General features: G+C 71.8%; 37 protein-coding genes, 2 pseudogenes and 2 riboswitches. Of the genes and pseudogenes, 9 read left to right on the top strand and 30 right to left on the bottom strand.

The window, feature by feature from the left end; translation table 11 throughout:
• The 8 genes from DY218_RS04905 to DY218_RS04875 form a co-directional block, all read right to left on the bottom strand.
• Positions 1-1,941 (bottom strand): sensor histidine kinase (locus DY218_RS04905; protein ID WP_128554667.1); only part of this gene is annotated, 1,941 nt, incomplete at its 3' end.
• Between the two features lie 577 nt (positions 1,942-2,518).
• Positions 2,519-2,650 (bottom strand): MFS transporter small subunit, encoded by a 132-nt coding sequence (locus DY218_RS35580; protein ID WP_267899361.1) that lies wholly within the window; start codon positions 2,648-2,650, stop codon positions 2,519-2,521.
• A 60-nt stretch (positions 2,651-2,710) separates the two neighbouring features.
• Positions 2,711-4,111 carry an OFA family MFS transporter gene (locus DY218_RS04900; RefSeq protein WP_199566632.1) on the bottom strand — a complete coding sequence of 467 codons (1,401 nt, stop codon included), beginning with the start codon at positions 4,109-4,111 and terminating at the stop codon, positions 2,711-2,713.
• A gap of 160 nt (positions 4,112-4,271) precedes the next feature.
• The gene (locus DY218_RS04895) at positions 4,272-5,267 is read right to left on the bottom strand and encodes a LysR family transcriptional regulator (RefSeq protein WP_128554665.1); all 996 of its coding nucleotides are present in this window, start codon (positions 5,265-5,267) and stop codon (positions 4,272-4,274) included.
• Between the two features lie 65 nt (positions 5,268-5,332).
• Positions 5,333-6,169, bottom strand: a complete 837-nt coding sequence (gene fdhD / locus DY218_RS04890; RefSeq protein ID WP_128554664.1) for a formate dehydrogenase accessory sulfurtransferase FdhD — start codon at positions 6,167-6,169, stop codon at positions 5,333-5,335.
• Positions 6,157-8,478: an FdhF/YdeP family oxidoreductase gene (locus tag DY218_RS04885; RefSeq protein WP_128554663.1), complete on the bottom strand. Its 2,322-nt coding sequence runs from the start codon at positions 8,476-8,478 to the stop codon at positions 6,157-6,159. The genes fdhD and DY218_RS04885 overlap by 13 nt, the downstream gene beginning before the upstream one ends.
• A 533-nt stretch (positions 8,479-9,011) precedes the next feature.
• Positions 9,012-9,383 carry an NUDIX domain-containing protein gene (locus DY218_RS04880; RefSeq protein ID WP_128554662.1) on the bottom strand — a complete coding sequence of 124 codons (372 nt, stop codon included), beginning with the start codon at positions 9,381-9,383 and terminating at the stop codon, positions 9,012-9,014.
• Positions 9,384-9,440: 57 nt separating this feature from the next.
• Positions 9,441-9,905, bottom strand: coding sequence for an OsmC family protein (locus DY218_RS04875; protein ID WP_128554661.1), 465 nt, complete (start codon positions 9,903-9,905; stop codon positions 9,441-9,443).
• A gap of 64 nt (positions 9,906-9,969) precedes the next feature.
• Here DY218_RS04875 and DY218_RS35575 point away from each other — a divergent pair, with 64 nt between their 5' ends.
• Positions 9,970-10,659 carry an ArsR/SmtB family transcription factor gene (locus DY218_RS35575; protein ID WP_128554660.1) on the top strand — a complete coding sequence of 230 codons (690 nt, stop codon included), beginning with the start codon at positions 9,970-9,972 and terminating at the stop codon, positions 10,657-10,659.
• Between the two features lie 44 nt (positions 10,660-10,703).
• Here the strand turns inward: DY218_RS35575 and DY218_RS04865 are convergent, their stop codons facing one another.
• From DY218_RS04865 to DY218_RS04845, 5 genes are all read right to left on the bottom strand, one after another.
• The gene (locus tag DY218_RS04865) at positions 10,704-11,627 is read right to left on the bottom strand and encodes an AEC family transporter (RefSeq protein WP_128554659.1); all 924 of its coding nucleotides are present in this window, start codon (positions 11,625-11,627) and stop codon (positions 10,704-10,706) included.
• Positions 11,628-11,737: 110 nt separating this feature from the next.
• Positions 11,738-13,690: a helix-turn-helix domain-containing protein gene (locus DY218_RS04860; protein WP_128554658.1), complete on the bottom strand. Its 1,953-nt coding sequence runs from the start codon at positions 13,688-13,690 to the stop codon at positions 11,738-11,740.
• A 221-nt stretch (positions 13,691-13,911) separates the two neighbouring features.
• A complete protein-coding gene (locus tag DY218_RS04855; RefSeq protein WP_128554657.1) occupies positions 13,912-15,297 on the bottom strand; it encodes an MFS transporter in 1,386 nt (461 codons plus the stop codon).
• Between the two features lie 106 nt (positions 15,298-15,403).
• A complete protein-coding gene (locus DY218_RS04850; protein WP_128554656.1) occupies positions 15,404-16,198 on the bottom strand; it encodes a 3-hydroxybutyrate dehydrogenase in 795 nt (264 codons plus the stop codon).
• Positions 16,199-16,320: 122 nt separating this feature from the next.
• Complete coding sequence (locus DY218_RS04845; protein ID WP_128554655.1) at positions 16,321-17,754, bottom strand: 3-hydroxybutyrate oligomer hydrolase family protein; 1,434 nt, start codon at positions 17,752-17,754, stop codon at positions 16,321-16,323.
• Between the two features lie 213 nt (positions 17,755-17,967).
• Between DY218_RS04845 and DY218_RS04840 the strand changes: the two genes are divergently transcribed.
• Positions 17,968-19,041, top strand: coding sequence for an extracellular catalytic domain type 1 short-chain-length polyhydroxyalkanoate depolymerase (locus DY218_RS04840; RefSeq protein WP_128554654.1), 1,074 nt, complete (start codon positions 17,968-17,970; stop codon positions 19,039-19,041).
• Here DY218_RS04840 and DY218_RS34820 read toward each other — a convergent pair.
• Both DY218_RS34820 and DY218_RS04835 read right to left on the bottom strand, forming a co-directional pair.
• Positions 19,002-20,155, bottom strand: a pseudogene (locus DY218_RS34820) (cobaltochelatase subunit CobN); the annotation flags it as partial. The gene DY218_RS04840 and the pseudogene DY218_RS34820 overlap by 40 nt on opposite strands.
• Before the next feature lies 1 nt (position 20,156).
• The coding region (locus tag DY218_RS04835) for a cobaltochelatase subunit CobN (protein ID WP_233521367.1) at positions 20,157-22,655 on the bottom strand (2,499 nt) is incomplete at its 3' end.
• A 111-nt stretch (positions 22,656-22,766) separates the two neighbouring features.
• A riboswitch (cobalamin riboswitch) is annotated at positions 22,767-22,853 on the bottom strand.
• A gap of 135 nt (positions 22,854-22,988) precedes the next feature.
• On the opposite strand from DY218_RS04835, the gene cobG reads away from it, so the two are divergent.
• From cobG to DY218_RS04820, 3 genes are read left to right on the top strand one after another with little or no spacing between them, the layout of a single operon-like run.
• Positions 22,989-24,278: a precorrin-3B synthase gene (cobG, locus tag DY218_RS04830; RefSeq protein ID WP_233521366.1), complete on the top strand. Its 1,290-nt coding sequence runs from the start codon at positions 22,989-22,991 to the stop codon at positions 24,276-24,278.
• A gap of 22 nt (positions 24,279-24,300) precedes the next feature.
• A complete protein-coding gene (locus tag DY218_RS04825) occupies positions 24,301-24,996 on the top strand; it encodes a precorrin-8X methylmutase (RefSeq protein WP_233521365.1) in 696 nt (231 codons plus the stop codon).
• Positions 24,993-26,483, top strand: coding sequence for a precorrin-2 C(20)-methyltransferase (locus tag DY218_RS04820; protein ID WP_128554652.1), 1,491 nt, complete (start codon positions 24,993-24,995; stop codon positions 26,481-26,483). The genes DY218_RS04825 and DY218_RS04820 overlap by 4 nt, the downstream gene beginning before the upstream one ends.
• A gap of 34 nt (positions 26,484-26,517) precedes the next feature.
• On the opposite strand, the gene DY218_RS04815 is transcribed toward DY218_RS04820, so the two are convergent.
• From DY218_RS04815 to DY218_RS04790, 6 genes are all read right to left on the bottom strand, one after another.
• Positions 26,518-27,267, bottom strand: coding sequence for a cobalt-precorrin-6A reductase (locus DY218_RS04815; RefSeq protein ID WP_128554651.1), 750 nt, complete (start codon positions 27,265-27,267; stop codon positions 26,518-26,520).
• Positions 27,268-27,373: 106 nt separating this feature from the next.
• Positions 27,374-28,123: a precorrin-4 C(11)-methyltransferase gene (gene cobM, locus DY218_RS04810; RefSeq protein ID WP_128554650.1), complete on the bottom strand. Its 750-nt coding sequence runs from the start codon at positions 28,121-28,123 to the stop codon at positions 27,374-27,376.
• Positions 28,120-29,421, bottom strand: a complete 1,302-nt coding sequence (cbiE, locus tag DY218_RS04805; RefSeq protein ID WP_128554649.1) for a precorrin-6y C5,15-methyltransferase (decarboxylating) subunit CbiE — start codon at positions 29,419-29,421, stop codon at positions 28,120-28,122. The genes cobM and cbiE overlap by 4 nt, the downstream gene beginning before the upstream one ends.
• A 139-nt stretch (positions 29,422-29,560) precedes the next feature.
• Positions 29,561-30,559, bottom strand: coding sequence for a type I glyceraldehyde-3-phosphate dehydrogenase (gene gap / locus DY218_RS04800; protein WP_128554648.1), 999 nt, complete (start codon positions 30,557-30,559; stop codon positions 29,561-29,563).
• Between the two features lie 127 nt (positions 30,560-30,686).
• On the bottom strand, positions 30,687-31,643 hold the full coding sequence (locus tag DY218_RS04795) for a GlxA family transcriptional regulator (protein ID WP_128554647.1): 957 nt from the start codon (positions 31,641-31,643) through the stop codon (positions 30,687-30,689).
• A gap of 28 nt (positions 31,644-31,671) precedes the next feature.
• Entirely contained in the window at positions 31,672-32,223 is a 552-nt protein-coding gene (locus DY218_RS04790; protein ID WP_407703554.1) for a TetR family transcriptional regulator C-terminal domain-containing protein, read from the bottom strand.
• Positions 32,224-32,544: 321 nt separating this feature from the next.
• Between DY218_RS04790 and DY218_RS04785 the strand changes: the two are divergent.
• Positions 32,545-33,981, top strand: a pseudogene (locus DY218_RS04785) (glycoside hydrolase family 30 protein); the annotation flags it as partial.
• Between the two features lie 203 nt (positions 33,982-34,184).
• Positions 34,185-35,477, top strand: a complete 1,293-nt coding sequence (locus DY218_RS04780; protein WP_128554645.1) for a GDSL-type esterase/lipase family protein — start codon at positions 34,185-34,187, stop codon at positions 35,475-35,477.
• A gap of 75 nt (positions 35,478-35,552) precedes the next feature.
• Here the strand turns inward: DY218_RS04780 and DY218_RS04775 are convergent, their stop codons facing one another.
• Entirely contained in the window at positions 35,553-36,788 is a 1,236-nt protein-coding gene (locus tag DY218_RS04775; protein ID WP_128554644.1) for an MBL fold metallo-hydrolase, read from the bottom strand.
• 144 nt (positions 36,789-36,932) lie between these two features.
• The gene (locus tag DY218_RS04770) at positions 36,933-37,382 is read right to left on the bottom strand and encodes a TIGR03618 family F420-dependent PPOX class oxidoreductase (RefSeq protein ID WP_128554643.1); all 450 of its coding nucleotides are present in this window, start codon (positions 37,380-37,382) and stop codon (positions 36,933-36,935) included.
• Between the two features lie 135 nt (positions 37,383-37,517).
• On the opposite strand from DY218_RS04770, the gene DY218_RS04765 reads away from it, so the two are divergent.
• The gene (locus tag DY218_RS04765) at positions 37,518-38,072 is read left to right on the top strand and encodes a carboxymuconolactone decarboxylase family protein (RefSeq protein WP_128554642.1); all 555 of its coding nucleotides are present in this window, start codon (positions 37,518-37,520) and stop codon (positions 38,070-38,072) included.
• Positions 38,073-38,084: 12 nt separating this feature from the next.
• On the opposite strand, the gene DY218_RS04760 is transcribed toward DY218_RS04765, so the two are convergent.
• Both DY218_RS04760 and DY218_RS04755 read right to left on the bottom strand, forming a co-directional pair.
• Positions 38,085-38,906, bottom strand: a complete 822-nt coding sequence (locus DY218_RS04760; protein WP_233521364.1) for an SGNH/GDSL hydrolase family protein — start codon at positions 38,904-38,906, stop codon at positions 38,085-38,087.
• Between the two features lie 190 nt (positions 38,907-39,096).
• The gene (locus DY218_RS04755) at positions 39,097-40,020 is read right to left on the bottom strand and encodes a M23 family metallopeptidase (protein ID WP_128554641.1); all 924 of its coding nucleotides are present in this window, start codon (positions 40,018-40,020) and stop codon (positions 39,097-39,099) included.
• A 2-nt stretch (positions 40,021-40,022) separates the two neighbouring features.
• A riboswitch (cyclic di-AMP (ydaO/yuaA leader) is annotated at positions 40,023-40,147 on the bottom strand.
• Positions 40,148-40,646: 499 nt separating this feature from the next.
• Here DY218_RS04755 and DY218_RS04750 point away from each other — a divergent pair.
• Positions 40,647-41,444 (top strand): tyrosine-protein phosphatase, encoded by a 798-nt coding sequence (locus DY218_RS04750; protein ID WP_128554640.1) that lies wholly within the window; start codon positions 40,647-40,649, stop codon positions 41,442-41,444.
• A gap of 48 nt (positions 41,445-41,492) precedes the next feature.
• Here DY218_RS04750 and DY218_RS04745 read toward each other — a convergent pair whose 3' ends face one another.
• The 5 genes from DY218_RS04745 to DY218_RS04725 form a co-directional block, all read right to left on the bottom strand.
• Complete coding sequence (locus DY218_RS04745) at positions 41,493-41,690, bottom strand: DUF6126 family protein (protein ID WP_233521363.1); 198 nt, start codon at positions 41,688-41,690, stop codon at positions 41,493-41,495.
• Positions 41,687-42,355 (bottom strand): helix-turn-helix domain-containing protein, encoded by a 669-nt coding sequence (locus DY218_RS04740; protein ID WP_128554639.1) that lies wholly within the window; start codon positions 42,353-42,355, stop codon positions 41,687-41,689. The genes DY218_RS04745 and DY218_RS04740 overlap by 4 nt, the downstream gene beginning before the upstream one ends.
• Positions 42,356-42,453: 98 nt before the next feature.
• Entirely contained in the window at positions 42,454-43,896 is a 1,443-nt protein-coding gene (locus DY218_RS04735) for an aspartate aminotransferase family protein (protein ID WP_128554638.1), read from the bottom strand.
• Positions 43,893-45,806 carry a 1-deoxy-D-xylulose-5-phosphate synthase gene (gene dxs, locus DY218_RS04730; protein WP_128554637.1) on the bottom strand — a complete coding sequence of 638 codons (1,914 nt, stop codon included), beginning with the start codon at positions 45,804-45,806 and terminating at the stop codon, positions 43,893-43,895. Before dxs ends, DY218_RS04735 begins: the two co-directional genes overlap by 4 nt.
• A gap of 27 nt (positions 45,807-45,833) precedes the next feature.
• Positions 45,834-46,259, bottom strand: a 426-nt coding sequence (locus DY218_RS04725; RefSeq protein WP_158573976.1) for a flavodoxin-dependent (E)-4-hydroxy-3-methylbut-2-enyl-diphosphate synthase, incomplete at its 5' end; no start/stop codon positions are given.

The raw sequence follows: 46,259 nt of genomic DNA, 5'->3' as shown, positions 1-46,259 counted from the left end.
GTGTCCACCGCCGGCCTGGCGCGCGCCGGGTACGGCGGCGGCCGGGTTCGGGCGGGGCTCCTGCGGGGCCCTGACGGGGAGCGGGAGGCCGCCGGTGGGCACGGAGACGGCGGGCTGAGGGTCGCCGGAGGGTGAACCGGCCGTGGCGGCGGCAGTGTTGTCGTGGTGCCGGGCGGCGGGGGACGCGTCGTGCGCGGTCCTGCTGTCGGCGGGCGCATGGGAGCGGGCGATGTGGCCCGCGGGTCCCGGTCGGGTCCCGTCCGATCCGGCGTACGGCGAGGCGGTGTGCACGGGCTGGTCCGCGGCGGGCTCGGGCTGCGGCCGCGGGGCGGACGGTGTCTGCGGGGAGAGGTCGGACCCGGAGCCGGCGGGTGCGCCCTGCGGGGACCCCGGCTCGGTGGTCCTCGGCAGGGGCTGCAGCGGAGTCGGGGCCGGCGCGGCTGCGGCGGTGAGTCGGGCGGGCTCGGCGGACGGTGCGGGTGTGGCCGGGGCGGGGGCCGGCTGTGCGGCGGCCGGGCCTGACGGTGCGGCAGGCTCCCGGTCGCGTACCGGTACCGGTGTGCCGGTCCGGGCAGGCGCGGCGGTCGGGGCCGGCACGCCGGGCTGTGCGGGTGCGCCGTGTTCGGCAGGTGTGCTGTGTTGGGCAGGTGTGCCCGACTGCACGGGTGTCCCCGACTGCGCAGATGTACTCGACTGCGCAGGTGTGCCCGACTCCCCGGCCGACTGCGGCTGATCCGCGCCGAGCAGGCCCTGGGGCAGCACGATGACCGCCTGGACACCGCCGTAGATATTGGTCTGCAGCCGTACGGCGACGCCGTGTCTGCGGGCCAGGGCGGAGACCACGAAGAGCCCGATGCGCCCGTCGGAGAGCAGACTGGCCACATTGACCTGGTCGGGGTCGGCAAGCAGGGAGTTCATCCGGTGCTGCTCGGCGACGGGCATGCCGAGCCCGCGGTCCTCGACCTCGACGGCGAGACCGGCGGCAACAGGACTGGCGCGCAGCAGGACCTGGGTGTGCGGTGCGGAGAACACCGTGGCGTTCTCGACGAGTTCGGCGAGGAGGTGGATGACGTCGGCCACGGCGTGCCCGCGCAGGGTGCCGTCGATGGGCGGCACCAGCTTGATCCGGGAGTACTGCTCGACCTCCGCTATGGCCGAGCGCATCACCTCGGACACGGTCACCGGGTGGGACCACTGCCGGCGGGAGATGGCGCCGCCCAGCACCGCCAGGTTCTCCGCGTGCCGGCGGATGCGGGTGGCGAGCTGATCGACGTGGAAGAGGCCCTTGAGGAGCTCGGGGTCCTCGACCTGGTTCTCGAGCTCGTCGAGCAGCTGGATCTCGCGGTGTACGAGCGACTGGAGGCGCCGGGCGAGGTTGACGAAGACCTCGACCTTCTGGTCGCTGCCGGCCTGGTCGGCGAGCTGCGCCGCCTGCACCACGGAGCTGAGGGCCACCTCGTGGGCGCGGCCGAGCTCGTCAGCGAGCAGGTCGAACTCGTCTCCTGCAGCGGAGTGCTTCCGGTCGGGGGTACGGCGTCGGGACGGCGGCTCACCCTTGCGCAGCTGCTCGACGAGGCCGCGCAGCTCGGTCTGGCCGCGGGCGCTGCTGCGGCGCAGCTCGGTGACCCGGTCGGTCAGCGAACGGGCCGCGCGGTCCGCGGACTTGGCGCCGGCGACGATGCCTGCGACGGCCACCGCCGCTGCGGCGGCGAGCACGGCGCACAGCGCCGGCGACACTTCGGCTCCGGTGGAGCGCAGGGTGAAGAGGACGGCGGCGATCCCGCCGAGGGCCACGGCCACCGCGGGCAGCACCGCGGTGCGCAGCAGCTGGCGGCGTATCTGGACCTCGGCCGCCGGCTGGGCCGCACGGGGTCCCGGCCTGCCGTGCCGCCCGCCCTCACGGCGGTCTGCGCGTGCGGCCGGTTCACGAAGGTGAGACATCAGTGTCCTCGAGTGGGCTTCTCCGGCCGGTGGCCGGCGAAGGTGCGTGGGCTGTGTCCGGCGCGCCCTGATCCCGCATGCGGAATGGCTGCACCGCTCGGCGGGAAACATCGGACGCGCAAGGCTGCGTTGCTCCTCGGGCACACACAGTAGTCGTCAACTCATCATGTGCAGCGGGCAGTTGCCAAACTCGCGCGAAAGTGGGGACTGTTCTGGCATGATGTCTCGCACAATCGACCGAATTGACGACGGACGGTCGCTCACGGGGTGGCTCAACACCCCTTCATACTCCCCTTCTTCGAGGTCAGCGAGCCGATCGCCGAGATTGCGCCAGGCACGGCACGAGAGCGCTCTCGAACATTGAAGCGGAATGCGAACGGGCCGCCCGTCCGGAGTGGCCGCGCCGAGTCCTCCCAGCGGGATGTTCCCGTCGTGACGAACCGAGGACCCGGCCCCGGGAGTGGGATCGGGTCCTCGGTGCGGGCCGCGTCGGTCGGTGCGCACGGTGCGCGGCGCTGGTCAGCACGTGAGCATCGGCCGTATGCGCCTCAGCCCGTGAGCGCAGGCCCTATGGGCGTCAGCCCGTGAACAGGGGCAGGCTCGACCTGATGGCCTGGACGACTCCGTAGATGAGCGGCACTCCGACGATCAGCCAGGAGAGGGCGATCCGCGGGGCCTGGCCCCCGGGCGCGACGGGACGTTCCGGCATGGGTGATTCCTCCTTCGCTGGTGCGTGAGGCTGGGTGGGACGCGGGTACTTCGAGGCCCCCTAGTCCGGGGCCACTTGCTGCGGTTCGGTCTCCTCGGCGGCCGGTTCCTTCGGGGTCGGCTGCCCGGCCGGCTTCTCGTGGTGGCGGGCGGCGACGGGGCGTACGAGGAGATTGGCCACGAAGCCGATCGCCAGGACGCCGACCATGGTGAACAGGGCCGGGCGGTAGTCGGCGGCGACCAGTTCGCCGGGGGTGCCACGGGCGTCCAGGATGCTGTTGACGATCAGCGGTCCGGCGACGCCCGCAGTGGACCAGGCGGTGAGCAGCCGGCCGTGGATGGCGCCGACCTGGAAGGTGCCGAACAGGTCCCTCAAGTAGGCGGGGACGGTGGCGAATCCGCCGCCGTAGAAGGAGATGATGACGGCGGCCAGGAGGACGAAGAGGGCCGTCGAGGTGCCGCCGACCAGGGCGAGCAGGGTGTAGAGGCCGACGCCTACGCCCAGGTAGACCACATAGACGGGCTTGCGGCCGATGTAGTCCGAGGTGGAGGACCAGACGAACCGGCCGGCCATGTTGAACACCGAGAGCAGTCCGACGAATCCGGCGGCCGCGGCGGCTGTCACGGTGGAGTCGCCGTCCTCGCGGAAGAAGTCCTGGATCATCGGGCTGGCCTGTTCCAGGATGCCGATCCCGGCCGTGACATTGCAGAACAGCACGGTCCACAGGAGCCAGAACTGAGGTGTCCTGATCGCGTTGTTCGCGGACACCTGGGCGGTCGTCACCATCGGCTTCGCTGCGACCTGCGACGGGTCGAAGCCCTCCGGGATCCAGCCGGGTGCCGGTACGCGGACGGTGAAGACGCCGAGCATCATCACCGCGAAGTAGACGATGCCGAGGGTGAGGAACAGTTTGGCGACGGCGGCTCCGTCCGCCCCGTCGGGTGCGTACAGCGACAGCAGGTCCCTGGAGAGCGGCGAGGCGACCAGGGCGCCGCCGCCGAAGCCCATGATGGCCATGCCGGTGGCGAGGCCCGGGCGGTCCGGGAACCACTTGATCAGAGTGGACACCGGTGAGATGTAGCCGATGCCGAGACCGATGCCGCCGAGTGCGCCGTAGCCCAGGTACACCAGCCACAACTGGCCGGTGGCGATGCCGAGTGCGCCCACCAGGAAGCCCGAGCACCAGCAGCAGGCGGCGGTGAACATCGCCTTGCGCGGCCCGACCCGGTCCACCCAGGTGCCCATCACGGCGGCCGACAGGCCGAGCACCACGATGGCTATGGAGAAGATGACCCCGATCGCAGTCAGGGAGGTGTCGAAGTGCTCGACCAGGACGGTCTTGTACACGCTTGTCGCGTAGGCCTGCCCGATGCAGAGATGGATGGCGAGCGCGGCGGGCGGGATCAGCCAGCGGCTGTATCCGGGGGGAGCCACCGTGCGTTCGCGGTCGAGAAAGGACAGTACGGCCACTGTCGACCTCCTTGTGCGAAGCGGTGATCGGCTGTGCGGACGGGGTAGTTGCACCGTCGTATCGCCGAACTGTCGTTGAGCATGGAAAAGTTAAAGCTGGAACTGATCCACGTCAAAGTCCCGCTGCAAATCTTTCGATAACGCCGAGTTATCAACTCGTCGGTTTTTCCGCGATGTTCGGGTCGGTTCCGTTCTGTCCCGCGAGATTCTCTCCAGGATGCGCGGAGGGGAGGTGGCGGCGCATCGCCCTGTCCAGTTCGCTGCCCATGTCGACCTGGCGTGCCGTGTCGACCAGGGCACGGGCGAGCAACGAACCGGGGCCACGGTCGGCCAGGACAAGGCCCACCTGATGGGTGCGGGCGGGGCGTGGCAGTGCGATGACCGTGGTGCCTGCCGGGACTCCGAAACTGTGCAGCCAGGCATGGGGGATGACGCTCGACAGGCGCATGGCGGAGATGTGTGCGTATACCGCGGAAACCGTGTCGGTCTCGACCACCGGGTTCACGGTCGCGCCGTCCTCGGCAAAATGGCCGTCGAGAATTCTGCGGTTCTGCATGACCGGAGCCAGCAGACAGAGCGGGGCCGTGGCCGCCTCCGCCCAGCTGATCGAGTCGAGTCCGGCGAATTCCCCGTCATTCGGGGTCAGAAAGAGATAGCGCTCGCGGTAGAGCGGTACGACGCGGACCTTGCCGAGCGGTTCACCGTCGATGTACGTCATTCCGGCGTCGATGTCGAATTCGTTGAGCCGGCTCACGATCTCGCGCGAGGACATCGAGTCGAGCGAGAACTGCATCGTGGGGTGCTGCTCGTGCAGCGGGCCGGTCAGCAGGGACGCGACCGTCAGGGCCGTGGGCACCGCCCCGATCCGCAGCACTCCGGTCAGCCCGCCGCGCATGCTCGCCAGTTCGCTGCGCATCGCGTCCTTCTCGGCGATCATGCGGTGCGCCCACTGCAGGACCTGTCTGCCCTCGGGGGTGAATCCCTCGAAGCGGTGGCCGCGCTGGACGATCTGCACCCCGAGCTCGTCCTCGAGTTTGCGGATGCCTGCCGAGAGGGCGGGCTGGGAGACGTGGCAAGCTTCCGCTGCCCGGCCGAAATGGGCCTCGCGCGCGAGGGCGTTCAGATATTCCAGTTGGCGCAGCAGCATGCAGCAACACTTACCCCGTACCGGAGTGGAAGGTAAAGGTGACCAGCGGTCCGTGCCCCGACGGGTCAGCCCACGGGTGTCGGCTGCAGGCGTTCCGCTCCGGTGTACACATTCATCGAGGTGCCGCGCAGGAAGCCGACCAGGGTCAGCCCGCTCTCGTCGGCCAGGTCCACCGCGAGCGAGGACGGCGCGGACACCGCGGCCAGCAGCGGGATTCCGGCCATGACGGCCTTCTGCACCAGTTCGAACGAGGCGCGGCCGCTCACCATCAGGGCCGTGCCGCGCAGCGGCAGCAGTCCAGCGCGCAGGGCGTGTCCGACCACCTTGTCCACGGCGTTGTGCCGGCCCACGTCCTCGCGCAGGCACAGGAGTTCGCCGTCCGCGGTGAAGAGCCCGGCCGCGTGCAGTCCGCCCGTGGAGTCGAAGACCTTCTGGGCCGCGCGGAGCCGGTCGGGCAGCGCGGTCAGACGTTCCGGGCCGATCCGCAGCGGGTCGTCGGCCACGGACCACCGGGCGTTGGTGCGTACCGCGTCGAGACCCGCCTTTCCGCAGAGGCCGCAGGACGAGGTGGTGTAGAAGTTGCGCTCAAGGGAGGCGTCGGGGGCGGCGACGCCCGGAGCCAGGCCGACGTCCACCACGTTGTACGTGTTGCTTCCGTCCGCGGTGGCGCCGGCGCAGTAGCGGATTCCGGCGATCTCTTCGGCGGCGTGCAGGACGCCCTCCCCGGCCAGGAAGCCGGCCGCGAGGTCGAAGTCGTTGCCCGGGGTGCGCATGGTCACGCTGAGCGGGCGGCCGCCGACGCGGATCTCCATGGGTTCCTCGGCCGCCAGGGTGTCCGGGCGGTACGTCTGCACGCCGTCCCGGACACGCAGGACGCGCCGGCGTGCGGTCACCCGGCCCATGCCACGGCCTCCTCCTCGGCCGCGGGGCGACGGGCCGGCTCCAGGCGGACCACGATGCCTTTGGAGGTGGGGCAGTTGCTGATGTCGGCCACGCTGTCCAGGGGGACGAGGACGTTGGTCTCCGGGTAGTACGCGGCCGCCGAGCCACGGCTCGCCGGGTAGGCGACCGTGGTGAATCCCTCCGCGCGGCGCTCGCGACGGTCGTGCCAGATGCTCACCAGGTCGACCGACTGGCCGTCCTGCAGGCCGAGTTCGGCCAGATCGGCCGGGTTGACCAGGACGACGCGGCGGGCGTTGTGGATGCCGCGGTAGCGGTCGTTCGGCGCGTACCAGACGGTGTTCCACTGGTCGTGCGAGCGCAGGGTCTGCAGCAGCAGATGTCCCTCGGGTACGTGCGGCATGGTGAAGTCGTTGCAGGTGAAGAGGGCCTTGCCGCTCGGGGTGGGGAAGACGCGCCGGTTCACCGGGTTGGGCAGGGTGAATCCGCCGGGGCGTGCGACGCGTGCGTTGAAGTCCTCGAAGCCGGGGATCACTCGCGCGATGCGGTCGCGGACGGTGCCGTAGTCGGCCTCGAAGTCCTCCCACGGGATGTCGGGTGAGGTGCCGAGGGTGCGGCGGGCGAGTCTGGCGATGATCGCGACCTCGCTGAGCAGATGCGGGGATGCGGGCGGCAACTTGCCCCGGGAGGCATGCACTTCGCTCATCGAGTCCTCGACGGTGATGAACTGCTCGCCGGATGCCTGGACGTCGCGGTCGCTGCGGCCGAGCGTGGGCAGGATCAGCGCGGTCTCGCCGCAGACCGTGTGCGACCGGTTGAGTTTGGTGGAGATGTGCGCGGTGAGCCGGCAACCGCGCATCGCCGCCTCGGTGACCTCGCTGTCGGGTGTGGCCCGTACGAAGTTGCCGGCGACGCCGAGGAATACCTTGGCGCGCCCCTGCGACATGGCGCGGATGCCGTCGACCGCGTCCAGGCCGTGCCGGGACGGCGGGGTGAAGCCGAACTCGCGGCCCAGGGCGTCGAGGAACGTCTGCGGCATCCGCTCCCAGACGCCCATGGTGCGGTCGCCCTGCACATTGCTGTGGCCGCGGACGGGACACACGCCCGCGCCCGGCCGGCCCATGTTGCCGCGCAGGAGAAGGAAGTTGACCATCTCCCGGATGGTGGGCACGCCGTGCTTGTGCTGGGTGATGCCCATCGCCCAGCACACGATGATCTTCTTGCTCGCCAGGACCTGCTCGTGGACCTGCTCGATCTCCTCGCGGGTGAGCCCGGTCGCGTCGAGGACGTGGTCCCAGGACACCTTGCGGGTGTGGTCGGCGAATTCGGTGAAGTCGGCGGTGTACCGGTCGACGAACTCGTGGTCCACGACAGTGCCGGGAGCGGCGTCCTCCGCTTCGAGGAGCAGCAGGTTGAGTGCCTGGAAGAGGGCGAGGTCGCCGCCGGCCTTGATGTGCAGGAACCGGTCGGCGATGGCCGTGCCGCGGCCGACGACTCCGCGCGGGCGCTGCGGGTTCTTGAAGCGCATCAGGCCCGCTTCGGGCAGGGTGTTGACCGCCACCACCCGGCCGCCGTTGTGCTTGGTCTCCTCGAGTGCGGAGAGCATGCGCGGGTGGTTGGTGCCCGGGTTCTGGCCGACGACGAACACCAGGTCCGCTTGGTGGATGTCGTCCAGGCCGACACTGCCCTTGCCGATGCCCAGGGACTGCGACATCGCGGAACCGCTCGACTCGTGGCACATGTTGGAGCAGTCGGGCAGGTTGTTGGTGCCGTAGGCGCGGGCGAAGAGCTGCAGCAGGAAGGCCGCTTCGTTGTTCAGGCGGCCGGAGACGTAGAAGAGTGCCTCGTCGGGTGAGTCCAGTGCGTCGAGTTCACCGGCGAGCAGGTCGAGGGCCTCGTCCCAGGCGACGGGCTCGTAGTGGGTGGCGCCGGGGCGCTTGACCATCGGTTCGGTGAGGCGGCCCTGCTGGTTGAGCCAGTGGTCGGACTTCGCGTCCAGGTCGGCTATGGAGTGCTCGCGGAAGAAGTCGCGGGTGACGCGGCGCGAGGTGGCCTCGTCGTTGATGTGCTTGGCGCCGTTCTCGCAGTACTCGTTGAGGTGGCGCTTGCCCGGGGCCGGTTCGGGCCAGGCGCAGCCCGGGCAGTCGATGCCCTCGGCCTGGTTGATGTTGAGCAGGGTCAGGGCGGTGCGACGCGGTGACGTCTGGCCCAGCGAGTACCGGAGGGCGTGGGTGACCGCGGGGACGCCCGCGGCCCAGTCCTTCGGCAGGGTGACCGTCAGATCGTCGACCGGGTCCTCGGTGCCGCTCATCTTCTGTTCTGCCTCTTTCCCCGAACGCTCGCTCCCGGAATGCTTCCCCTGTCGCGGCCCCGGAGATTGCCGGAAACGACCGCGGAGCTACTTTCCTCCCGCATCTGCGGCAAGTCAAAGCAACCTTTTCGATGGATCGATAGGCGGCGTTTATCCAGGCGGACACGGCCATCCCGCGTACGGACGTCAGCCGCTCCACCAGGTCATACGTAAGGCGTACGCAATCACCATGCGCTTCGACAACCATCTCCTATGGAGCCATCGACCATCGCTCTTTGACTTTTCCGGCACCTCCGCCCAGGCCGGCCACCCGGAATTCCCGGGGAATTACTACGCCACCCATAACCGGACTTCACGGCCGGGAGAACATCGGACACCGAAATTGACGTCGCGCGAGACGGGCGGGCACGGCGCACAGGGCCCGCCGGCATCGACCCGGCGGCGCTCGCGGCCGCGGAGCAGCGTGCGTACGCCCTCCTCGGCCGGCTCGCCGTGCGCCGCCCGCGGAGCTGGGAGCGGGTGGCGCCCACCCGTCAGGCCGGTGTGTGCCCGCGCACGTACTCCCGTACGGCCGGGGGCAGTTCGATCTGGTCGAGGTCCGTGAAGGCGACCCAGCGCAGCCGCTCCGGCGGCAGGCTGCCGCCCTCCGAAGGGATCTCGCTGAGCGGGTGGCAGACCACGGCCGCCCGGCCGGCGCTCCGTGGCTCCAGCGGTGGCGAGCCGTCGACGAGATAGCTGGTGAGTTCGTAGACGATGCGCGCCGCGGCGGCCTCCGCGGACTCGGCCGGCTCCGTGCTGCCCGACGGCAGCGTCCAGGCGCCGCCCGCCGCCGCCACGAGCAGCAGCTGCCCGTCGTAGACGACCACCGCCTCCACCACGTCCGCGGGGGGTTGGTCCAGGGTCACGGTCGCTCCTCTCCAGGCACGGTCGCGTCCGGCGACGCGGGTACCGCGGGCGGTCGCCTACCCCGGCGCGGACTCATGAGTCGTCGTGACCTCGACCGGGACGGAGAGGCTGTTGGCGATGTAGCACTCGCGGTGGGCCTGGGCGGCGAGGGCCTGGATCCGGGCGGTGTCGGTGCCGGCGGCGGTCCGTACGGTCACGTTCAGCCGGATCGCCGTGAGGCGGGCGGGATCGGCCGTGAGATCGAGCCGGCTGGTGGCCTCGTCGTCGTAGCCGAGTACGTCCACTCCCGCGCGGGCGGCGACGGCGAGGAACGACAGCAGCTGGCAGGACGAGGCGGCCATCACCACGAGCTGCTCCGGATTGAGCAGCTCGGGACTGCCCCGGAAAGCGGGATCCGCACTCAACCGCAGCTCCTGACCGGCGGGTGGCGCCAGTGCGGTGTGCTCACGCGAGTAGGTGCGGATGCCGTCGGCGGTGGAACCGTCCCAGTGCAGCAGGGCCCGGTAACTGTGTGCGCTCATACGGCAAAACTAGGCGCCGAACACTTCGGCAGCGGCCGAAACGTCACCGCCGTACCGTGACGGGATGGGCAGGGATCGGGACTTCACACAGTTGGGGAAGGCGCTCGGGGCGCCCGCGCGGTCGGTGTTCTTGAATCTGCTGATGGACGGTGCGCGGCGGCCCGCGGGGGAGCTCGCGCGGGCGGCCGGGGTGAGTGCCTCGACCGCGTCGGAGCATCTGGCGGTACTCGTGGAGGCCGGGCTCGTCACCGTCGAGGTGCACGGACGAAGCCGCCGGTACGGCCTCGCGGGTTCGCAGGTCGCCGCCGCGCTCGAGGCGCTCGGCGCGCTCACCGGTCCGGCGCCGGTCTCCGGCTACCGGCGCAGTCGCCAGATGGAGCGGCTGGCCGCGGCGCGGTTCTGTTACGACCACCTCGCGGGGCGGCTCGGTATCGCTCTCGCGGACGCCTGGGCGGAGCAGGGGTGGCTGGCCGACCGCGCGGCACTCGCGCTCACCGACGCGGGCGCGGACGGGCTGCGCGGCATCGGTGTGGACGTCGACGGGGCGATCGCGGCCCGCCGCCCCACCACCCGGGTCTGCCTGGACTGGACGGAGCGCCGCGACCATCTGGCGGGCGCGCTGGGGGCGGCGGTGGGCAGGCGGTTCCTGGCGGCGGGCTGGGTGGTGCGCCATGCGTCCGGGCGCGGGCTCGATGTCACGGACGCGGGCCGCGCGTTCGTGCGCCGGACGTGGGGTGTCGACCTGAACGCATGACCGGGGGCCCGTGCGGTCTCCGTGCGGTCCTGTGTGCGGGTGCCCTATCCCAGCAGTGCCGCGATGGCGATCAGTACCGGTACGGACACCGCCGTGGACAACAGGATGGATTCACGGGTCAGTTGCTCGGCGACCCGGTACTGCGAGGCGTAGGTGAAGAGGTTCTGTGCGGCGGGCAGCGCCGAGGTCACGGTGACGGCGAGCAGCGCCTCGCGCTCCAGGTTCAGGACGCCGGCGCCGATGGCCCAGGCGGCGAGCGGCTGCACGATCGTCTTGAGTGCGGCGGACAGGATGATCGCCGGCCGGTCGGCGCCGCGTGCGGGCAGTCCGCTCCCGCGCAGCGAGATGCCGAAGGCGAGCAGGACCGCGGGGACGGACATGTTGCCGATGAGGGTGAGCGGTTCGAGGGCCGGGCCCGGCACGGTCCACCCGGTGGCGGCGACCGTGACGCCCGAGAGGGTGCCCACCGCCATCGGATTGCGCAGCGGGGTGGTCAGCCGGTGCCCGAGTCTGCGCCGTTCGCCGGGACGGCCGCTGAGGTCCAGGACGGTCAGCGCGAGCGGCGTGACGACGATCTGCTGGAACAGCAGCACGGGCGCGACGAACGAGGCGTCGCCGAGGACGTACACGGCGATCGGGATGCCCAGATTGCCCGCGTTGACGTAACTGGAGCAGAGGGCGCCGAGGGTGAGCCGGCCGATGCTCCAGCGCCGTACGACACCGAAGGCGAGGAAGACGCCGGCTGCGACGGCGGTGCTCGCGGCGGTGACCAGGAGCCGTCCGGACAGGACGACCGACAGGTCGGCGCGGGCGAGGGTGGTGAAGAGCAGGGCGGGCGTGGCGACGTTGAAGGCGAGCCGGGTCAGGACCGTGCGGCCGTCCTCGCCGAGGTGTCCGCGCAGTCCGAGGACGTAGCCGACGGCTATGACCACGGCGATCACCGCGAATCCGGTGAGAACTCCCTGCATGACCCGCCCCAATGCCCCGCACGGGCCGGATTCTCCTGTCCCCCGCGCCGACCCCGGGCAACCCTACGTGGCGGCTCCCGCCGCCCTGGTGCGCGGGCCCCGCACGTGGGTCACCGGTCGCGGTCGGCTCCCGGCCCGAGCGGGCTGCCGTCCGCGCCGTGGGTGAGCCGGTGCAGGCGCAGCGCGAGGTGGGTCTCCAGGGCGCGGGCCGGGGAGTTCCAGTCGGGGCCGAGGAGTTGGGCCACCCGGTCAAGGCGCTGGACGACGGTGTTCACGTGCACATGCAGCGCGTCCTTGGCCCGGGCGAGGCTGGAGCCGTGGTCGTGGTAGGCGTGCAGGGTGCGCAGGAGTTCGGTGCCGCGCTCGGCGTCGTAGGCCAGTACGGGACCGAGGATGCGCTGGACGTACGAGGGCACGTCGGAGCGGTCGCCGCCGAGCAGGATGCCGACGAAGCCGAGGTCGGCGATGTCGGCGCCGTCGCCGGTGCGGCCGAGTGCGTGCAGCGCCCGGAGGCAGCGGACCGCCTCCGCATGGCCGGCCGGGAGTTCCTCGGGGCCGGCCGCGGGTCCCGCCGCTCCGACCGTCACGGCCGCGCCGAGGGTGCGGCCGAGCTCCGTCGCCAGGGTGTGGGCGAGTTCGCCCGGCCGGTCGCCGGGTGCCAGGAGCACCACATGGCCGTGCCGGGTGCCGGTCAGTCCGCCGAGCGACCGGGCGGTGCGGGCGGTCTCGGCGGCGAGGCGGGAGCGCAGCTGTGGTTCGCAGCCGAGTACGGCGACGATGTGCGGCCTGCCGAGGTGGACGCCGAGCCGGCGGGCCCGCAGGGTCAGGCTGCCGCTGTCCCAGTGCGTCGAGGAGTCGGGGCCGGCGAGCAGGTCGTCGAGGAGTTCGCCGCGTACCCGGTCCTCGGCCTCCGCGACGGAGCGGCGCAGGAGCAGAAGGAGCGCGGTGACCAGGGCGGCCCGCTCGAACAACCGCCGGTCCGCTTCGCTGAGTCCGGTCCTTCCGGTGAGCACGATGCTGCCGAGCGGCTCGGTGCCGGCGAGCACGGCGCAGGTCCACACGCCGTCCGCGTACGCCGCGCGGCCGTCCGCGTGCGAGGCCGCGAGACCGGCCGCGGAGGGCGCGACGGCCTCGGTGTGGGCGCGGGCCATCTCGCTGCCGTCGGTGTCGTGGACGGCGAGTCCGCCGCCGAGCAGTGCGGCGATCTCGGCGGCCACGTCGTCGATGCCGGCGCCGCGCAGGACGAGTTTGGTGAGGCGGTCGTGGGCGTCGGAGGCCCGGTGCAGGGCGGCGCTGTGCGCCCGGGCCGTCTCGTTGGCCGCTTCGAGGCGGGCCAGGGTGCTGCGAGTCTCCTCCAGGAGGCGGGCGCTGTCGATGGCGACGGCGGCGTGCGCGGCGAGCGATCCGAGCAGGGCGATGGCGTCGGGGGTGAACTCGCGCGGGGTGCGGTTGGCCGCGAACAGCACTCCGATGATCTCCTCGCCGAGCCGCAGTGGCACGCCGAGGATGCCGCGCAGGCCCTCCTCGGCCACGCCGTCGTCGATCGGTCCGGTGTGCCGGAAGCGCTGGTCGGTGCGGTAGTCGGTGCTGGCGTAGGGGCGCGCGGTCTGGGCGACGAGACCGCCGAGCCCCTCCCCCATGCCGAGCCTGAGCTGCTGGAAGGCGGCGGAGACGGAGCCCTCGGTGACCCGCATGAAGGTGTCGTGCTCGACCGGGTCGTTGAGCGTCAGATACGCGACGTCGGCGCCGAGCAGGGTGCGGGCCCGCCGGACGATCGCGCGCAGTACGGCGTCCAGGTCGCGCAGTCCCGCGAGGTCGCCCGCGGTGTCGAAGAGCGCGACCAGTTCGGCCTCGCGGCGCAGGTGCTGGTCGAGTGCCCGGCGTACGGAGAGGGCCACTTCGGTGGCTTCGGCGACCTGCTCGACGTCGCCGGCCTGCACACCGGCCGCCCGGGTGCGGGCGGGCTCGGCGGCGAGTTCCTCGGCGGGGGCGTCCGCGGCGAGCAGGTCGAGGAGGCGGCGCACGGAGGCCGTGGCGGGCGGGTGGCTCCGGTCGGCGGGCATGGTCCTCCTCCGGTCGGGGCGGGTCGTAGGGACTCTGTCCTCGTACGTGCCCTGTCCTCGTACGGTCTCTGTACTCGCACTCGCTCGTGCCAGGTCAACGCGCGCCGGGACACAGGGACGCCGCCCAGTCTGCCGTGTGCGCAGGAGCGACGCGGCAGCGTGGGCGGCGCCCGGCGCCCACGGGCCCGGCGGAGGGGGCCGGGACCCGGTGGACGGACCGGTCAGACCCGGACCCGCGGGGCGTCCGCGGGCTCGGCCTGCTTCGGGTCCTCGTCGCGGTTGCGGGTGAGGTCGCGGCCGAGGGTCTCGCGGGTGACCGCCACCGTGATCGTGGTGACCACGGCCGCCGCACAGAGATAGAGGCTGACCGGGATCGAGGAGTCGAACTCCCGCAGCAGCTCGACCGCGATGATCGGGGCCAGCGCGCCGGCCACGATCGAGGCGAGCTGGGAGCCCATCGAGGCCCCCGAGTAGCGGACCTTGGTGTCGAACATCTCGGAGATGAAGGCGGCCTGCGGCCCGTACATCGCACCGTGCAGCACGAGGCCCGCCGTCACCGCAAGCGTGATCACCATGAACGACTCGGAGTCGACGAGGGTGAAGAAGGCGAACGCCCAGGCGGCCATGCCGACCGACCCGATCAGCGAGACGGGGCGCCGCCCGAGCCGGTCGGACAGCGCACCCCACGCCGGGATCGTGACGAAGTGGACGGCCGAGCCGATGAGGACGGCGTTCAGGGCCGTGCTCTTCGGCAGCCCGAGGTGCGTGGTGACGTAGACCAGCACGAAGGAGGTGAGGATGTAGTACGAGATGTTCTCGCCGAAGCGGACGCCGATGGCCGAGAGGACCTCGCGCCAGCTGCGACGGAACACCTGGACCACCGGCGGCTTCTCCGTCTCGCCGCGGGCCGCTGCCGCCTCCGCCTTGGCCTGCGCCTCGAGGAACACCGGCGATTCGGAGACCGATACGCGGATCCACAGGCCGATCACCACGAGCACACCGGAGAGCAGGAACGGGATCCGCCAGCCCCAGGCCTCGAAGGCGGCCTCGGACTGGAAGGCGGCGAGCAGCGCGAGGACTCCGGTGGCGAGCAGATTGCCGCCGGGTGCGCCGCTCTGCGGCCAGGAGGCCCAGAAGCCGCGGTGTTTGTCCCCGCCGTGCTCGGACACGATGAGCACCGCACCGCCCCATTCGCCGCCGAGGGCGAAGCCCTGGATCAGGCGGAGCACGGTGAGCAGGATCGGCGCGCCGACGCCGATGCTTGCGTAGGTCGGCAGCAGGCCCATCGCGAAGGTCGCTCCGCCCATCATCAGCAGGCTGATGACCAGGAGCTTCTTGCGTCCGATCTTGTCGCCGTAGTGGCCGAAGACGATGCCGCCGAGCGGCCGGGCCAGGAAGCCGATCGCATACGTGACGAAGGCGATCAGGGTGCCCACCAGGGGGTCGGCGGACGGGAAGAACAGGGTGTTGAACACCAGGGCCGCGGCCGAGCCGTAGAGGAAGAAGTCGTACCACTCGATCGTCGTGCCGATCAGGCTCGCGGCGACGATGCGCCGGATGCTGCCTTGTGGCTTGGAGAGGTCGACCGGTTTCGGGGTGTCAGTCATGATTCACCGGGTTTCACACGTGGGGACGGGGACGGCGGTGCGGGCTGTGCGGCGGAACGGGGCGGTGCGAGGCGGTACTTGGCGGGGCGGGGAGCGGGAGTGGCGGTCAGCCCGCGGTCCAGCCGCCGTCGAGCGGGAGTGAGGCGCCCGTGAGATGGCGGGCGTGCGGGCCGCACAGCCAGACGACGGCGGCCGCGACCTCCTCCGCCTCGATGAGTCGCTTCATCGGCGACCGGGCGAGCAGCACGTCGGAGACCACGTCCCCCTCGCTGATGCCGTGCGCGGCGGCCTGGTCGCGGACCTGGCCCTCGACGAGCGGCGTCCGCACATAGCCGGGGCTGACGCAGTTGCTGGTGACTCCGTGCGATGCGCCCTCGATCGCGGCGACCTTGCTGAGGCCCTCCAGGCCGTGCTTGGCCGCGACGTACGCCGATTTGTAGGCACTGGCGCGCAGGCCGTGGACGCTGGAGACGTTGACGATCCGGCCCCAGCCCGTGTGCTGCATGTGCGGCAAGGTCCGCTGCATCAGCAGGAACGGCGCCGTGACCATCACCCGCTGGATCAACTCGAAGCGTTCGCGGGAGAATTCGGTGAGCGGGGCGACGTACTGCAGGCCGGCGTTGTTGACCAGGATGTCGGCCTCGGCGGGCAGCAGAGCGATCGCGTCCGGGTCCGCGAGGTCGGCGACATGGGCCACGCCGCCCGCGATCTCCGCGACCGCCTTCGCCCCGTCGGCGTCCCGGTCGACCACATGGACCGTTGCTCCTGCCTGGGCCAGGGCGAGCACACAGGCCCGCCCGATGCCGCTGCCGCCGCCGGTGACCAGGGCCGTGCGTCCGGTCAGGTCGACGGCGGCGGCCGGCGGCGGCAGCGGGGCCGCCGCGGGAGAAGAGTTCGTCATGGCCGGAAACAGTAGGGAGCGGGCTGCACCGCTCCCATGTGTGGGAGAGCCACAAACCATCCCTCCGTCATGGCTCTCTCCACCATGAGCCGGCGGGATGGCCGCCGCGTACGGCGCCGGGATCAGCGCAGGCGGCAGTGGTTCAGGAGCCTGTCCGGGTCCGCGTCCCGGGGCAGCGGCACGGTGCGCGAGGAGGGTGGCTGCGGGGCGCCGGAGCCACCCGCACCCAGCCGGCCTTCGAGGGCGGTGAAGGCCGACCGGTGGCAGGGCGTGAGCGGCCGCAGCCGGCCCGGGAACATGTCGACCAGCGAGTCGGTGTGCGTGCCGCCCTCGATGCGGTAGTAGCGGTGCAGTTCACCGCGCCCTGCCGCCCGCACCATCCGGGCGTAGACGTCGGAGCTGCGACGGATCGGCAGCAGCACGTCGAGGGTGCCGTGCACGGAGATCAGCGGTTTGCCGATGCGCCCGGTCAGTTCGATCTTCCGTACGGCGTCGCGTACGGACTCGGGTCGCGCGACGTAGTCGTAGTCGGCGTCGCAGGCCGGGGTGCCGGGCTTGCAGTACGGGGTGCCGGCCTCCAGCGGACCGTCGTAGCCGGGGTCGACCTCCTCGCGGTAGATGCGCTGGGTCAGATCCCAGTAGACCTCGTGGTGGTACGGCCACAGGAACTCCGAGCCGGCCGGATAGCCCGCCGCATGCAGGGACTTGCGCGACCGGTCGGAGTGCGGGCCGCCCGCCGCGTACGCGGGGTAGTGGCGCAGGGCGGGTGGCAGGAAGTCGAGCAGGGTGGGTCCGTCGGCGCGCCAGAGCGTGCCCTCCCAGTCGACTCCGCCGTCGTAGAGCTCGGGATGGTTCTCCAGTTGCCAGCGGACCAGGTAGCCGGCGTTGGACAGGCCGGTGACCAGGGTGCGGGCGGGTGGCCGGTGGTAGTGGCGGGTGGCGGTGGCACGGGCGGCGCGGGTGAGCTGGGTGAGGCGGGTGTTCCACTCGGCGATCGCGCCACCGGGGGATCGTCCGTCGCGGTGGAAGTCGGCGCCGGTGTTGCCCTTGTCGGTGGCCGCGTAGGCGTAGCCGCGGGACAGCACCCAGTCCGCGATGGCCCGGTCGTTGGCGTACTGCTCGCGGTTTCCCGGGGTGCCGGCGACGACGAGGCCGCCGTTCCAGCGGTCCGGCAGGCGGATCACGAACTGGGCGTCGTGCTGCCAGCCGTGATTGGTGTTGGTGGTGGAGGTGTCCGGGAAGTAGCCGTCGATCTGGGTGCCGGGGACACCGCTCGGGACCGGCAGATCCTTCGGTGTGAGTCCGGCCCAGTCGGCCTCGTCGGTGTGGCCGGATGCGACGGTGCCCGCGGTGGTCAACTCGTCGAGACAGGCGGCCTGTTGGTGCTCGGCGCCCGGTACGCGAGGCGGGTCGGTGGCGCGGCAGTGCGGGTGGCTGTCGGCCGGCGCCCCGGGACGGGCGGACGCGGACGGTGCGGCCACGAGCACGGCCAGGGCGATCAGGGCCGGCGCGGCCCATCTCCGGTGCGAGCGTGGTGTGTTGGCGGTTCGATGCATCAAGGGACCTCCACAGCAGGGCGATCGAGTGCGCGCCTGTCGTCCTATCGGCCCGCCGACCGCGGCGGCCATGTCCGTCGGCCACACAGACCGCACCGCGAAGGTGGTCGGCACACCCATGCACGGCGCGGCAGGCCCGCCCCGATGATGACGCCCGGAGGGTCACCGTCAGCGGGCCCGCCGAGACCCCAACTCCCCACGGAGGCACCCGAGATGAGAGAGTCACTCGCTCGAACGTCCGGCCGCCTGCTCGCCGCTGCGGCCGGGGCCCTCGCCCTCGCCGCCGGACTGCTCACGGCGGCCCCGCAGCACGCGGCGTCCGCCGCCGAGCCGGCGCCGTCCGCCGCGGACCTCACCGAGATCACCGGCTTCGGCAGCAACCCCGGCAACCTCTCGATGTACGCGTACGTGCCCGACGGCCTCCCCGCGGACGCCCCCGTAGTCGTGGCCCTGCACGGCTGTACGCAGAACGCCCGTGACTACTACGACCATTCGGGCTGGCCGGAGCTGGCGGACCGGCACGGTTTCGCGGTCGTCCTGCCGCAGACCAGCAGTGCGAACAACCTCAACTCCTGCTTCAACTGGTTCAAGCCGGGTGACACCGCACGCGACAGCGGCGAGGCCCTCTCGATCAAGCAGATGGTCGACAAGGCCGTCACGGAGTTCGGCGCCGACGCGGACCGCATCCACGTCACCGGTCTCTCCGCGGGCGGCGGGATGACGGCGAACCTGCTCGCCGCCTACCCCGACGTCTTCGCGGGCGGTGCCGTCAACGCCGGCCTGCCCGCGTACTGCGCGAACAATGTAGCGACGGCGTACACCTGCATGTACAGCCCGGCCGACAAGTCCCCCACCGAGTGGGGCGACTCGGTCCGCGCGGCCGCCCCGGAGGGGACCACCGAGTGGCCCCGGGTGGCGATCTGGCAGGGCACCGCCGACACCACGGTCCGCCCCGCCAACGCCGACGAGCTGCGCGACCAGTGGACCGATGTGTGGGGCCTCGGCCAGACCCCGTCACGCACCGCGGACCTGCCCGGCGGCACCACCCGCAGTTCGTACGACGACTCCGCGGGCCGGTCGGCGGTCGAGGTGTACTCGATCTCCGGCATGGCGCACGGTCTCGCCGTCGATCCGGGCGACGGCACCGAACAGTGCGGCACCGCCGGCACGTACTACCTGGACACGATCTGCTCCAGCCATCACACCGCGGCCTTCTGGGGGTTGATCCCAACCGGGGCCGGGCGGGATCAGTCCTCGCCCTCCAGGTCCCCCTCCGTCTCCAGGTAGACCTTCCGCAAGGCGTCCAGGACCGCGGGATCCGGCTTCTCCCACATGCCGCGCGACTCGGCCTCCAGGAGGCGCTCGGCGATACCGTGCAGGGCCCAGGGGTTGGCCTGTTCCAGGAACTCGCGGTTGGTGGGGTCCAGGACGTAGGTCTCGGTGAGCTTGTCGTACATCCAGTCGGCGATCACGCCCGTGGTGGCGTCGTAGCCGAACAAGTAGTCCACGGTGGCGGCGAGTTCGAAGGCGCCCTTGTAGCCGTGGCGGCGCATCGCCTCGATCCACCTGGGGTTGACCACGCGGGCGCGGAAGACCCGCGAGGTCTCCTCCACGAGGGTGCGGGTGCGGACCGTCTCGGGGCGGGTGGAGTCGCCGATGTACGCGGCGGGCGCGGTGCCGCGCAGGGCGCGCACGGTGGCGACCATGCCGCCGTGGTACTGGAAGTAGTCGTCGGAGTCCGCGATGTCGTGCTCGCGGGTGTCGGTGTTCTTCGCCGCGACCGCGATGCGCTTGTACGCGGTCTCCATCTCGTCGCGGGCCGGGCGGCCGTCGAGCTCCCGGCCGTAGGCGTAGCCGCCCCAGACGGTGTACACCTCGGCGAGGTCGGCGTCGGTGCGCCAGTCGCGGGAGTCGATGAGCTGGAGCAGGCCGGCGCCGTACGTGCCGGGCCGGGAGCCGAAGATGCGGGTGGTGGCGCGGCGTTCGTCCCCGTGCTCGGCCAGATCGGCCTGGACGTGGGCCCGTACGTGGTTGACCTCGGCCGGTTCGTCGAGGGAAGCGGCGAGGCGTACGGCGTCGTCCAGCAGGCCGACGGTGTGCGGGAAGGCGTCGCGGAAGAAGCCGGAGATGCGCAGCGTCACATCGATGCGCGGACGGCCCAACTCCTCGGCGGGGACGGCCTCCAGGCCGGTGACGCGACGGGAGGCGTCGTCCCAGACGGGTCGGACGCCGAGCAGGGCGAGGGCCTCGGCGACGTCGTCACCTGCGGTGCGCATGGCGCTGGTGCCCCAGAGGGAGAGGCCGACCGAGGTCGGGTATTCGCCGTCGTTGTCCGTCCGGTAGCGCTCCAGGAGTGAGTCGGCGAGGGCCTGGCCGGTGTCCCAGGCGAGCCGGGACGGCANGCGCTCCAGGAGTGAGTCGGCGAGGGCCTGGCCGGTGTCCCAGGCGAGCCGGGACGGCACGGCCTTGGGGTCGACGGAGTAGAAGTTGCGGCCGGTCGGCAGGACGTTGACGAGGCCGCGCAGGGGTGATCCGGACGGGCCGGCGGGGACGAAGCCGCCGTTCAGGGCGTGCAGGGCGTGGTCGAGCTCGGCGGTGGTGGCGGCGAGCCTTGGCACGACCTCGCGGGCGGCGAACTCCAGGACGGCGGCGACCTGTTCGCCGTGCTCGGTAGGTACGGCGGCCGGGTCCCAGCCGGCGTCCTCCATCGCCTGGACGAGGGCGCGGGCCTTGTCCTCGGCCTCGTCTGCCGAGGTGCGGGTGGCGGCGGACTCGTCGAGGCCGAGTGCTTCGCGCAGTCCGGGCAGGGCCGTCGTACCGCCCCAGATCTGGCGGGCGCGCAGGATGGCGAGGACGAGATTGACGCGGTCGCCCGCGGCCGGGGGATTGCCGAGTACGTGCAGTCCGTCGCGGATCTGGGCGTCCTTGACCTCGCAGAGCCAGCCGTCGACGTGCAGCAGGAAGTCGTCGAAGCCGTCGTCGTCGGGCCGGGCTTCGAGACCGAGGTCGTGATCCAGCTTGGCGGCCTGGATGAGGGTCCAGATCTGGGCGCGGATGGCGGGCAGCTTCGCCGGGTCCATCGAGCTGATCTGGGCGTACTCGTCGAGGAGTTGCTCCAGGCGGGCGATGTCGCCGTAGGAGTCGGCGCGGGCCATCGGCGGCACGAGGTGGTCGATGAGGGTGGCGTGCACCCGGCGCTTGGCCTGGGTGCCCTCGCCGGGGTCGTTGACCAGGAACGGGTAGATCAGCGGCAGATCGCCGAGGGCCGCGTCGGGGCCGCAGGCCGCGGAGAGGCCGGCGTTCTTGCCGGGCAGCCACTCCAGATTGCCGTGCTTGCCGAGGTGGATCATCGCGTCGGCGCCGAAGCCCCCGTCGTCGGTGGACGCGGCGATCCAGCGGTAGGCGGCCAAGTAGTGGTGCGAGGGCGGCAGATCGGGGTCGTGGTAGATGGCGATGGGATTCTCGCCGAAGCCGCGCGGCGGCTGGATGAGGATGAGCAGGTGGCCGAAGCGCAGGGCCGCGAGCACGATGTCGCCGTCCGGATTGCTGCTGCGGTCCACGAACATCTCGCCGGGCGCGGGGCCCCAGTGCTGCTCGACGGCGGTACGCAGCTCCTCGGGCAGGGTGGCGAACCAGCGGCGGTAGTCGGCCGCGGGGATCCGGACGGGATTGCGGGCCAACTGCTCCTCGGTGAGCCAGTCCTGATCGTGCCCGCCCGCGTCGATGAGCGCACGGATCAGCTCGTCGCCGTCACCGGAGGTGAGACCCGGGATCTCGGCGTCCCCGAAGTCGTATCCCTCGGCCGCGAGCCGGCGCAGCAGCTCGATCGCGCTGGCGGGGGTGTCGAGTCCGACCGCGTTGCCGATCCGGGAGTGCTTCGTCGGGTACGCGGAGAGCACCAGGGCGAGGCGCTTCTCGGCGGCCGGGATGTGCCGAAGTCGCGCGTGGCGTACGGCGGTTCCGGCGACGCGGGCGGCGCGTTCCGGGTCGGCGATGTAGGCCGGGAGGCCGTCCTCGTCGATCTCCTTGAAGGAGAAGGGGACGGTGATGAGCCGGCCGTCGAACTCGGGGACGGCGATCTGGCTGGCGGCGTCGAGCGGCGAGACGCCCTCGTCGTTGTCCTCCCAGTCGGCGCGCGAGCCGGTGAGGCACAGGGCCTGCAGGATCGGTACGTCGAGTGCGGCGAGGGCGCCGGCGTCCCAGGCCTCGTCGTCGCCGCCCGCGGAGGCCTCGGCCGGCTTGGTGCCGCCCGCGGCGAGCACGGTGGTGACGATGGCGTCCACCGAGCCCAGCTCGTCGATGAGTTCGGGCTCGGGCGCCCGCAGTGAGGCCACGTACAGCGGCAGCGGCCGGCCGCCCGCGTCCTCGATCGCCTCGCACAGGGCACTGACGAACGCGGTGTTGCCGCTCATGTGATGGGCGCGGTAGTAGAGCACCGCCACCGTCGGGCCCTCGACGCCGTCGCGGGCGGTCCGCTCCAGGGGGCCCCAGGTCGGGGCGGGCGCCGGGGCGTCGAAGCCGTGACCGGTGAGCAGCACGGTGTCGGAGAGGAAGCGGGCGAGCTGCTCCAGGTTGGCCGGGCCGCCGTGCGCCAGATAGGCGTGTGCCTCGGCGGCGATGCCGACGGGCACGGTGGAGGCGGCCATCAGCTGGGCGTCCGGGGCCTGTTCACCGGTGAGGACGATCACCGGGCGGCCGTCGGCGAGCAGCAGATCAAGGCCGTCCTGCCAGGCACGGATGCCGCCGAGCAGCCGGACGACGACGAGGCCGGCTCCGTCGAGCAGGGCGGGGAGCTCGTCCAGGGAGAGGCGGGAGGGGTTGGCGTAGCGGTACGGGACGGGACCGTCGGCCGCACGGGCGCTCAGCAGGTCGGTGTCGGAGGTCGACAGGAGCAGGATCATGCGCGTGAGGCCTTCCTCGGGGTCCGCGCCCCGGGTGGTGGAGGTGTGGGCTCCCCTGCTCCGCGGGCGGCTCCCGGGGATGCCGGGTGCTGCCTCGGAACGCGGGGAAGGGAGTTCCTGACTCACCCCTGCGCAGGTACGGGACCTGCGCCGGGCTCACAGTGGCGGGACCGCGCCGGAATCTCACCGGGCTTCCTCCCCTGCCGTCCCGAGCGGGCCCGGAGCGGCATCGGCGGACCTGTCGACCCGCCGCAGCGGACGTGCTGATCCGTCGATGAGCATAGTAAGCGGGCGGGGGGTGCGGCCGGTGGGCCGGTGGGTATGCTCGCCGCCATGTCCTCGGCAGCCCCCCGCTCATCGCCCCTGGCCACAGCCGTGGCCCGGGACAGTGGTGACGCCTGCCCGGGGGCGATGCGGCTGCATGCGGCGGACGACGGGGCGCTGGCCCGGGTGCGGATTCCCGGTGGTGTGCTGGCCGTTGACCAGGCGGACGCGCTCGCTTCGGCGGCCAGGCGGCTGGGCGACGGCGAGCTGCATCTCACCTCCCGGGGCAATGTGCAGATCCGGGGTCTGGACGGCGGCTGCGCGGGCGAGCTCGCGGCCCTGCTCGAAGCGGCCGGGCTGCTCCCCGCGCCCTCCCACGAGCGGGTGCGCAATGTGGTCGCCTCGCCCCTGTCCGGTCTGGACGGCCGCGGCTTCGCGGACGTACGGCCGTGGCTGACGGGCCTGGACGCGGCGCTGTGCGCGAGCGACGGTGCCCGGGAGCTGTCGGGGAGGTTCCTGTTCGCCCTGGACGACGGGCGCGGTGACGTGGCCGGTCTCGGGGCGGATGTGACGGTACGGGCGACGGCGTCCGGTGCCGCGCTCCTGAGCCTCGGCTCCTCCGGTACAGCCCTGCGGGTGCCTGCCGCGGACGTCGTGCGGAGCGTGCTCACGGCGACCGAGATCTTTCTCACGTCCGCGCGGTCGAGCGCGGCACGCACCTGGCGGGTCGACGAACTCCCCGTATCCGCCGACGACTTGGTCCGCATGCTCGGAACGCAGCTGTCCGGGACCGGTGTCGACTGCACACCGGCGGACCAGGACACCTCCACGACGGACGGGCCCGCGCCCGGCGTGCGGGGCGAGGCACTGTCGGTGCACGTGCCGCTCGGACGGCTCTCCCTGGAGCAGTGGCGGGAGTTGACCCGGTTCGCCGCCGAGGCGGGCACCGGCGAGCTGCGGCTCACGCCGTGGCGTGGTGTGGTGGTGCCGGCGCCGCGCAGCGCGGCCGCTGCCGCGCTCGCCCGCCTCGCGGCCACCGGCCTTGTCACCGACCCCGCGTCCGCCTGGCCCCGGGTGGGTGCGTGCATCGGCCGTCCCGGCTGCGCCAAGTCGCATGCGGACGTACGCGTGGACGCGGCACGTGCACCGGTGGCGCAGGCCGGCCTGTCGCTGTACTGGTCCGGCTGCGAACGGCGCTGCGGGCGCCCGCGCGGCGCCCATGCGGACGTGGTCGCCGTGCCCGGCGGCGGCTACCGCGTGAGCGCCGATGCGCCGCACGGGTCCGGCCGCAGCGTCCCGTTGGACGACCCGTCCCGTATCACCGCCGTGCTCGCGGCGCTCACGGGGCACCCCGCATGACGCCCTGCCCGACCTCGGCCCCATGACCCACGGGCCACCGCACCACGACCTCCCCACGACCGAGAGCAGCGAGATCACCACCGTGACCACCACCTACGACTACGAGAAGGACGGCGCGGCCATCTACCGCCGGTCCTTCGCCACCATCCGATCGGAGGCCGACCTGGCGGGACTTCCCGCCGATGTCGGCCAGGTCGCGGTCCGGATGATCCACGCCTGCGGAATGGTCGATCTGGTACGGGATCTGGCCCACACCCAGGACGTGGTGACGAAGGCCCGCGAGGCGCTGCGCGCCGGGGCGCCGATCTTCTGCGATGTACAGATGGTGGCCAGCGGCGTCACCCGCAAACGGCTCCCGGCGGACAACGACGTGCTGTGCACGCTCTCCGACCCGTCCGTGCCCGAGCTCGCCGCGAAGCTCGGCACCACGCGCAGCGCCGCCGCCCTGGAGCTGTGGCGGGACCGACTGGAGGGTTCGGTGGTGGCGGTCGGCAATGCCCCGACCGCGCTGTTCCGCCTCCTGGAGATGATCGAGGAGGGGGCGCCCCGGCCCGCCGCGGTGATCGGCGTACCGGTCGGCTTCATCGGGGCGGCCGAGTCCAAGGACGCCCTCGCGGCGCATCCTTCGGGCCTCGAGCACCTGGTGGTGCGGGGCCGTCGCGGCGGAAGCGCCATAGCGGCCGCCGCGCTGAACGCGATCGCGAGTGAGGCGGAATGAGCGGCAAGCTGTACGGCGTCGGGCTCGGCCCCGGCGACCCGTCCCTGATGACGATGCGGGCCGTGGAGGTCATCGCGTCCGCCGATGTGGTGGCGTACCACAGTGCACGGCACGGCAGGTCGATCGCCCGCTCGATCGCGGCGGACCAGCTGCGCGCGGACCACATCGAGGAGCCCCTGGTCTATCCGCTGACGACGGAGACGACCGATCATCCGGGCGGGTACCAGGGCGCCATGGACGACTTCTACGCCGAGGCGTCCGCGCGCCTGGCCGCGCACCTGGATGCGGGCCGCACGGTGGCGGTGCTCGCCGAGGGCGACCCGCTCTTCTACGGCTCGTACATGCACATGCACAAGCGGCTCGCGCACCGCTACGAGACCGAGGTCGTCCCCGGCGTCACCTCGGTGTCCGCCGCCGCGGCCCGGCTCGGCACACCGCTCGCCGAGGGCGAGGAGGTGCTGACCGTCCTGCCGGGCACACTGCCCGAGGAGGAGCTGGCCGCCCGGCTTGCCTCGACGGACGCGGCGGTGGTGATGAAGCTGGGTCGCACGTTCCCCAAGGTCCGCCGGGCGATGGAGAGTTCGGGCCGTCTGGAGGCAGCTCGTTACGTGGAGCGGGCCACCATGCCCGGTCAGCGGCTCGCCCGGCTCGCGGAGGTCGACGAGGAGTCGGTGCCGTACTTCTCCGTGGCCGTACTGCCGAGCGAGGTGGACGCCGAGCGTCCCACGTCGCGGGAGCAGGGCGAGGTGGTGGTGGTCGGCACCGGTCCGGCCGGTCCGCGCTGGCTGACTCCGGAGACCCGCGGCGCCCTCGCGGCCGCCGACGATCTCGTGGGCTACACCACCTATCTCGACCGGGTGCCGAGGCGTGCGGGTCAGACGCGGCACGGCTCCGACAACCGGGTCGAGGCGGAGCGCGCCGAGTTCGCTCTCGACCTGGCCCGCAAGGGCCGCCGGGTCGCGGTCGTCTCCGGCGGCGACCCCGGTGTCTTCGCGATGGCCACCGCCGTGCTCGAGGTCGCCTCCGCGCCCGAGTACGCGGACGTGCCGGTGCGCGTACTGCCCGGCGTGACGGCGGCCAATGCGGCGGCGGCCCGGGCCGGCGCACCGCTCGGCCACGACTACGCCACCGTGTCGCTGTCGGACCGGCTCAAGCCCTGGGAGGTGATCGCCGAGCGGCTGCGCGCGGCCGCGGCGGCCGACCTGGTGCTCGCCCTGTACAACCCCGGTTCGCAGAGCCGCACTTGGCAGGTGGGCAAGGCCCGCGAGCTGCTGCTCGAACACCGCGCCCCGGACACCCCCGTGGTGGTGGCCAGGGACGTGGGCGGCTCCGGCGAGCGGGTCCGGATCGTGCAGCTGGCCGACCTGGATCCGGCCACCGTGGACATGCGCACGATCCTGCTCGTCGGCTCCTCGCAGACGCAGGCGGTGCGCCGTGGTGACGGCGAGCAGATCGTGTGGACACCGCGGCGGTATCCGGAGGCCTGAGCGGGTACGGCGATGTGCTGCCGCGCCGGCCCGGTCAGTTCGCCGGCGGGAGGAGCGCCCGCACCCGGCGGGCCGCCTCGTCCGGGTCCGGCACCTCCGGAACGCCTTCCGGGACCGGCGGCCGGCGCACGACGACGACGGGCAGGCCCGCCTCCCGGGCCGCGGTCAGCTTCGGCGCGGTGGCCGCTCCCCCGCTGTCCTTGGTCACGACGACATCGATACGGTGCCGGCGCAGCAGCTCGCGTTCGGCGGCGAGGGTGAACGGGCCGCGGTCGAGGAGCACTTCGGTGCGCGGCGGGTGAGGCGGCTCGGGCGGGTCCACCGAACGCACCAGGAACCACTGATCGGTGAGCGCGGCGAAGGCCCCGAGTCCCATACGCCCGGTGGTGAGGAACACGCGCGAGCCGAGCGCGGGAAGCAGCTGCGCCGCCTGCTCCAGTGACGCGGCGTCGTGCCAGACGTCGCCGTCGACCGGTTGCCAACCGGGCCGGCGCAGCGCGAGCAGCGGGACTCCGGCCGTGGTGGCAGCGGCGGCCGCGTGAAAGCTCATCGTCCCGGCGAAGGGGTGGGTGGCGTCGACCAGCGCGTCGACCCGGTGGTCCCGCAGCCACCCGGCCAGTCCCTCGGCCCCGCCGAAGCCGCCGATCCGCACCTCGCCGGGCGGAAGGCGGGGACTCGTGACGCGTCCGGCGAGCGAGCTGGTCACGGTCAGCCGCGGGGTGCCGTGCAGCAGCCCGGCGAGCCGGCGGGCCTCCGTGGTCCCCCCGAGTATCAGTACGTGCATGGAAGTCCGGTTCCGATCATGAGCGGTGAGGTACGGGTCCCGGGACGGTCGGTCCGGAGAGCCGCCGGCCGGTGGCCTGAGCCCCGGGCAGGGCGCACGCCCGCGGTCAGCAGCTGTGCCGGTCACGCTCCGGCGAGTACAGGTGGCTGTCGCCGAACTGCTCGGCGCCGAGCGTGCGGCCGACCATGATGACGGCGGTACGGAGCACTCCGGCGTCCTTCACCTGCCGGCCGATCTCGTCGAGGGTGCCGCGCAGGACCAGCTCGTCGGGGCGCGAGGCATAGGCGACCACGGCGGCGGGGCAGTCGGGCCCGTAGTGCGGAAGGAGTTCGTCCACGACCCGGTCCACATGGCGGGCGGCGAGGTGCAGCACGATCAGGGCGCCGCTGCGGCCGAGGGTGGCCAGATCCTCACCTTCCGGCATGGCGGTGGCCTGCTGGGCGATGCGGGTGAGGATGACCGTCTGGCCGACGGTGGGCACGGTCAGTTCACGTTTGAGTGCGGCGGCCGCGGCGGCGAACGCCGGTACGCCCGGGACGACTTCGTAGGGCACACCGGCCGCGTCCAGGCGCCGCATCTGCTCGGCGACCGCGCTGAAGACGGAAGGGTCTCCGGAGTGCAGCCGGGCGACGTCGTGGCCGTCGCGGTGCGCACGGACCAATTCCTCCGTGATCCGGTCCAGATCGAGCTGCGCGGTGTCCACCAGGCGGGCGTCCGGAGGGCATTCGGCGAGCAGTTCGCGCGGGACGAGGCTGCCGGCGTACAGGCACACCCAGCAGGCCGCGAGCGTACGGGCGCCGCGCAGGGTGATCAGGTCGGCGGCCCCGGGGCCCGCGCCGATGAAGTACACGGTCAACTGTCTGCTCCTGCGGGATCGTCGGGTACGGCATCGGCCGCGCGGTCGCTCGCACCGTCCGGTGCCGGGACCGCCTTCTGCGCGCTCCACTGGGTGACGGGCATCGCCTGGCGCCAGCCGGTGAAGCCGCCCACGGGTACGGCGTGCGCGACCGCGAGCCGTACCAGGTCGCCGCCGAGGCGCCGGCGGGCGGCGGCGAGCAGCGCCTCGGACTCCAGGGTCACGGTGTTGGCGACGAGCCGCCCGCCGGCCGGTAGCGCCTGCCAGCAGGTCTCCAGGAGTCCTTCGGCGGTGAGCCCGCCGCCGATGAACACGGCGTCCGGCGTGGGGAGTTCGGCGAGTGCGTCCGGTGCGGCCCCGGTGACGACACGGAGGTCCGGTACGCCGAGGCGTTCGGCGTTGCGGACGATGCGTTCGGCGCGTACGGGATCGCGTTCGACCGTGACGGCACGGCAGGAGGGGTGGGTGCGCATCCACTCTACGGCGATCGAGCCGGAGCCGCCACCGATGTCCCAGAGGAGTTCGCCGGGCGCGGGGGCGAGGGCGCCGAGGGTCGCGGCGCGCACATGGCGCTTGGTGAGCTGCCCGTCGTGTTCGTAGGCCTCGTCGGGCAGTCCCGGTACGGCGCCGGTGCGCAGCGCGTCGGGGGCACGGCGGCAGTCGACGGCGACGATGTTGAGGGCGTCGCCCGTGTGGTCGGGTCGGCTGTCGGCGGTCGTCTCGTCGCCGAAGTGCTCGTGCTCGCCGCCCAGTTGTTCCAGGACCCGCATCCGGCTCGGCCCGAAGCCGCGGTCCCGCAGCAGTGCGGCGATCCGGTCGGGTGTGGTGGCGTCGGCGCTCAGCACGAGCAGCCTCCGCCCGTGGTGCAGGGCGGCGGCGATCCGGTCCGGTGGACGCCCGACGAGCGTGACCACTTCGACGTCCTCCACCGGCCAGCCGAGCCCGGCGGCGGCGTACGAGACGGAGGACGGATGCGGCAGCACCCGCAGGGCGTCCGGCCCGAGCACCTCGGTCAGGGCGCGCCCGATGCCGTAGAACATCGGGTCTCCGCTGGCCAGTACGGCGATCCGGCGGCCGGCGTGCGCGGCGAGCAGTCCGGGCACGGCGGGGCGCAGCGGCGAGGGCCACGTGACGCGCTCGCCCGTACAGAGGTCCGGCAGCAGATCGAGCTGGCGCCGTCCGCCGATGACGACCTCGGCGTCGAGCAGGACCTGCCGCGACGCTTCCGGGATGCCCGGCCATCCGTCCGCCCCGATGCCGACGACGGTGACGGGGGCGGACGGTCGTACGCGGGCCACGGGTGGTTCCTCGGTGCTCGGAGGCGCGGCCTGCAGGGCCGGGCCTGTCGGGGGCAGTCGGCACCCCGCAGGGCGCGGAGAGTCACTCTACTGGGCGGTGACCTGCGCGTCCTCGACAGGTGCCGGGCCCCCAGGGGCATCAGGCCGTGGCGAGCAGATTCAGGGTGTCGACGACCCGGTTCGAGAAGCCCCACTCGTTGTCGTACCAGGCGACGACCTTGATGTGCCGGCCGTCGACGCGGGTCAGCTCGGAGTCGAAGATCGACGAGGCGGGGTTGCCGGTGATGTCGGAGGACACGAGCGCGTCATCGGAGTACTCCAGGACGCCCTTCAGCGGTCCGTCGGCCGCGGCGCGGTAGGCGGCGAGCACGTCCTCGCGCGTCACGTCGCGGGACACCGTGGTGTTCAGCTCGACGATCGAGCCCACCGGGACCGGGACGCGGATCGAGTCGCCGGACAGCTTGCCGTCCAGATTCGGAAGCACATGGCCGATCGCCTTGGCGGCGCCGGTCGTGGTCGGCGCGATGTTCACGGCGGCGGCACGGGCGCGGCGGGCGTCGCGGTGCGGGCCGTCCTGCAGATTCTGCTCCTGTGTATAGGCGTGCACGGTCGTCATGAACCCGTGCTCGATGCCCGCGAGTTCGTCGAGCACCGCGGCCAGCGGAGCGAGCGCGTTGGTGGTGCAGGAGGCGTTGGAGACGATGTGGTGCGCGGCCGGGTCGTAGGTGTCGCTGTTCACGCCGTACGCCAGGGTGACGTCGGCGCCGTCGGACGGGGCGCTGACGAGGACCTTCCTGGCTCCGGCGTCGAGGTGGGCGCGCGCGGCCTTGGCGGCGGTGAAACGGCCGGTGGCCTCCAGGACGATGTCGACGCCGAGTTCGGCCCACGGCAGGTCGGCCGGCTCCCGCTCGGCGAGCACCTTGATGCGCCGCCCGTCGACGACGAGGGTGTCCCCGTCCACGGTCACCGGGCGGCCGAGCCGGCCCGCGGTGCTGTCGTACGCGAGGAGCCTGGCGAGGGCCGTGGGCTCGGTGAGGTCGTTGACGGCCACCACCTCGAGGGCGTCGTCGCGTTCGAGCAGTGCGCGCAGCACATTGCGTCCGATGCGGCCGAATCCGTTGATGGCGACACGAGTCATGAGTGCGGTCCCTTTCTGCACCGGCGGGTTTCCTTCGCTCTCAGCCTCGCGCGCTCGGGCGGCGGAGGACAGCGGCACGAAAGCCATGGTCCGCAAGGATCCCGCCAGGCGTGCGCGGCAGCGGTGATCACTCGCCTCGGGCGAAGGTGCGCCGGTACTGGATGGGTGTGGTGCCGAGGATGCGCTGGAAGTGCAGGCGCAGATTCGAGCCGGTGCCGAGGCCGACGTCCGCGGCGATCTGCTCCACGCTCCGCTCCGAGCGCTCGAGCAGTTCGCGCGCCAGGTCGATCCGCGCCCGCATCACCCACTGCATCGGCGTGTATCCGGTGTCCTCGGCGAACCTCCGGGAGAAGGTGCGCGGCGACACCGCAGCGTGCTCGGCGAGCGCGTCCAGGGTGAGCGGCCGGTCCAGGCGGTGCAGCGCCCATTCGCGGGTGGCGGCGAAGCGTTCACCGAGCGGTTCGGGCACGCTGCGCGGTACGTACTGGGCCTGGCCGCCGCTGCGGTAGGGGGCCGCGACCAGGCGGCGGGCCGCATGGTTCGACGCGGCCACGCCCAGATCGCGGCGGAGCAGGTGCAGACAGAGATCGATGCCGGAGGCGGCACCCGCCGAGGTGAGCACCTTGCCCTCGTCGACGAAGAGGACGTTCTCGTCGACCTGGATCTGCGGGTACTTCGCCGCGAGGCGGCGGGTGTAGTGCCAGTGGGTGGTGGCCCGCCGGCCGTCGAGCAGTCCGGTCGCGGCGAGGGCGAAGGCTCCGGTCGAGATGGCGGCGAGGCGGGCGCCACGGTCGTGCGCGGCCACCAGGGCGTCGACGACGCTCGGCGGCGGATCGTCCCGGTCGGGGAAGCGGTAGCCCGGCACGAAGACGATGTCGGCCCAGGCCAGCGCCTCGAGGCCGTGCGCCACGGCGTACGAGAGTCCGTCACCGCCGGTCACCGTGCCCGGCTCGGCGCCGCAGACCCGTACCTCGTACGGCATGCTCGCGCGGGTGGTGAACACCTGGGCGGGGATGCCGACATCGAGCGGCTTGGCGCCTTCGAGCACCAGCACGGCGACTCGGCGCAGACGAGACGTGGACACGCGCCCGAGGGTACGTCCCGGTCGGGTGTCAGCCGGCCTCGAGACTCGCCACGAGCGCTTTGATCACGCTCTCCGTGGAGGCCGCCATGTCCACCGCCTCCGGGTCGAGGAGCCACTGCACCTGCAGACCGTCCATCACGGCCACGATCGCGTTCGCGGCGCTCTCGACATCCACGTCCTCGTGCACCTCGCCCAGGTCGCAGGCCTCGGTCAGGGCCTCGGTCACGAAGCCGCGCAGGCCGGCGTACCGGTTGCGGAAGTAGTCCTGGGCGGGGTGGTCGTCGGTGACGCTCTCGGCGGACAGCACCGCGTAGAGGCGGACGATCCCCTCGCGTTCGGCGTTGTGGCGGGCCGTGTCGACCAGGTGCTGCAGGAAGGTCAGACCGCGCGGCCGCTCGGGGCCGAGGCCGGCGATGTCGGTGGTGTCCCGCAGGTCGAGGACCTCGGTCAGCAGATTCGCCTTGGAGCGGAAATAGTGCAGAACTCCCGCCTGGGTCAGGCCCGCACGGTCGGCTATCTCGGCCAGGGACGCCTTGCCGTAGCCGCGGGCCGCGAAGGTCTCCATGGCGATCCGGAGTATGTCGTCATGGCGCTCCTGGGCGGCGGAACTGCGTCCGCGGCGGCTGCGCCCACCGGTTCGGGGTGCGGTCGTCGCCGCCTTGTCCTTGCTCACCTGCCGGAGTCTAGGCCGGGCCTGATCACCGCGAAAGAAGTCCGACCCGACTACTTACTAACCACTCAGTAAGCGTGCTTCCATGCCGCCATGCCTTTCCGCGCACTGCGCGCACAGGACCCCGCGCGGCTCGCAGGCATCGCGACCACCGGACTCGAGCAGCCCCCGAGAGAAGGGAGTTCGCGGCACATCCGTACGCGCCCCACCGCAATCGAAGGAGCCGCAGAAATGAGCACACACGCACCACGCAGGAGACCACGCACCCGAGGCACCAAGGCCACCGTCCTCGCCGCAGCACTGACCCTCACCGGCACGGGCATCGCCTACGGCGTCCAGGACGAGGCCCCGAGCCCGGCGGCCGCCGAGCAGGCCCAGGTGTGGATCACCACGGCGGACGGCAGCAGCAAGCTGAGCGACGCCGGCGCCGTCCCCTTCACGGGCAGCCCGCAGCCGACCGACATCGCCGTCGATCCGTCCGACACCGGGCAGCAGTTCACCGGCGCGGGCGCCTCCGTGACGGAGGCCTCGGCCCATCTGATCGAGCAACTCCCCGACGGTACGCGGGACTCCCTTCTCCAGGGGCTGTTCTCCCGGGACGGTGACGGCATCGGCCTGAACTATCTGCGCCAGCCGCTCGGCAGCAGCGACTTCAACGCCGATGGGAACTTCACCTCGTACGAGGACACCCAGGGTTCGTTCTCGATCGACCGCGACAAGCAGGAGACCATCCCCGTCATCAAGCAGGCCCAGGCCGTCAATTCCTCGATCCGCTTCATGGGCACCCCTTGGTCCGCGCCGGCCTGGATGAAGACGAGCAACGACCTCAGCGGCGGCAAGCTCGACCCCGCCCACTACCAGGACTACGCCGACTACCTGGTCAAGGCCATCGAGGCGTACGGCGCGGAGGGGATCGACCTCACCGACCTCAGCGTCCAGAACGAGCCGGAGCTGGAGACGAGTTACCCCTCCATGGGCATGACCTCGTCCGAGCAGGCGGACTTCCTGAAGGTGCTCGACCAGGCCCTCACGGCGAGCGGCCTGGACACCAACCTCCTTGCCTTCGACCACAATTGGGACAACCCGAACTATCCGCTCGACGTCTTCGACAAGACGTCCGGCATGTCCCGGCTGATCGGCGCGGCCTTCCACTGCTACGCGGGCACCCCGGAGGCGCAGCAACAGGTCCGCGACACGGGCAAGCGCGTGTTCTTCACGGAGTGCTCGGGCACGGACTCCGAGAACGGCGCCGACACCTTCAAGGACACCCTGAAGTGGCACGCGGAGAACCTGGTCGTACGGAACATCCGGGCCGGGGGCGAGACGGTCGTCGACTGGAATCTCGCGCTCGACCAGAACGGCGGCCCGCACCAGGGCAATTGCGGCACCAGCTGCAACGGCGTGGTGGAGATCGCCGGTGACAGCGTCACGCGCAACGCCGAGTTCTACACGCTCGGCCATCTGTCGAAGTTCGTCGACGTGGGCGCGACGCGTATCGGCTCATCGGCGGACGGCACCATCCAGAACGTCGCCTTCCAGAACCCGGACGGCGAACGCGTCCTGTACGCGGTGAACTCGGGTACGGCCGAGCAGGAGTTCTCCGTCACGGACGACGGCCGCTCGCTGACGTACTCGCTGCCTGCGGGTGCGGTCGCGACGTTCACCTGGCAGCCCTGATCCCCTGACGGCGGCTCCTGGGACGACCGAGAGTCTCGTCGACGGACCTGCCCGACTCCGACGGAATCCGCCCGTCCGCAACCGGTGCATGCGAATCTGGCCGCGCACCGTCCCGGCGGACGGGCGGGTTCCGTACCCATCTCCGGCAGCGCAACGCCACGCAACGCTTCGTATCGTCCTTCGAAGGAGCGCTCATGTTCCGAGCTACGTCGGCTCTGATTCTCGCCGCCGCACTGACCTGTTCGGCGGCCGCGCCCGCGGGCGCGGGGACAACGTTGTCCCGTCATTCCGCTTCGTCCGGCGACTCCGGGCCCTCCGCCGAGGCCTCCTGGCACACGGCCTGGGCCAGTTCACAGCACGGCCAGGCAGCCACTGGGCTGCGCGATCAGTCGGTGCGCATGATCAGCCATCTCAGCCAGGGCGGCAGCGCGCTGCGGGTCCGGGTGCAGAACACCTTCGGCGAGAGCCCGTTGACCGTGGACGCGGCGACCGTCGCGCCGAGCAGCGGCAGGAGCGCGGAGTTGGCGGGCGAGCCGGCGCAGGTCACCTTCGAGGGGCAGGGAAAGGTCGTGGTGCCGGCGGGCGGTGAGGTCTGGAGCGACGAGGTCGCGCTGACGACCCGGGCGCAGGGCGACGTCGCGGTGTCCCTTTCGGTGCAGGGCGAGGCGACCGCGGGGCGTCACACGGACGCCTTCCGCACCAACTACCTCTCGCCGCCCGGCTCCGGCGACCGTACGGCGGACATGGGCGCGGAGGCGTACACGGAGACGGTCGAGTCGACCTATCTGGTGAGCGCCGTGGATGTACGCAACGAGGGCCTCGAGGGCACGCTCGTCGCGTACGGCAGCTCCGTCGTGGACGGCACGGGCAGTACGAACTGCGGGCCGGACTGCACGGAGCTCGGCAACAACCGGCGTTGGAGCGACGACCTGGCCCGGAGGATCGGCGAAGAGCTGCCCGATGACAGGCAGTTCGCCGTCGCCAATGCGGGCGTCAGCGGCACCACGAGCGCCGCCGACTGCCCCGGCGCCTCCGACGACATCCGCGGGCTCGACTCACTCGCCCGGCTGGAGCGCGATGTGCTGTCCCTGAGCGGGGTGACCGGCGTGCTCTTCTACTACGGGACGAACGACCTGGCGGTGGGATGCGACGCCGGCCGGATCATCGAGAGCTACCGGGAGACCTTCCAGCGGCTGCACGACGCGGGGATCAAGGTGTACGTCACCCCGGTGACACCGCGCCCCGGCTACAGCGACGACGAGAACCGCGAACGGCACGCGGTCGCCGACTTCGTGAAGAAGTGGACCAATTGCTCGGACACCTGCGACGGCGTCCTCGACTTCGACCAGGTCCTGAAGGACCCGGTGAAGCCCAACAGCATCAATCCCGCCTACGACACCGGCGACGGAATCCATGTGAACATCGCCGGCCAGCAGGCGCTCGCGGACTTCATCTCCCTGCCGATGGTGGCGAGTTCGGCGTCGTAGGGCGCTGCCGCAAGAAGCCGCGGTACGGAGGTCGGCGCAGTCAGTCCCGCACGGACCTCCGTACCGCGGCTCGCGTCACCGGTCCCCGGCCAGATCGAGGTCCCGGCCCTCCGGATCGGCGGTGCTCACCGGCTCCGCCGTCCGGGGCCGCCAGGGATGCTGGAGCGGATGCGAGACCGGGCGCCACCACGGGTCCACGGGAAGCGTCCCCGCCGGCTCGAACGGCTCGCCCGGACGCGGGAAGGCGGCGGGCTGCCCGGCCTCCTCGGCGACGTCCTTGCTCCACTCGGCGGGCTCCGCCCAGGCGTGCGTGGCGAGGTTGAACGTGCCCCAGTGGATGGGCAGCAGCGCTCCGTGCGGCTCGCCGCCCTGCAGATCGAGGTGCGCCTGCAGACCCTGAGCGGGCGACATGTGGATGTCGGGCCACGCCCCGGGCACCGGCGTACGGTCCGTGTGGCCCTCGGGCCAGTGGTCGCTGTAGGCGCCGATCTGGATCATCGTGGCGTCGAACGGGCCGTATTGGGCGCCGATTTCACTGAATCCGGCGAAGTACCCGGTGTCCCCGCTGTGGTAGATCCGGTGCTGCTCGCCGGCGACCACCCAGGAGGCCCACAGGGTGTGCTGCTGATTGCGCAGTCCTCGCCCGCAGAAGTGGCGCGCGGGGGTCGCCGTCAGCGAGACGCCGCCGACCTCGGTGCTCTCGTGCCAGTCGAGCTCCCGGATCCGGGCCGGCGGTACGCCCCAGTGCTCCAGGTGGGCGCCCACGCCCAGCGGGACCGCGAAGACCGTGTGGGTGCCGGCGAGGGCCTTGATGGTGGGCAGGTCCAGGTGGTCGTAGTGGTCGTGCGAGATCACCACCACGTCCACCGGGCCGAGCGCGGCGAGCCCGACCGGCACCGGGTGCAGCCGCTTCGGCCCGACGAAGTCGAACGGCGAACAGCGCTCGCCCCACACCGGGTCGAAGAGGACACGCCGGCCGTCGATCTCCGCGAGGACGCTGGAGTGCCCCATCCATGTGAGCCGCAGTCCGCTCGCCGGCACGGCCGCGAGCTCGGCGAGGGTGGTCGCGTACATCGGCACGTCCGCCGCGGGCGCCCTGCGGACCCGCGCCTCCTTGCGGAAGTAGTTCCGGAAGAACTCCAGGCCGAAGCCGCCCTCGGGCCGCTCCGTGCCCGGCGGATTCCGGAAGCGTCCGTCCGAGAAGTTCGGCGAGCTGTGGATCCGCGCGAGCCGCTCTCCGGACGAATCGGCTCCGAAGGCCTCGGGCCTGCGCGAACGGAGTCCGGAGCGCAGAGAACGCAAGCCGGTCACGGCACCTCCTGGGGTCGTGGACAAAGCAAGGAACGCAAAGACTCTCCATTATGGTCGGCGACACCATGGGCGGCGACGCGGCCGCCGCGACGCCGCGCCCGCGCCCGGAGCGCACCGCCGCCGGCCGCCCAGGGGCCGCTCACCTCAGGCATGCGGCTGTCCGTATGCCCGCTCCACCCGCAGGCGCAGCACCACACGCCGGTCGCGGACCATCGCCGCGCGGTACTCGTCCCAGTCCGGGTGCTCGCCCTTGACGTCCCGGAACAGGGTGATCAGCTCCTCGACGGCCGCGTCGTGCGGGTCCGCGGCGACCTCGGACAGTTCCGCGGTGGCGTCGACGGCGGTCCAGGCCCAGCGGTCGTCGCTGGTCACGTGGTACGTGGCGCGGGGGTCGCGGCGCAGATTGCGGGTCTTGGCCCGGTCGTCCGTGATGGACACCCGGATCACGCCCCTGTCGCCCTCGTCGGGGTAGAAGTGGTGGTTCACATTGGACAGCTGGGGCCGGCCCTCCCGGCCGAGGGTGACCAGGACCCCGCCGTCGTACTCCGAGACCAGTTTCAGGAGCGCGTCCTGCCGCGCGTCGGATGACGTCATGCTCCCTCAACGTGCGAACGGCGCCCGGGATTCCGGCCTCGGCGGCCCCTTCGCGTACGGCCGGATGTCACGTACGGAGCGCCCCCGTCCGTCGCAGTGGTGTACTGCCCGACTGCACGACGGAAGGCATCCGCCATGGCTCGCATCTCCCTCACCCCTCCCAGGACGCTGCGCTACCGACTGCTCGAGTGGTACGCGAAGCGCAGCTACGGCAAGGCGATGGATCCGCTGAAGGCGGCGGGCCACCACCCGCGCGTGCTGTGGGGCCAGGCCCGCCTGGAGATGTCCGTACTCCGCTGGAACAAGCTGGACGCCGACTTGAAGGCGCTGGCCGTGATGGCCTCCGCGGCCTCGATCGGCTGCTCCTGGTGCATGGATTTCGGCCACTGGGAGAACACCCAGCGCGGCATGGATCCGCGCAAGCTGCGCGAGCTGCCGCGGTGGCGGGAGAGCGAGGTGTACTCGGACCTGGAGCGGGACGTCATGGAGTACGCGGAGGCCGTCACGGCGAACCCGCCCGACGTGACGGACGAACTGGCCGCCCGGCTCCTCGCCCGCCTCGGCGAGCCGGCGTTCGTCGAGCTGACGGCGATGGTCGCCGTGGAGAACCTCCGCTCGCGCTTCAATGCGGCGATGGGCCTGACCAGCCAGGGCTTCAAGGACTCCTGCGACCTGACCACCGATCGCTAGCGGGGTCTTCCCTCAGGCGGTCGGCGTGATCTGCTGCTTGATGGCGTACGGGTCGAGGGAGCCCTTGGCCGAGACGTGGTCGCCCGATGACTCGCCGCGCAGCCGGCGGCCGATCCACGGCACCAGGTACTCACGGGCCCACTGGATGTCGTCGCGCCGCACCTCGAGGGTGCCGCGCGGCGGCAGCGGCGGCCAGGCCTGGTCCGGGTCGGCCGGCACCGGAATCCCGAGCACCTGCCCGGCCCGCAGCGCGACCCGGGTGTGGCCCTCCGGCGACAGGTGGAGACGGTCGCCGTCCCAGGCACGGCGGTCCTGCACGGACTTCAGGGACCACAGGTCGAGCACCGGGCAGCCGTAGCGGTCGGCGATGGCCCTGACATGGGCGGTGTAGGTGGCGATCTTGCCCCGCAGGTGACGCAGTACGGGGACGTCGCGGGTGTCGAAGCCGGTGGTCACCATGACCGTGCCGACGGCTCCGGTCAGCTCGGCCACCGCGCGCTCGAAGCGCTCCGCGACGTCGTCGGGGTCGGTGCCGGGGCGGATGATGTCGTTGCCGCCGGCGCAGAAGCTGATGAGGTCGGGCGCGAGCTCCCGGGCCCGCGGCACCTGGTCGGCGACGATCTGGTCGAGGAGCTTCCCGCGCACCGCGAGGTTGGCGTAGCGGAAGGAGTGCTCCGGGTGCCGGTCGGCGAGCAGGACGGCGAGCCGGTCGGCCCAGCCGACGAACGTGCCGTCCGGGCCGGGATCGCCGACACCTTCGCTGAAACTGTCGCCGACGGCCACGTACGACCCGTATGCGTCACTGGGGATGAGGGGTGTCGATTCGTCTGCCACGTCGGGACATGCTGCACCTCTGCACGTCACCTACGCGACCGTAGGGTGCACTTCACATCGGTGATAAGGGCCACCGGTAAAGATCGCCCCAATACGGGAATAGCGCCGGAGGGGCTGAATCAGCCCCTCCGGCGCTTGAGGAGGCCCGCCCGGCAGGGCTCTCGGGAAGGGGCGGGCTGGGGAACGTCCCTCAGACGGTCACGCCGTGCGAGCGGAGGTACGCCAGCGGATCGACGTCCGAGCCGTAGCTCGGCCCCGTGCGCACCTCGAAGTGCAGATGCGGCCCCGTGGAGTTGCCCGTCGAGCCGGAGAGCCCGATCTGGTCGCCGCCCGACACGGACTGCCCGGCCGAGACACCGACCGAGGTCATGTGGGCGTACTGCGAGTAGTGACCGTCCTCGTGCTGGATGACGACCTCGTTGCCGTACGAGCCGCTCCAGCCGGCGGAGACGACCGTACCCGCACCGATGGCCTTGATCGGGGTGCCGGAGGAGACCACGAAGTCGGTCCCGGTGTGGTAGCCACTGGACCACATGCCGCCCGGGGTGCGGTAGTTGGTGGAGATGGAGGCGTCGACCGGCGCGGTGAAGCCGCCCGCGGAGGTGCCTTCGGAGCTGTTGCCCTGCGCGCTCGGGGCGGAGTCGGCGGACTGCTGCGCCGGCTCGGACTCGGGCTTCGGCTCCGGCTTCGACTCGGCCTTCGGGGCCGACTCGGCGGTGGAGGCCTTGGCCTTGCCGTCGAGCTTCAGCTGCATACCGGGCAGGATCCGGTTCGGGTTGTCGCCGACGACGGAGCGGTTGTCCTCGTAGAGCCGCTCCCAGCCGCCGTCGACGTCCTGTCGGTCGGCGATCGCGGACAGGCAGTCGCCCGACTTCACGGCGTAGGTGGCGGCCGAGGTGGCCGGGGCGGCGGCCGGCGCGGACTGCTTGGCTCCCGCCGGAGCGGACTGCGGGCTCTGCGCGGGGACGGTCTTCGCGGCGGCGGCCGGGGCGGCGTTGGCCCCCGTGGCGCCGAGAAGCGGAAGCGCGAGCGCGGCGCCACCGGTACCGGCGACGGCGAACGTACGGGTGATCCGCTGGGACTTGGGACGGCGGTGCTTACCCTTCGCGGGCATGGCGTTTTCCTCTCCGGCGCCTGCGAGGTGAGCTGTCGGGTTCGGGCTGGAGCTGCCCGGCCGCGCGCTCGGCGCGACTTCACCCCTAGCCGTCCCGGTCGGTGGACCGATGCGGCGACTTACCGTGGGTCCCCCGCTCCTGCCGTGCACGGGTAGATGCGCTGAGATCCGGGAGGCGGCAGGATTGGGCGTCCACCCGGACGTCCGTGACGTTAAGCGAGTGCGGAACTCGGAAACAAGGAATCAACTTTTTTGCCATTCCGCACCGCTGATCCTTTTCCGGATATTCCGTCACACTCCGTGGATCAATGATCTTCCGGCCTCCGACGGCCTCCGGAAACGCCTCGGCAAGATCGCCACACACCGTCACGACTATGATCCCGCTCACGCATTGACAGCCGTCCGACTGCAATCCGGGGCCAGTTGCTCTTAATTCCCCTAACACCCTCAAGGGACTCTTTTTCCTTTAGCTGATAAATGCTGCCGAATCGGTCATTCGGTGCTCAATGTGTCGCCGTACGGGCCGCTGCCTCCCGCGCATGATCGCCCCGACCAGGCGTGTCGTATCGTCGAATCGGTGCGCACCACGGCGAGAAGCGCCGGTGACCCCAATGGGAGGAGCCCCCGTGACGCAGCAGGTCCCCTCGACCGAGCCCGCACTCGCCGGAGTACGCAACTTCCGCGATCTGGGCGGTCTGCCGACCGCCGACGGGCACCGGGTGCGCGCCGGCCAGCTTTTCCGCAGCGGCCATCTCGCGCATGCGACGGACGAGGACGCGCGCTATCTGACCGAGCTCGGCCTGCACACGATCTTCGACTTCCGCAATTCCGCCGACCGGAAGCTGGACGGCCTGGACATCGAGCTCGCGGGGGTCCGCAATGTCAACATCCCGCTGAGCGACCCGGCCGACGGCGCCGAGTTCTGGCGGATGGTCCGGGACGGCGACATCGCGGACCTGCGCGCGATCCTGTCCGACGGCAAGGGCGTCGACCGGATGACCGCCTCGTACCGCGCGATGATCAAGAACCGTACGGCCGAGCACGGCCGCATCCTGCGGGCCCTGGCCGACGACAGCGTGCCGGTCCTGATGCACTGCGCGGCGGGCAAGGACCGGGCGGGCCTGTCCATCGCGGTCACCCTGCTCGCGCTCGGCGCGGACCGGGAGGCCGTCGAGGCCGACTACCTGGAGTCCAACGCCGCGCACCGGCGCTACAAGGTGCAGCGCAGCAGCACCGCACCGGAGGCCATGTCCCCCGAGGTGCTCGAACTCCTCAGCCCGCTCTTCGACGCACGTGCCGAGTACCTGGCCGCCGCCTTCGACTCGATCGACGAGACCTGGGGCACCACCGAGCGCTACCTCACCGAGGGCCTCGGCCTGGACGACGCCCTGCGCGCCCGCCTGCGTCACAACTTCCTGGACTGAACGGGCACTTCGGGCCCGGCGGCACGCTCGCCGGGCCCGGCGGCACGCTCACTGCCCGCCGCCGAGCGTGAACAGCAGATAGATGAACGCGGCGAAGAGATGCCCGGCCACGAAGTACACGAAGAGCCGGATCCACAGTCCCCGCGGGATGGTCTCCTCGACCCGCTTCCGCGGCGACACCCTGCCCGGCTCGACGGGGACCTCCCCGGCCGTGTCCTCCGCCGCCCCGCCCTCGTACTCGCTCATGCCCTGCCTCCCCTGCCGTGGCCACGCTCCGCACCGCGGGCGCCGTCCCCGATGCACAGCGCCGCGGTCGGGCTCTGCAGCAGGGTGTGTACGAAGAGAGCCTCGGCCCCGTCCGGGTCGGGGGCGTCGAGCCGGTGCGGGGTCAGCGAATCGAAGTGCGCGCTGTCGCCCGGCCGCAGGACGTGTTCGGCGTCACCGAGCCTGAGCCAGAGCCGGCCCCTGAGGACGTAGAGCCACTCCTCTCCGGGGTGCACCCGCACCACGTCGCCCTGCGATCCGTGCGGGATGTCCAGGCGCAGCGCCTGCATGCCGCGGCCGGCGGCGCCCGCCTGCAGATAGGTCCAGCCGCCGGCCCGCCGCCGTTCCGCGTCGGCCGCCCGGATCACCGCGTCGCGGTCCGGCGGTGTCTCGCCGAGCAGTTCGGAGACGGTTGTGCCGTACGTCCGGGCGAGCGCGAGCAGCATCGGCAGGGACGGCTGACGCCGGCCGGTCTCGAGGCGCGAGAGGTGCGCGGGCGAGAGGCCCGCCGCGTGGGCCGCGGCCTCCAGGGTCAGTCCCGCGTGGCCGCGCAGTTCGCGCAGGCGCGGGGCGACCACGGTCACGGGGGCGCCGGAGGCGTCGTCGGCGGTCGCGTCGGCCGGCAGTCCGGCACCGGATGGGCTCATACGAACGATTCAGCCAGAGCTGTGCCTCAGGGGCAACTTTCTTGCCCCTGAGGCAAAGGATCGCGGAATTCGGCCTGCCGCTGGAGCCCGGCCGGACGTCAGCGCGTCGCGACCGCCTGCTTCATCAGCGTCCGGCCGAAGTCCCACATCAGTCCCCCGCCGCTGTGTGCGTCGTCCATCACCGCGGTGAAGGCGGCCACGAAACGGTCCACCTCGCGCTCACCGATGGTCAGCGGCGGAATCAATTTGATCACTTCGAGATGATCACCGGAGACCTGGGTCAGGATGCGGTGCTTCTGCAGCAACGGTACGACGACCATCTGAGCGAAGAGCCCCTTGCGGGCGGCCTGCAGCACGGTCCAGCGGCTGCGCAGCTTCAGGGACTTCGGACGGCCGAACTCGATACCGATCATGAGGCCCCGGCCGCGCACCTCGTGCAGCAGCTCGTACCGGTCGGTCAGCGCGGCCAGCCTGCTCCGCAGCAGATCGCCGGTGGCGCGCGCATTGGCCACCAGCTGCTCGTCGGCGAGCACGGCCAGTACGGCGAGACCCGCGGCCATCGCCTGGGCATTGGAGCCGAAGCTCGCCGAGTGCACCAGGACGCGGTCCATCGAGGAGTAGACCTTCTTGAAGATCCAGTCCTTGCCGAGCGTCGCACCCACCGGCACATAGCCGCCGGAGAGTGCCTTGGCCACACACACCAGGTCCGGCTCGACGCCCTCCTCGTACTGGTAGGCGTAGAAGTCCCCGGTCCTGCCGAGTCCGGTCTGCACCTCGTCGGCGATCAGAAGTGCCTTGTGGCGGTGCAGCAGCTCCTGCGCCGCCTTCAGATAGCCGGGCGGCGACTCGTGCACACCCTTGCCCTGGATGGGCTCGACGACCAGGGCCGCCACATCGCCGCGCTTCAACTCCCGTTCCAGGGCGTCGAGATCGCCGAGCTGCACCGCGGTGTCGGGCAGCAGCGGCGCGAAGCCGTCGCGGAAGCCGCCCTCGCCGTTGACCGACAGGGCGCCCGTGGTCAGTCCGTGGAAGGCGTGCGAGCAGTACAGGATCCTGGGCCTGCCGGTGGCGTACCGGGCGAACTTGAGGGCCGTCTCGACCGCCTCCGCCCCGCTGTTGCCGAAGAAGACCCGGTCCAGGTGGGGGCTGTGCTCGAGCAGCCGCTCGGCGAGCAGACCCGGCAGCGGCTGGCAGTCGAAGCGGGTCAGATCGGCGAGCGAGGCGTCCAGTACGTCGTGCAGGGCCTTGCGTACGACGGGGTGGTGCCGGCCGACGCCCATCACGCCGAAGCCGGCCAGCATGTCCAGGTAGTCGTTGCCCTCGGTGTCCCAGAAGTACGCGCCCTCGGCCCGGTCGTAGACCTTGTCGAAGCCGATGGTGTGCAGCATGCGCGGCAGTTGGTGGTTGAGGTGGCGGGCGTGCAGCTCGTAGCGCTCGCCGGAGCGGTCCGCGAGGAGCCGCCCGAGGTCGAAGACGGCACCCGGGCCGGTGTCCTGCCCCGCGCCTCCGGCGTCCTCGGTGGCCTGTTCGGGGGTGGTCATCCCTGCTCCTCCCCGGCCGGGCGCCCGGCCTGCCGTCGCGCGTCCTTGGCCGTGAGGGTCGCGCCGATCCGCCCCGCGACCTCCACCGGGGTGAGCCCGATGTCGGCGAGCAGCTCACCGCGTTTGCCGTGCTCCAGGAACTGCTCGGGGATCCCGAAGGTCCGCAGCGGCTGGTCCACCTCGGCGTCCCGCAGCGCCTGCCCGACGGCCGAACCGACGCCCGCGGAACGGCTGTTGTCCTCCACGACGGCGATCAGCTCGTGCCGCTCGGCGAGCGGCGGCAGCGCCTCGTCGACGGGCTTGACCCAGCGCGGATCGACCACGGTGCAGCCGATCCCGCGCGCTTCGAGGAGCTCGGCGGCCTGCAGACAGACCGGGGCCATCACTCCGACGGCCACGAGCAGCACCCGTGGGTCCTCGGCCCGGTGCAGTACGTCCATGCCGCCGACCCGGTCGACGGCCGGCACCGCGGGCCCCACCGACTCCTTCGGGAAGCGGAGCAGCGTGGGCGCGTCGCTCACCTCGACCGACTCCCTGAGCTGCGCCCGCAGTTGATCGGCGTCGCGGGGCGCGGCGATCCGCAGTCCGGGCACCACCTGCAGTACGGACATGTCCCACATGCCGTTGTGCGAGGCGCCGTCGGCTCCGGTGACGCCCGCCCGGTCCAGGACGAAGGTGACGCCGCACCTGTGCAGGGCCACGTCCATCAGGAGCTGGTCGAAGGCCCGGTTGAGGAAGGTGGCGTACACGGCGACGACGGGGTGCAGGCCCCCGGTGGCGAGCCCGGCGGCGGACACGGTGGCGTGCTGCTCGGCGATCCCCACGTCCCACACCCGCTCGGGGAACCGCTGGGCGAACGGGCCGAGCCCGACCGGCTGCAGCATCGCCGCGGTGATCGCCACCACGTCCGGCCGCTCCTCGCCGACCTTGACCATCTCCTCGCCGAAGACGGAGGTCCAGGAGCGGCCGGCGGAGGGTGCGAGCGGTTCGCAGGTGAGCGGGTCGATGGCGCCGATGGTGTGGAAGCGGTCCGCCTCGTGGGCGAGCGCGGGCTCGTATCCGCGGCCCTTCTCGGTGAGGCAGTGCACGAGTACGGGACCGTGGAAGCGTCGGGCACGGCGCAGCGCCGATTCGACCGCGCCGATGTCATGGCCGTCGATGGGCCCGACGTACTTCAGGCCGAGGTCCTCGAACATGCCCTGCGGGGCGAAGGCGTCCTTGAAGCCCTTCTTGGCGCCGTGCAGCGACTCGTAGAGCGGCCGCCCGACCACCGGGGTCTGCTGCAGCACCTCCTTGCCCCAGGCCAGGACCTTCTCGTAGCCGTCGGTGGTGCGCAGGGTGGCGAGGTGGTTGGCGAGTCCGCCGATGGTGGGGGCGTACGAACGCTCGTTGTCGTTGACGACGATGATGAGCGGCCGGTCCTTGGCGGCCGCGATGTTGTTGAGCGCCTCCCAGGCCATGCCGCCGGTCAGGGCGCCGTCGCCGATGACGGCGATGTCGTGGCCGGGATCGCCGCGCACCTCGCGGGCCTTGGCGAGACCGTCGGCCCAGCCGAGCGCGGTGGAGGCATGGCTGTTCTCCACGATGTCGTGCTCGGACTCCTCGCGGGACGGGTAGCCGGAGAGGCCGCCCTTGCCCCGCAGCTTGGAGAAGTCCTGCCGTCCGGTGAGCAGTTTGTGTACGTAGGACTGGTGGCCGGTGTCCCATACGATGCGGTCGACCGGCGACTCGAAGACCCGGTGCAGGGCGATCGACAGCTCCACCACGCCGAGGTTGGGTCCGAGGTGGCCGCCGGTCCGTGCGACGGCCCGGATGAGGAACTCACGGATGTCCGCGGCCAGTTCGGTGAGATCGTCGTCCCGCAGCGCCTTCAGGTCGCGCGGTCCTTTGATGCTCTCCAGCAGAGTCATGCTTCGGCCCCCTTCGATCGTGTGCCGTCACGCCCCGGCCGGTACGCCCGCGCCGGCGGCGCTGACGACCGGGGTGCCGGAGGTGATGCCGTCCTTTTCCATCTGCTCGGCGATCTTCATGGCCTCGTCGATCAGCGTCTCCACGATCTTCGACTCCGGCACGGTCTTGATGACCTCACCCTTCACGAAGATCTGCCCCTTGCCATTACCGGAAGCCACCCCGAGATCGGCCTCCCGCGCCTCCCCCGGACCGTTCACCACACAGCCCATCACCGCGACCCGGAGCGGCACCTCCATACCGTCCAGCCCCGCGGTGACCTCTTCCGCGAGCTTGTACACGTCCACCTGGGCGCGACCACAGGACGGACAGGAGACGATCTCCAGACGCCGCGGCTTCAGATTCAGCGACTCCAGGATCTGATTGCCGACCTTGATCTCCTCGACCGGCGGCGC

The organism is Streptomyces triticagri (assembly GCF_003429565.1).
Taxonomy (GTDB): Bacteria; Actinomycetota; Actinomycetes; order Streptomycetales; family Streptomycetaceae; genus Streptomyces; species Streptomyces triticagri.
Note: the sequence above shows the minus strand (reverse complement) of the source record. Positions and strands in the feature narration are given on the sequence as shown.

Coding starts and splice junctions, on each gene's coding strand:
- DY218_RS35580 (WP_267899361.1), bottom strand. CDS start 2,650: ATGCCGGAACGTCCCGTCGCGCCCGGGGGCCAGGCCCCGCGGATCGCC.
- DY218_RS04895 (WP_128554665.1), bottom strand. CDS start 5,267: ATGCTGCTGCGCCAACTGGAATATCTGAACGCCCTCGCGCGCGAGGCC.
- fdhD (WP_128554664.1), bottom strand. CDS start 6,169: ATGGGCCGGGTGACCGCACGCCGGCGCGTCCTGCGTGTCCGGGACGGC.
- DY218_RS04885 (WP_128554663.1), bottom strand. CDS start 8,478: ATGAGCGGCACCGAGGACCCGGTCGACGATCTGACGGTCACCCTGCCG.
- DY218_RS04875 (WP_128554661.1), bottom strand. CDS start 9,905: ATGAGCGCACACAGTTACCGGGCCCTGCTGCACTGGGACGGTTCCACC.
- DY218_RS35575 (WP_128554660.1), top strand. CDS start 9,970: ATGGGCAGGGATCGGGACTTCACACAGTTGGGGAAGGCGCTCGGGGCG.
- DY218_RS04865 (WP_128554659.1), bottom strand. CDS start 11,627: ATGCAGGGAGTTCTCACCGGATTCGCGGTGATCGCCGTGGTCATAGCC.
- DY218_RS04860 (WP_128554658.1), bottom strand. CDS start 13,690: ATGCCCGCCGACCGGAGCCACCCGCCCGCCACGGCCTCCGTGCGCCGC.
- DY218_RS04855 (WP_128554657.1), bottom strand. CDS start 15,297: ATGACTGACACCCCGAAACCGGTCGACCTCTCCAAGCCACAAGGCAGC.
- DY218_RS04850 (WP_128554656.1), bottom strand. CDS start 16,198: ATGACGAACTCTTCTCCCGCGGCGGCCCCGCTGCCGCCGCCGGCCGCC.
- DY218_RS04845 (WP_128554655.1), bottom strand. CDS start 17,754: ATGCATCGAACCGCCAACACACCACGCTCGCACCGGAGATGGGCCGCG.
- DY218_RS04840 (WP_128554654.1), top strand. CDS start 17,968: ATGAGAGAGTCACTCGCTCGAACGTCCGGCCGCCTGCTCGCCGCTGCG.
- cobG (WP_233521366.1), top strand. CDS start 22,989: ATGTCCTCGGCAGCCCCCCGCTCATCGCCCCTGGCCACAGCCGTGGCC.
- DY218_RS04825 (WP_233521365.1), top strand. CDS start 24,301: ATGACCCACGGGCCACCGCACCACGACCTCCCCACGACCGAGAGCAGC.
- DY218_RS04820 (WP_128554652.1), top strand. CDS start 24,993: ATGAGCGGCAAGCTGTACGGCGTCGGGCTCGGCCCCGGCGACCCGTCC.
- DY218_RS04815 (WP_128554651.1), bottom strand. CDS start 27,267: ATGCACGTACTGATACTCGGGGGGACCACGGAGGCCCGCCGGCTCGCC.
- gap (WP_128554648.1), bottom strand. CDS start 30,559: ATGACTCGTGTCGCCATCAACGGATTCGGCCGCATCGGACGCAATGTG.
- DY218_RS04780 (WP_128554645.1), top strand. CDS start 34,185: ATGTTCCGAGCTACGTCGGCTCTGATTCTCGCCGCCGCACTGACCTGT.
- DY218_RS04770 (WP_128554643.1), bottom strand. CDS start 37,382: ATGACGTCATCCGACGCGCGGCAGGACGCGCTCCTGAAACTGGTCTCG.
- DY218_RS04765 (WP_128554642.1), top strand. CDS start 37,518: ATGGCTCGCATCTCCCTCACCCCTCCCAGGACGCTGCGCTACCGACTG.
- DY218_RS04755 (WP_128554641.1), bottom strand. CDS start 40,020: ATGCCCGCGAAGGGTAAGCACCGCCGTCCCAAGTCCCAGCGGATCACC.
- DY218_RS04745 (WP_233521363.1), bottom strand. CDS start 41,690: ATGAGCGAGTACGAGGGCGGGGCGGCGGAGGACACGGCCGGGGAGGTC.
- DY218_RS04740 (WP_128554639.1), bottom strand. CDS start 42,355: ATGAGCCCATCCGGTGCCGGACTGCCGGCCGACGCGACCGCCGACGAC.
- DY218_RS04735 (WP_128554638.1), bottom strand. CDS start 43,896: ATGACCACCCCCGAACAGGCCACCGAGGACGCCGGAGGCGCGGGGCAG.
- dxs (WP_128554637.1), bottom strand. CDS start 45,806: ATGACTCTGCTGGAGAGCATCAAAGGACCGCGCGACCTGAAGGCGCTG.